Origin of the sequence: Undibacterium sp. JH2W, from assembly GCF_049340425.1 — a bacterium.
GTDB lineage: Bacteria > Pseudomonadota > Gammaproteobacteria > Burkholderiales > Burkholderiaceae_D > Undibacterium.
Genome location: NZ_JBMPOT010000014.1, coordinates 57,672 through 113,944 on the forward strand (window position 1 = coordinate 57,672; position 56,273 = coordinate 113,944).

Annotated in this window: 56 protein-coding genes (2 of these 56 cut by a window edge); 37 read left to right on the forward strand and 19 right to left on the reverse strand. The window is 51.7% G+C overall.

The window, feature by feature from the left end:
- Positions 1–225, forward strand: partial view of a hydroxymethylglutaryl-CoA lyase gene (locus tag ACO0LC_RS20865; RefSeq protein WP_423006671.1) — the 3' end only. 690 nt of this gene lie to the left of the window's left edge; 225 of the gene's 915 nt are visible here — the last part of the coding sequence; its start codon lies beyond the left edge, outside the window; the stop codon is at positions 223–225.
- Positions 226–382: 157 nt separating this feature from the next.
- Positions 383–892 (forward strand): DUF1269 domain-containing protein, encoded by a 510-nt coding sequence (locus ACO0LC_RS20870; protein WP_423006673.1) that lies wholly within the window; start codon positions 383–385, stop codon positions 890–892.
- 36 nt (positions 893–928) lie between these two features.
- Here the strand turns inward: ACO0LC_RS20870 and ACO0LC_RS20875 are convergent, their stop codons facing one another.
- The 6 genes from ACO0LC_RS20875 to gstA form a co-directional block, all read right to left on the reverse strand.
- A complete protein-coding gene (locus ACO0LC_RS20875; RefSeq protein WP_423006675.1) occupies positions 929–1,219 on the reverse strand; it encodes a DUF427 domain-containing protein in 291 nt (96 codons plus the stop codon).
- An 8-nt stretch (positions 1,220–1,227) separates the two neighbouring features.
- On the reverse strand, positions 1,228–2,472 hold the full coding sequence (gene egtB / locus ACO0LC_RS20880; protein WP_423006677.1) for an ergothioneine biosynthesis protein EgtB: 1,245 nt from the start codon (positions 2,470–2,472) through the stop codon (positions 1,228–1,230).
- Entirely contained in the window at positions 2,456–3,433 is a 978-nt protein-coding gene (gene egtD, locus ACO0LC_RS20885) for an L-histidine N(alpha)-methyltransferase (protein ID WP_423006679.1), read from the reverse strand. Before egtD ends, egtB begins: the two co-directional genes overlap by 17 nt.
- A gap of 622 nt (positions 3,434–4,055) precedes the next feature.
- Complete coding sequence (locus ACO0LC_RS20890; protein ID WP_423006681.1) at positions 4,056–4,253, reverse strand: hypothetical protein; 198 nt, start codon at positions 4,251–4,253, stop codon at positions 4,056–4,058.
- A gap of 28 nt (positions 4,254–4,281) precedes the next feature.
- Positions 4,282–4,659, reverse strand: coding sequence for a nuclear transport factor 2 family protein (locus tag ACO0LC_RS20895; RefSeq protein WP_423006683.1), 378 nt, complete (start codon positions 4,657–4,659; stop codon positions 4,282–4,284).
- Positions 4,660–4,745: 86 nt separating this feature from the next.
- Entirely contained in the window at positions 4,746–5,351 is a 606-nt protein-coding gene (gene gstA, locus ACO0LC_RS20900; protein WP_423006685.1) for a glutathione transferase GstA, read from the reverse strand.
- Between the two features lie 120 nt (positions 5,352–5,471).
- Between gstA and ACO0LC_RS20905 the strand changes: the two genes are divergently transcribed.
- Entirely contained in the window at positions 5,472–6,386 is a 915-nt protein-coding gene (locus tag ACO0LC_RS20905; RefSeq protein WP_423006687.1) for a LysR family transcriptional regulator, read from the forward strand.
- Here ACO0LC_RS20905 and ACO0LC_RS20910 read toward each other — a convergent pair.
- Positions 6,349–7,137 (reverse strand): alpha/beta fold hydrolase, encoded by a 789-nt coding sequence (locus ACO0LC_RS20910; protein WP_423006689.1) that lies wholly within the window; start codon positions 7,135–7,137, stop codon positions 6,349–6,351. The genes ACO0LC_RS20905 and ACO0LC_RS20910 overlap by 38 nt on opposite strands.
- Positions 7,134–8,144, reverse strand: coding sequence for a M14 family zinc carboxypeptidase (locus ACO0LC_RS20915; RefSeq protein WP_423006691.1), 1,011 nt, complete (start codon positions 8,142–8,144; stop codon positions 7,134–7,136). The genes ACO0LC_RS20910 and ACO0LC_RS20915 overlap by 4 nt, the downstream gene beginning before the upstream one ends.
- A gap of 206 nt (positions 8,145–8,350) precedes the next feature.
- Here ACO0LC_RS20915 and ACO0LC_RS20920 point away from each other — a divergent pair, with 206 nt between their 5' ends.
- From ACO0LC_RS20920 to ACO0LC_RS20945, 6 genes are all read left to right on the forward strand, one after another.
- Positions 8,351–9,526: an aminotransferase class V-fold PLP-dependent enzyme gene (locus ACO0LC_RS20920; RefSeq protein WP_423006693.1), complete on the forward strand. Its 1,176-nt coding sequence runs from the start codon at positions 8,351–8,353 to the stop codon at positions 9,524–9,526.
- Positions 9,527–9,594: 68 nt separating this feature from the next.
- The gene (locus ACO0LC_RS20925; RefSeq protein ID WP_423006695.1) at positions 9,595–10,152 is read left to right on the forward strand and encodes a helix-turn-helix domain-containing protein; all 558 of its coding nucleotides are present in this window, start codon (positions 9,595–9,597) and stop codon (positions 10,150–10,152) included.
- 35 nt (positions 10,153–10,187) lie between these two features.
- Complete coding sequence (locus tag ACO0LC_RS20930) at positions 10,188–10,715, forward strand: GNAT family N-acetyltransferase (protein ID WP_423006697.1); 528 nt, start codon at positions 10,188–10,190, stop codon at positions 10,713–10,715.
- A 15-nt stretch (positions 10,716–10,730) separates the two neighbouring features.
- Entirely contained in the window at positions 10,731–11,477 is a 747-nt protein-coding gene (locus ACO0LC_RS20935; protein ID WP_423006699.1) for a metallophosphoesterase family protein, read from the forward strand.
- 9 nt (positions 11,478–11,486) lie between these two features.
- Entirely contained in the window at positions 11,487–12,035 is a 549-nt protein-coding gene (locus tag ACO0LC_RS20940) for a cysteine hydrolase family protein (protein ID WP_423006701.1), read from the forward strand.
- Between the two features lie 140 nt (positions 12,036–12,175).
- Positions 12,176–12,967, forward strand: a complete 792-nt coding sequence (locus tag ACO0LC_RS20945) for a TIGR00266 family protein (protein ID WP_423006703.1) — start codon at positions 12,176–12,178, stop codon at positions 12,965–12,967.
- A 197-nt stretch (positions 12,968–13,164) separates the two neighbouring features.
- Here ACO0LC_RS20945 and ACO0LC_RS20950 read toward each other — a convergent pair whose 3' ends face one another.
- Together ACO0LC_RS20950 and gshA are read right to left on the reverse strand one after the other, a co-directional pair.
- Positions 13,165–16,146, reverse strand: a complete 2,982-nt coding sequence (locus ACO0LC_RS20950) for a tetratricopeptide repeat protein (protein ID WP_423006705.1) — start codon at positions 16,144–16,146, stop codon at positions 13,165–13,167.
- A 264-nt stretch (positions 16,147–16,410) separates the two neighbouring features.
- Complete coding sequence (gene gshA / locus ACO0LC_RS20955; RefSeq protein ID WP_423006707.1) at positions 16,411–18,039, reverse strand: glutamate--cysteine ligase; 1,629 nt, start codon at positions 18,037–18,039, stop codon at positions 16,411–16,413.
- A gap of 264 nt (positions 18,040–18,303) precedes the next feature.
- On the opposite strand from gshA, the gene ACO0LC_RS20960 reads away from it, so the two are divergent.
- Together ACO0LC_RS20960 and ACO0LC_RS20965 are read left to right on the forward strand one after the other, a co-directional pair.
- Positions 18,304–20,433 (forward strand): S9 family peptidase, encoded by a 2,130-nt coding sequence (locus ACO0LC_RS20960; protein ID WP_423006709.1) that lies wholly within the window; start codon positions 18,304–18,306, stop codon positions 20,431–20,433.
- Between the two features lie 76 nt (positions 20,434–20,509).
- Positions 20,510–20,902, forward strand: coding sequence for a VOC family protein (locus ACO0LC_RS20965; protein WP_423006711.1), 393 nt, complete (start codon positions 20,510–20,512; stop codon positions 20,900–20,902).
- Between the two features lie 255 nt (positions 20,903–21,157).
- Here the strand turns inward: ACO0LC_RS20965 and ACO0LC_RS20970 are convergent, their stop codons facing one another.
- Complete coding sequence (locus ACO0LC_RS20970) at positions 21,158–21,910, reverse strand: substrate-binding periplasmic protein (protein ID WP_423006713.1); 753 nt, start codon at positions 21,908–21,910, stop codon at positions 21,158–21,160.
- Positions 21,911–22,257: 347 nt separating this feature from the next.
- Here ACO0LC_RS20970 and ACO0LC_RS20975 point away from each other — a divergent pair, with 347 nt between their 5' ends.
- From ACO0LC_RS20975 to ACO0LC_RS21005, 7 genes are all read left to right on the forward strand, one after another.
- Positions 22,258–22,770, forward strand: a complete 513-nt coding sequence (locus ACO0LC_RS20975; RefSeq protein WP_423006715.1) for a DUF1269 domain-containing protein — start codon at positions 22,258–22,260, stop codon at positions 22,768–22,770.
- A gap of 250 nt (positions 22,771–23,020) precedes the next feature.
- Positions 23,021–23,755: an ABC transporter ATP-binding protein gene (locus ACO0LC_RS20980; protein ID WP_423006717.1), complete on the forward strand. Its 735-nt coding sequence runs from the start codon at positions 23,021–23,023 to the stop codon at positions 23,753–23,755.
- Entirely contained in the window at positions 23,752–25,308 is a 1,557-nt protein-coding gene (locus ACO0LC_RS20985; RefSeq protein WP_423006719.1) for a putative ABC transporter permease subunit, read from the forward strand. The genes ACO0LC_RS20980 and ACO0LC_RS20985 overlap by 4 nt, the downstream gene beginning before the upstream one ends.
- 43 nt (positions 25,309–25,351) lie before the next feature.
- Positions 25,352–26,587, forward strand: a complete 1,236-nt coding sequence (locus ACO0LC_RS20990) for an efflux RND transporter periplasmic adaptor subunit (RefSeq protein WP_423006721.1) — start codon at positions 25,352–25,354, stop codon at positions 26,585–26,587.
- Positions 26,587–27,342: an ABC transporter ATP-binding protein gene (locus ACO0LC_RS20995; RefSeq protein ID WP_423006723.1), complete on the forward strand. Its 756-nt coding sequence runs from the start codon at positions 26,587–26,589 to the stop codon at positions 27,340–27,342. Before ACO0LC_RS20990 ends, ACO0LC_RS20995 begins: the two co-directional genes overlap by 1 nt.
- The gene (locus ACO0LC_RS21000; RefSeq protein ID WP_423006725.1) at positions 27,339–28,562 is read left to right on the forward strand and encodes an ABC transporter permease; all 1,224 of its coding nucleotides are present in this window, start codon (positions 27,339–27,341) and stop codon (positions 28,560–28,562) included. Before ACO0LC_RS20995 ends, ACO0LC_RS21000 begins: the two co-directional genes overlap by 4 nt.
- 45 nt (positions 28,563–28,607) lie before the next feature.
- On the forward strand, positions 28,608–29,003 hold the full coding sequence (locus ACO0LC_RS21005; protein WP_423006727.1) for a YccF domain-containing protein: 396 nt from the start codon (positions 28,608–28,610) through the stop codon (positions 29,001–29,003).
- Positions 29,004–29,078: 75 nt separating this feature from the next.
- On the opposite strand, the gene ACO0LC_RS21010 is transcribed toward ACO0LC_RS21005, so the two are convergent.
- Positions 29,079–29,735 (reverse strand): thiol:disulfide interchange protein DsbA/DsbL, encoded by a 657-nt coding sequence (locus tag ACO0LC_RS21010; protein WP_423006729.1) that lies wholly within the window; start codon positions 29,733–29,735, stop codon positions 29,079–29,081.
- A gap of 304 nt (positions 29,736–30,039) precedes the next feature.
- On the opposite strand from ACO0LC_RS21010, the gene ACO0LC_RS21015 reads away from it, so the two are divergent.
- From ACO0LC_RS21015 to ACO0LC_RS21040, 6 genes are all read left to right on the forward strand, one after another.
- Positions 30,040–30,543 (forward strand): hypothetical protein, encoded by a 504-nt coding sequence (locus ACO0LC_RS21015; RefSeq protein ID WP_423006731.1) that lies wholly within the window; start codon positions 30,040–30,042, stop codon positions 30,541–30,543.
- Between the two features lie 144 nt (positions 30,544–30,687).
- The gene (locus tag ACO0LC_RS21020) at positions 30,688–31,821 is read left to right on the forward strand and encodes an SMP-30/gluconolactonase/LRE family protein (RefSeq protein WP_423006733.1); all 1,134 of its coding nucleotides are present in this window, start codon (positions 30,688–30,690) and stop codon (positions 31,819–31,821) included.
- Complete coding sequence (glpD, locus tag ACO0LC_RS21025; RefSeq protein ID WP_423006735.1) at positions 31,818–33,356, forward strand: glycerol-3-phosphate dehydrogenase; 1,539 nt, start codon at positions 31,818–31,820, stop codon at positions 33,354–33,356. The genes ACO0LC_RS21020 and glpD overlap by 4 nt, the downstream gene beginning before the upstream one ends.
- A gap of 433 nt (positions 33,357–33,789) precedes the next feature.
- On the forward strand, positions 33,790–34,617 hold the full coding sequence (locus tag ACO0LC_RS21030) for a DUF1700 domain-containing protein (RefSeq protein WP_423006737.1): 828 nt from the start codon (positions 33,790–33,792) through the stop codon (positions 34,615–34,617).
- A 56-nt stretch (positions 34,618–34,673) separates the two neighbouring features.
- Positions 34,674–35,477 (forward strand): head GIN domain-containing protein, encoded by an 804-nt coding sequence (locus tag ACO0LC_RS21035; RefSeq protein ID WP_423006741.1) that lies wholly within the window; start codon positions 34,674–34,676, stop codon positions 35,475–35,477.
- 339 nt (positions 35,478–35,816) lie between these two features.
- On the forward strand, positions 35,817–36,923 hold the full coding sequence (locus ACO0LC_RS21040) for a substrate-binding domain-containing protein (RefSeq protein ID WP_423006743.1): 1,107 nt from the start codon (positions 35,817–35,819) through the stop codon (positions 36,921–36,923).
- Positions 36,924–37,103: 180 nt separating this feature from the next.
- Here the strand turns inward: ACO0LC_RS21040 and ACO0LC_RS21045 are convergent, their stop codons facing one another.
- Complete coding sequence (locus tag ACO0LC_RS21045) at positions 37,104–38,270, reverse strand: diguanylate cyclase domain-containing protein (protein ID WP_423006745.1); 1,167 nt, start codon at positions 38,268–38,270, stop codon at positions 37,104–37,106.
- 116 nt (positions 38,271–38,386) lie between these two features.
- On the opposite strand from ACO0LC_RS21045, the gene ACO0LC_RS21050 reads away from it, so the two are divergent.
- Both ACO0LC_RS21050 and ACO0LC_RS21055 read left to right on the forward strand, forming a co-directional pair.
- Positions 38,387–39,661: a TIGR03862 family flavoprotein gene (locus tag ACO0LC_RS21050; protein ID WP_423006747.1), complete on the forward strand. Its 1,275-nt coding sequence runs from the start codon at positions 38,387–38,389 to the stop codon at positions 39,659–39,661.
- Between the two features lie 254 nt (positions 39,662–39,915).
- The gene (locus tag ACO0LC_RS21055) at positions 39,916–40,851 is read left to right on the forward strand and encodes a 2-hydroxyacid dehydrogenase (RefSeq protein WP_423006749.1); all 936 of its coding nucleotides are present in this window, start codon (positions 39,916–39,918) and stop codon (positions 40,849–40,851) included.
- Here ACO0LC_RS21055 and ACO0LC_RS21060 read toward each other — a convergent pair.
- The gene (locus tag ACO0LC_RS21060) at positions 40,838–44,737 is read right to left on the reverse strand and encodes a rhodanese-like domain-containing protein (protein WP_423006751.1); all 3,900 of its coding nucleotides are present in this window, start codon (positions 44,735–44,737) and stop codon (positions 40,838–40,840) included. The genes ACO0LC_RS21055 and ACO0LC_RS21060 overlap by 14 nt on opposite strands.
- Positions 44,738–45,069: 332 nt before the next feature.
- Here ACO0LC_RS21060 and ACO0LC_RS21065 point away from each other — a divergent pair, with 332 nt between their 5' ends.
- The 7 genes from ACO0LC_RS21065 to ACO0LC_RS21095 all read left to right on the forward strand — a co-directional run bounded on the left by ACO0LC_RS21065 (position 45,070) and on the right by ACO0LC_RS21095 (position 48,503).
- On the forward strand, positions 45,070–45,396 hold the full coding sequence (locus ACO0LC_RS21065) for a hypothetical protein (RefSeq protein WP_423006753.1): 327 nt from the start codon (positions 45,070–45,072) through the stop codon (positions 45,394–45,396).
- A 121-nt stretch (positions 45,397–45,517) separates the two neighbouring features.
- A complete protein-coding gene (locus ACO0LC_RS21070) occupies positions 45,518–46,009 on the forward strand; it encodes a YbaK/EbsC family protein (protein ID WP_423006755.1) in 492 nt (163 codons plus the stop codon).
- Positions 46,006–46,221 (forward strand): DUF1289 domain-containing protein, encoded by a 216-nt coding sequence (locus ACO0LC_RS21075; RefSeq protein ID WP_423006757.1) that lies wholly within the window; start codon positions 46,006–46,008, stop codon positions 46,219–46,221. The genes ACO0LC_RS21070 and ACO0LC_RS21075 overlap by 4 nt, the downstream gene beginning before the upstream one ends.
- Before the next feature lie 29 nt (positions 46,222–46,250).
- Complete coding sequence (locus tag ACO0LC_RS21080) at positions 46,251–46,889, forward strand: 2-hydroxychromene-2-carboxylate isomerase (protein WP_423006759.1); 639 nt, start codon at positions 46,251–46,253, stop codon at positions 46,887–46,889.
- Positions 46,886–47,794 (forward strand): MBL fold metallo-hydrolase, encoded by a 909-nt coding sequence (locus ACO0LC_RS21085; RefSeq protein ID WP_423006761.1) that lies wholly within the window; start codon positions 46,886–46,888, stop codon positions 47,792–47,794. The genes ACO0LC_RS21080 and ACO0LC_RS21085 overlap by 4 nt, the downstream gene beginning before the upstream one ends.
- A gap of 12 nt (positions 47,795–47,806) precedes the next feature.
- Positions 47,807–48,340 carry a DUF3916 domain-containing protein gene (locus ACO0LC_RS21090; protein ID WP_423006763.1) on the forward strand — a complete coding sequence of 178 codons (534 nt, stop codon included), beginning with the start codon at positions 47,807–47,809 and terminating at the stop codon, positions 48,338–48,340.
- Entirely contained in the window at positions 48,327–48,503 is a 177-nt protein-coding gene (locus ACO0LC_RS21095; RefSeq protein ID WP_423006765.1) for a hypothetical protein, read from the forward strand. Before ACO0LC_RS21090 ends, ACO0LC_RS21095 begins: the two co-directional genes overlap by 14 nt.
- 112 nt (positions 48,504–48,615) lie before the next feature.
- Here the strand turns inward: ACO0LC_RS21095 and ACO0LC_RS21100 are convergent, their stop codons facing one another.
- Positions 48,616–48,921 (reverse strand): putative quinol monooxygenase, encoded by a 306-nt coding sequence (locus ACO0LC_RS21100; protein ID WP_423006767.1) that lies wholly within the window; start codon positions 48,919–48,921, stop codon positions 48,616–48,618.
- A 132-nt stretch (positions 48,922–49,053) separates the two neighbouring features.
- On the opposite strand from ACO0LC_RS21100, the gene ACO0LC_RS21105 reads away from it, so the two are divergent.
- Entirely contained in the window at positions 49,054–50,013 is a 960-nt protein-coding gene (locus tag ACO0LC_RS21105; protein ID WP_423006769.1) for a GlxA family transcriptional regulator, read from the forward strand.
- A 666-nt stretch (positions 50,014–50,679) separates the two neighbouring features.
- Here the strand turns inward: ACO0LC_RS21105 and ACO0LC_RS21110 are convergent.
- Positions 50,680–51,534, reverse strand: a complete 855-nt coding sequence (locus ACO0LC_RS21110) for an enoyl-CoA hydratase-related protein (protein ID WP_423006771.1) — start codon at positions 51,532–51,534, stop codon at positions 50,680–50,682.
- A 94-nt stretch (positions 51,535–51,628) separates the two neighbouring features.
- On the opposite strand from ACO0LC_RS21110, the gene ACO0LC_RS21115 reads away from it, so the two are divergent.
- From ACO0LC_RS21115 to ACO0LC_RS21125, 3 genes are all read left to right on the forward strand, one after another.
- On the forward strand, positions 51,629–52,627 hold the full coding sequence (locus tag ACO0LC_RS21115) for an NAD(P)H-dependent flavin oxidoreductase (protein WP_423006773.1): 999 nt from the start codon (positions 51,629–51,631) through the stop codon (positions 52,625–52,627).
- 33 nt (positions 52,628–52,660) lie between these two features.
- Complete coding sequence (locus tag ACO0LC_RS21120) at positions 52,661–52,963, forward strand: DUF1330 domain-containing protein (protein ID WP_423006775.1); 303 nt, start codon at positions 52,661–52,663, stop codon at positions 52,961–52,963.
- 122 nt (positions 52,964–53,085) lie between these two features.
- Positions 53,086–54,189 (forward strand): carbonic anhydrase, encoded by a 1,104-nt coding sequence (locus ACO0LC_RS21125; RefSeq protein WP_423006777.1) that lies wholly within the window; start codon positions 53,086–53,088, stop codon positions 54,187–54,189.
- A gap of 34 nt (positions 54,190–54,223) precedes the next feature.
- On the opposite strand, the gene ACO0LC_RS21130 is transcribed toward ACO0LC_RS21125, so the two are convergent.
- From ACO0LC_RS21130 to ACO0LC_RS21140, 3 genes are all read right to left on the reverse strand, one after another.
- A complete protein-coding gene (locus tag ACO0LC_RS21130) occupies positions 54,224–54,652 on the reverse strand; it encodes a DUF3052 family protein (RefSeq protein WP_423006779.1) in 429 nt (142 codons plus the stop codon).
- Between the two features lie 73 nt (positions 54,653–54,725).
- Complete coding sequence (locus ACO0LC_RS21135) at positions 54,726–55,184, reverse strand: cache domain-containing protein (protein WP_423006781.1); 459 nt, start codon at positions 55,182–55,184, stop codon at positions 54,726–54,728.
- A gap of 145 nt (positions 55,185–55,329) precedes the next feature.
- Positions 55,330–56,273, reverse strand: partial view of a molybdopterin cofactor-binding domain-containing protein gene (locus tag ACO0LC_RS21140; protein ID WP_423006783.1) — the final stretch only. Its footprint extends 1,303 nt past the window's final position; the window shows 944 of its 2,247 coding nt (coding positions 1,304–2,247); its start codon lies beyond the right edge, outside the window; it ends in the stop codon at positions 55,330–55,332.

Here is a 56,273-nt window from a genome sequence, read left to right on the forward strand (position 1 = left end):
ATTTTCCATTCATCCGTTGCCGGCCTCGGTGGCTGCCCGTATGCCAAAGGTGCAACTGGCAATGTATCGACGGAAGATGTGCTTTTCCTCATGCAGGGCCTGGGCATACAAACTGGTATAGACTTAAATGCTGTAGTGGATGCAGGTCAATTTATATCTGCCCATCTGGGGCGTAAGGCGGTCAGCCGTGCTGGTAATGCCTTGGCGGCCAAGCGTCTGGGCTGATTCGGTTAAAATGCGATGAGAAGTGGGGGGAAATGGGTGATAGGCTTTGACCTTTCCCCCATCTTTGCTATAACTAAGCAGGAGGCCTAGCATCCTGCTCTTGCTTTGACCCTAAGGTTTCATTGCGGCCTCCTGAAAAACTTTACAGGAGGCCATTATGCGCCGTCGTCTTTATTTCATGCTTCCCGATGTACCCGCTGCCAGGGCCATGCTTGATGAATTATTGCTGGCGCGCATAGAAGAAAAATATATCCATTTTCTGGCGAAAGACAGTTTGCCAAATGACATGCCGGAAGCCAATTTTTTCCAGAAAACTGATCTCATCCATGGCATGGAACTAGGCATGGTCGTTGGAGCTGCTACTGGTTTATTGGCGGGGAGTTTGTTATTGATTTTCCCGCCTGAGGGGCTGGAAATGCGTACCATCGCCTTGCTGGTGGCCGCATTTGGTGGTGCCGTATTTGGCTCCTGGGTATCAGGAATGGCCGCAGCGGCCATTCCCAATTCTCGCCTGAAGGCTTTTGAAAAAGAAATTGAAGATGGGCAAGTTTTGCTCATCGTTGATGTGCCGCTGAGCAAGGTAAAACAGACAGAAGAGATGATGGCCAGCAGGCATCCCGGCTTTCGTTATGGCGGGGTGGAGCCGCATATACCAGCTTTTCCTTGAGACTGGTTTTGTTGGAAACCAATCTTGCTTTGATCTTCAAGGCAAGACTTCAATTCCGCGCCAAAATGCGACAAAACCGGCGATCTGTTTTGCTGCATCCTTGGGGGAGGGATAAATCCAGGCAGCATCAGTATTGACTTCGCCATTGACGACAACATCGTAGTAACTGGCCGTGCCCTTCCATGGGCAGAGCGTGTGCTTTTCGCTTTCGCACAGGTATTCCTGATTGACCCGGTTCATGGGGAAATAAATATTCCCCTCGATGTTTTCAACTTCAGTTGCGCTAGCCTGGGCCAACAAGGCACCTTTCCAGTGGGCGGTGGGCATATATCTTCCTAATCTTCTTGCGCTAATGAACGGGCCAGACGCAGGCTAGTCAATTGCCAGCGTGCGCTTGTCGGGAAAAAATTCCGGTAAGTGTTGCGGCTATGGCCTGTCGGGGTGTAGGCAGAAGAGCCGCGCAAGACATATTGGTTGACCATGAATTTGCCATTGTACTCACCCACTGCGCCTGCCGCCGGGACAAAGCCGGGATAGGGGCTATAACTGCTACTGGTCCATTGCCAGCCATGGCCGAACAACTGGCTGAGCTGACCTTCCAGTTCATGTTGCTGTGCTGCATATTCCCATTCAGTTTCAGTGGGCAGGCGTGCCCCGGCCCAAGTCGCAAAGGCGCTGGCCTCGAAATAAGAGATATGACCAAGCGCCTGCTGTGGATTCAGCGGTAGCAAGCCATATAAGCCAAATTCTTGCCAACCTTGCTGGAAGTCATAGCGCCAGTATAGTGGATGCCTCAGGTCTTGTTGCCTGACCCAGTCCCAGCCTTCGGCCAGCCACAGTGTAGAGTTTTGGTAACCGCCATCTTCTATGAATTCCAGGTATTCGGCATTGCTGATGAGGCGGGTCGCAAGCTGGAAAGGCTCGAGGAACTGCCGGTGCCTTGGTCCTTCATTATCAAAGGCAAAGCCCTTGCCATCGTGGCCAATTTCACACAGGCAGGCATCGTAGCTTTGCCAGCCCAGGGTTTGCGAAACCGGCAGGGGTTTGCGCATCTCGTTTGCAGGATATAGCGCAGGAAATATGGGATTGCATGACAGCAAATGTTTGATATCAGTCAGCATCAATTCCTGATGTTGCTGCTCATGTTGCATGCCCAGTTCCAGCAGAGAAGCAAAGCGGGCATCACTGAGCTTGTCCTGGCAGCGCAGCATGCGTTCATCCACATTGCGCCTGTAAGCCAGCACGGTGTCCAGCGATGGCCGCGTCAGCAAGCCGCGTTGCGGGCGCGGGTGTTTGTCACCGACGCCGTTGTAATAGGAGTTGAAGAGTACCCTGAAGTCAGTATGAAAAGCCAGGAAGTCGGTTTCAAACTGCTCAAGGATGAAGGTCTCGAAAAACCAGGTCGTATGTGCCAGATGCCATTTGATGGGGCTGGCATCTGGCATGGACTGGGCCATGCAATCTTCGGCAGACAAGGCGGAGGCAATAGCAACTGAGCGTAGCCGGATTTCTTGCCAGCGCTCAACTATGCCTGCTTCTTGCATGGTTTGCTTCGGCAGGGAGTTAAGCAGCTTTGGCATGGATAACGGCGAACCATTCATTTTTGTCCGTCCAGTGACAGCTATGGGAAAAACCAGCATCGGCTAGCAAGGCATTAAAGCCCTGTATGCTGTATTTATAGCTGTTTTCTGTGTGTATGTGTTCACCCTTGATAAAATTTCTTTGCCCGCCTGGCCAGCTGACCTGGATATTTTCCCTGGCGCGCAAATGCATTTCTATGCGGGATTTTTCGGTATTGAAAAAAGCTTCATGCTGCCATTGACGTACATCAAAATCAGTATGCAGCAAATGATTGATGTGGCGTAACAGATTCAGATTAAACGCTGCAGTGACACCCAGACTATCGGCATAGGCCGCATCCAGCAAGGACTTGTCCTTGATTAAATCCACACCTATCAATATGCCTGCATCGCTGTCACAAGCAGCGCGTAGATGGCACAAGAATGCCAGTGCTTCTTCCGGTTCAAAATTGCCTATTGATGAACCCGGATAAAAGAACAAGCGTTTGTCGCGCCTGACTTCCGCTGGCAGTTTCCAGTCCTGTGCCAGATCCAGCCCCAATGCTGTCATCTCTATATGCGGAAAACGTTGCTGTAAGCGACGTACTGCATCCTGCAAATGACTGACAGAAATATCAATCGGCACATACTGGTCTGGATGCAATACCGGGAACAGCCGCGCTGCCTTGGCGCAATTGCCGGCACCCAGGTCGATCAGGCTGCCACCTACGCCGATGACACGTGCCATGTCGCCCATGTGCTGGGTGAAAATTTCTGCTTCTGTGCGGGTGGGATAATATTCCGGCAGTACGCAAATGGCTTCAAACAAAACCGAGCCTACGGCATCATAAAAATACTTGGGTGAGGTGTGAGCGGCGTCGGCGAGTAAGCCATTTTCCAGCTCGCGGATGATGTGGGGTGCGGTGGTGCGCGCATTGGCGACGCTGTTGGCCGTGTTAGCCAGGCTATTGGATTCGGGCATGGTTTTGGGGCTAAGAAATTCAATCGGCAGGCCAGCATTGTTCTGGTCTGTGCTTGATACTCAATACGGCCTTGCTTTCAGCCCGCCTTTATGCGGAGCTTGTCTATGGGTCTGCTTGTTGACTCTGGTGTGGCATAGTGTACAACTTATTATCTGAAAAATCTTGGAGTGGGCTTTTCTTGGGTGGTTTTCCTACAAATGGCGATAATCTCGATAACGTGATTTCTTTGAGCTGTTGACATTAGTCCACCGATTCGACGTTTCAGCCAAACTCTGCAAGAAGCTAATCGAGTTGTGAGTCTTTGATTACCGAAACCCTGATTAACGTCATTCCACCGGGCTGGCGCTCCAGCATGGGGTTAGCTGGAATCCAGCGGCGTTCGTCGCATACTGTTGCAGCGTCTAATGTTTGATTCGTATTGCGCAAGTCTTTGATTTTCAAATGCATGTACACGTCATTTAAGATTGCAGGCCGGTGGTAGACCGGCGGCTACATACCTTGACACGCCGTTCGCCAAAAAGGTATGCCAAAAAGGCGACCCCGGCGTAGCCGCCCCTGCGGGGTTCCCATTTGTGCAGTACAAAAAATGGGAAGGCCCGAAACTCGCCTGCGGCCTTGCCCTTAGGAGCATGCGCCTGCCGTTACGCAGGCGCGCAGCAGTGCTGCACGAAACCCCTGCTGCACCTCAAACAGCGGTCCTTCTAAATCTATTTTCTGTACAGCACAAACGGCGTCTACACATGGGAACTGCAAAAAATCAAAAACAACGTCAAAACCAGCCCCAAATTCAAAAGCAACGTCAATGCGACCTGGTTTCATATTGCCCTAAAACGGCTCACTTTCTCTTTCAAGCATCCATCAACTCAAAATGAAACACCTTACTCACAATCTGCCACCTGCCATCCAGTTTCACCAGCGTTAAAAAATCAGTAAAAAACTTATTGGCAATTGCGCATTCGACGCGAGCGAAGGCGGTGACGGGGCCTGCCATTTCCAGGGAGACGATGCGGTCGCGGCGTTTTTCATTTTTGCTGGCGGGGGAGGGGCGTTTGTCGACGACGGGGAAGTATTGCTGCATGTCCAGGTGCAGTAGCTGACCTTCGGTGGCGCAGTAGTAATGGGCTTCCGGGTGGAATACCTTGGACAGTATGCTGGTGTCACTATGGTGTATGCCATCGAAATACTGATTCAGCATGGCGATGATGTCGGGGTAAGCGGTGTCCATTTTTGCCTTTCTAAATGTGAATACGGTAGCGTCATCAATGAGCTACCGTATTGTCTGCCGTTTTACGATTTCTTGCCGGGCAGGGGTCAGGCAGGCAGTCCTTCTGCTTTCAGTGCAGCTTGTACATGCGGCCTGGTCTTGACGCGGGCGAGGAAGTTTTGCAGGTGGGCAAAATCGCTGATATCCAGATTCACATATTTGCTCCAGCCACTGACGGTGAACAGATAGGCGTCGGCGACTGTGAAAGTATCGCCAGTCAGATAGGTTTGACCTTCCAGGCGACTGTTAATCCAGGCAAATTTCTTGCGCAACAAACCTGCGATCAGGGTCTTGCCTTCGGCATTCATGGCGGGGTCAAACAGTGGAGCGAAGGATTTGTGCAATTCTGAGGTGATGTAGTTTTGCCATTCAAGTACGCGATAGCGTGCCATGCCGGATGCTGGCAACAGCTCCCGGTTTTCTGCACGTTCAGCGATGTACTGGGCAATGATGGAGCCTTCGGTCAATATCTGGCCGTCATCCATTTCCATGGTTGGCACCTGGCCCTTGGGATTGATGCTAAAAAAATCCAGTCCATCCACGGTTTTGTGGGTGGAGGTATCGACTTTTTTCAGCGTGAAAGCCAGTCCCGCCTCACGCAGGATGATATGGGGGGACAAGGAGCAGGCACCTGGGGAGAAATAGAGTTTCATGTTTTTTCCATAAATTTGACTAATTGCTCTGTCAGGATGGCAGGGCATGACGGCATACTATGCCAAACTAAATAGTTGATAAACTAGGCGAAAGTTACTTTATAAATTACATGGTGTAATGTGAATCGACAATTTGCGGATGTATTACTGGGCAGCATAGAATTGTTTTGCATGGCAGCTGAGCTGGAAAGTTTCAAGGATGCGGCCAATGCAGCAGGGCTGACGCCAGCAGCCGTCAGTCGCTCCATCGCCCGGCTGGAAGAGCGCATAGGCGTGCGCCTGTTTGTCCGCACCACACGGCAATTGCGCCTGACGGAGGCCGGGCGTGCCTATTTTGTACAATGCCGCCAGGCGCTAAATCAGTTGGTAGATGCCGAGCGTGAAGTATCTGGCCAGCAAATGCAACCGGCAGGTCTGGTGCGCATCAGCATGCCTACGCCTTATGGGCATTACCGGGTGCTGCCCTTGCTGGCAAAATTTCGCCAGATGTACCCACTGGTTAAGCTGGATTTACAGCTCAGTAACCGCAATGTTGATCTGACTGCCGATGGTTTTGACCTGGTCATACGCGGCCGTAACCCGCCAGACTCAGGCATGATCGCGCGCCGTCTTGAAGATACAGCGATCGTGGTCTGCGCCTCTCCAGAATACTTGCAGCGCTTTGGTGTGCCAACCAGGCTGGAAGACCTGGACAGGCATGAATGTCTGCAATTTGTCTTGCCCAGTGCAGGGCAAAATATCGTCTGGATATTCAGGCGTGATGGTGAGGATATAGACTGGCCCACCAGCGGTGGTCTCACCTGTTCAGAAGATTTGCTGGGCATCATCACCCTGGCAAGACATGGCGCAGGTTTGCTGCAATCTTCACGTTTCATGGTGGAAGAGGACTTACGGACAGGGCGCATGGTAGAGGTGCTGCAGGAATTCAAAGGGCGCACCCGGCCATTTTCATTACTCTACCCGCGTGACCGTCACCTGCCTTTGCGCGTCAGGGTATTTATTGATTTTCTGATTGCAGAACTGGCGCAACATTAGTATTCACCTGCCAGTTCAATACATGCTCTATCACCCAGTCCGCATCATCCAGCGGCAAATCATGACCTGCAGTGGGATGCAAATACAGGGGGCACGCCCATAAATCTGCCAGCTTGCGTGAGCAAGCTGCATTGACCAGTCTGTCATGTTTACCCGCCAGCAAGAGTAGTGGGACTTTGCCCGAATACGGTGGCGCACGAAAACGCATGGCGGCCAGCAACTGGCGCAGGATATTGCCGGTGCTGATAGGGCTATCCTGCGCATACGCTGCCCAGCGTGCGACGATTTCTCTGGCCTGCACCGTCGTGTTCAAATTGCTGGTGATACGCAGTATCAATTGTTCGCGCTGCATACTCGAACCGAATAACATGGTGGTAATCAGGGCAGGATAATTTACTGGTTTCAGTCTATGAAAAAAAGGATTATGCGGCGCGACGCTGGTATTGATCAGCACCATGCGCTGCATATCATCCGGGTATTGATCGGCCCAGGCCAGTGCCACCATCGCCCCTAGCGAAACTGCCAGTACATGCACAGGTTCTGCTACACCCAGGACCTGTAATTGACCGTGGCAATGATCTGCCATCGCTGCTACTGTGGTCAGGCTATGCCCGGCATGCAATTGTCCATTGCCGGGAAAGTCCAGGCACAACACGCGTTCAGCCCCCACCGCTTGCTGGAAGCGCGCAGGAAAATCTCCCCAGTGCCGGCTTTCGCGCATCAGGCCGCGCAATAGCACCCAAGTCGTCATGGTCTATACCAGCGTGCCACGGCACGCTCTTGCAGACGCAAACGGGTAGGGCCCTGGGCCAGCCATTGTGCATGGCCGCAGGTAGCACGCATCAGAAAATCCAGCCAGGAATTATGCCTGCGCAAGACGCGATGCAGGCGGTGTTCTGCCACCGGGTTGAACATGCCATGCCGTGAGAATAACTGGCGCGGGTTTTTCTTGACCCATAACCATGAACCCATTTCCAGCGTCAGTGGTAAAAAGGTCCTGCTGCTGTCCTGTTGAGCTTGCAAATACAGATAATCCCAGACATCGCCATGGGTACGGTATTGCAGGCTCTGGGGTTCAAACAGGTAGGAATGATTGGGGTGGGTTTGCTGGAACAATTCTTCCAGCGCCAGTATGTCAGCCAGATGATCTATGGGGTGCACACTATGTGCATGAGGGAACCAGACGCGGTCACGCAAGCCAAAGCCGGAATGACAATCTATCGCCATGCTGAATGGGCGCGCTAATAACTCTTGTTGCACGGTACTGCATAGTGCCAGATTTTCTGCTTCCATCTCCGCCCCGGCAGCACCTCGATACCAGGGCAGGCGCGGACTATAGCGATGACCACCGAGCAGAAAAGGGACTTTGTCGTCCGCATCTACAGGCGCATTGCGCATCAGGTCAACACCATTCGGGTTGCAACGCGTCGCCTGCCACATGCCGCCAGGATTAACCAATGGCATAAATACCAGACGCACATCCTGCAACATATGTTGCAGGCTCTTGTCCCAGGACAGCCGTGTCAGCAGGCCACGCAGGAAAGTCAGCAAGACTTGCGTACCTATACGCTCCAGCCCGTGTATGCCGCCAAAAAAACCAATGGCAGGCAGGCTGGTATCAGAATTGCCCAGCGCCAGTTTATATACCGGGAATTGCCTGTGCCTGACCTCGACCTCGCACAAGACCTCAACCTCCAGCTGTCCGCGGCCAAGGGCGATAATGCGTTCCAGTTCATTCAGTTCAGGCAGAGCAGACATGGCGCATGCGTAAAAGTTAACCATGCCATGCTAGAGGAGCTATACGCAGAATGCAAGAAACACGCAGCTTGGACATCAAACTCGGCAATTATGACCAACACATTACAGGATTTGAGCATATGGAGGAACTTTTCATGCGCACTGGCCTCTGCATATAGAATGTTGCGGAAGATTTACACAAATCAAAAAAATTGAAGGAGTTGCTTTTGTCGAGTCAATTAAAAAGTATCGCTGCAGATGATGAGGCCTACTGGTCAGGCATCCGTGAACTGTACACAGTCTCACCCGATTTCATCAACCTGGAAAATGGCTATTTCGGTGTGCAGGCACAGCCTGTGTTTGAGGCTTTCCAGCGTTATCAAGCCCAGGTGAATGCCGAGACTTCGTATTTCCTGCGGGTGCGTTATGCGCCTCTGTTTGTGCAAGTCATGCAGGAGCTCAAGGATTTTTGTGGGGTGGATGAGGGTGAGCTGGTGCTGACCCGCAATCTGATCGAGGGCATGAATATTTTATTGCAGGGTTATCCCTTGCAGGCTGGTGATGAAGTCATCCTTGCTACCCATGATTACGATCTTGTCATCGATACTCTGCTCATGCTGGAACAGCGCAAGCAGATACAACTGCGGCATTTGCAATTGCCGTTTGACCCTGTCAGCGATGAAGACATAGTGGCGCAGTATGAACAGGCGATTACGCCGAGGACCAAACTGATACTGGTCACGCATATCGTGCACAGGACAGGGCAGATCATGCCCGTCGCCAAAATCACTGCCATGGCCAAACGTCACGGTGTTGATGTCATGGTTGATGCTGCGCATTCCTTTGCTCATCTGGACTACCGCATGACTGAGCTGGGGGCAGATTTTGTGGCGGTGAATTTGCATAAATGGCTGGGGGTGCCGCTGGGTGTGGGCATGCTGTATATACGCAAGAACCGGGTGGCTGAGATTGCGCCACTGTTTGGCAATGTCAAGTTTGCTGACAATGAGATTTTCAAATTCACCCAAGTGGGGACGGTACCGCCCGCGAATGTCCTGACGGTGCTGGATGCACTGCGATTTCACGAGTCCATAGGTTCTGCCAACAAGGAAGCGCGCCTGCGTTATCTGACGCAATACTGGCTCAATCAGGTGCGTGGCTTGCCCGATGTACGTATATTTACTCCAACTGACCCGCAGCGTTCCTGCGCGATTGCCGGTTTTGGTATCGCTGGCAATTCTGGTCATGCCATCGTTGATTACCTCATGCGTGAACATAAGATATTCACCGTCACGCGCGATCTGGATGGTCATGACATAGTCAGGGTGACACCACATCTGTACACCAGCCTGGGGGATCTCGACAAACTGGTAGCTTCTATCAGGCAATTGACGCAAGCTTGATGGACACGTTTAGGGAGTAGAAATAATTTCCAGTTTGCAGGATTTATTTATCCTATATAATGGAAATTATGGATATCAATACGATTATTGCCCACAGGGTGCGCGAGTTGCGCGATCAACAAAAGCTGTCGCTCGATGCGCTGGCCAAGCGTAGCGGCGTCAGTCGCTCGAATATCTCACTCATAGAGCGCGGCGAGAGCAGCCCGACTGCAGCGGCACTCGACAAGCTGGCCGTGGGACTGGGGGTGACGCTGGCTTCGCTGTTTGAGGACAGCAGTCCTGCTGCCGTGGTATCACCCGTATTGCGCAAGGCTGAGCAAATATGCTGGACTGATCCTGCTTCTGGCTATATGCGCCGTAATCTCTCCCCTGGTTTGCCGTCTCCTATCCAACTGGTGGAAGTTGAATTTCCGGTGGGGCAGACCGTGCGTTATGACGGCTTTCATCAGAATATCGATATACAGCAACAGGTCTGGATACTGGCGGGCCAGATGCGCCTCACTGTGGGTGAAGAGACTTGGGATTTGCAGACTGGTGACTGTCTTTCCATGGCGCTGGATAAACCGATTACTTTCCATAATCCTGGAAAGGTCGCGGCACGCTATCTGGTGGCGCTTTGCAAGTAACGCCCTCTTTCAGTTTTCCATTCACGGAGTCAATCATGTCCGAACAAGTTCATATTCAGATTCTCGACGCCGCAGCAGCGCAGGCCAGTGTAGAAGCTTTGGCAGAAGTGCTGACAGACTGCGTTGCTGGTGGCGCATCCGTCAGCTTCATGTGGCCTTTGCCGCATGAACGAGCGGTGCAATTCTGGCAGGGAGTAGCTGATGGCGTGGCGCGCAAGGAGCGCATCTTGCTGGTCGCCAGGGATGACAACGGAGAAATCCTGGGCACGGTACAATTGATCACTACCATGCCTGATAACCAGCCGCACCGGGCCGATGTGGCCAAGATGCTGGTGCACAGGAAAGGGCGTCGTCGTGGCATTGCACAAGCCTTGATGGCCTCGGTTGAAAAAGTCGCCAAAGACTATGGCAAGACTGTGCTGGTGCTCGACACCGTCACTGGTGGCGATGCTGAACGCCTGTATGAGCGAGCCGGTTGGCAGCAAGTCGGGGTGGTTCCTAATTATGCTTTAATGCCTGATGGTGAATTTTGTGGAACGACGTTCTTCCATAAACAAATCTAAGCGAGTATGTTCTCTATGCCTATTATGCGCATTGCAGTGATTTCAGATATACACGGCAATCTGCCCGCACTGGTCGCAGTGGCCGCTGATCTGCGTCTGCGTGGAGTGGATCAGGTAGTCAACCTGGGCGACAGCCTGTCTGGCCCTTTGTTGCCCAAAGAGACGGCAGATTTTTTGATGGCGCAAGCGGGCTGGATACATCTGGCGGGTAATCATGAACGGCAGATACTGGAGTTGAATGAACGCTCAGGTTCTGGCGATGTGTATGCATATCAGCAAATCACGGAAGAACACAAAAACTGGATAGCGCGTTTACAGCCAGTGCTGCGTTTGAATGAAGAAATCTTGTTGTGTCACGGTACGCCAGAAAGTGACACAACTACTTTGTTGCAAGTGGCAGACAGGAATGCTACTGCGCAGGAAGTGCAAGAGAGACTGGGGCTGCAAACTGCTGCCGTTATCGCTTGCGGCCATAGTCATGTGGCCCGCAGCGTGCGTACAGCAGAAGGACAACTTATCGTCAATCCCGGCAGTGTCGGCCACCCGGCCTATGAAGATAATTATCCCTACCCGCACAAGATAGAATCCGGTTCACCCGATGCGCGTTATGCCATCATTGAAAAGATGCAGCATGGCTGGACTGCCAGCCTCATCAATGTCCCTTATGCCTGGCAGAAAATGGCAGAACTGGCGGCTGTACGCGGACGTGAAGACTGGGTCACTGCTTTGCAAAGCGGTTACATGAATCAAATAAGAAATTAAAAAAGGCCTATGAAAAAACAAGATACTGCTCTTATCATCATTGACATGCAGCGTGGCATGGCTGATCCCAAAGCAGGGCGCAGGAATAACCCGGCAGCAGAAGAACATATACGGCAGTTACTCCTTGCATGGCGCCTGGCTGGCAGGCCGATTGCACATGTCCGGCATATGTCGCGTTCACCCACCTCAGTATTTTGGCCAGGTCAGCCAGGCAATGAGTTTCAGGAAAACTTGCTGCCACTCGCCAGTGAGCATGTGGTCGAAAAAAATGTGACTGATGCCTTCGTCCATACAGGACTGGAGCGCTGGCTGCATGTGCGTGGCATCAAAGATTTGGTGATCGCTGGTGTCAGTACCAATATGTCGGTCGAGGCGACAGCCCGCAGTGCCGGTAATCTGGGCTTTGCCACCACAATAGTGGCCGATGCCTGCTTCAGTTTTGACAGACTGGATTTGCATGGCAAGCCACAGACGGCAGAAGAAGTGCACATCAATGCACTCAGCAATCTGCAGGGTGAGTATGCCACGATTGTCAATACTGCTGAGCTGCTGGATTAAACAAGTCCGTCAATTTGCAGCGGTAATTTGTCTTAAATATTACCGCTGCCACCATCTACCCTAAAGCCAAAAAATTTCATAGAATGCCCAGCATTGCCGCATGGGTTTGCGGATCAATCTTACTGTTTGGGAAAATCAACATGGCGATGGATGTCATAGATTACGAAATTTTTGGCGATGATATGCAATTCGTCGAAGTCGAACTCGACCCCGGTGAGGCTGCCATAGGCGAGGCCGGTGCCATGTTTTACATGGAAGATGATATAGAGATGGAAACCATCTTTGGTGACGGTTCGGCTGCCCAGACTGGCATTTTTGGTAAATTGCTGGGGGCAGGCAAGCGCCTGGTGACTGGTGAATCCCTGTTCACCACGGTCTTCATGAATGCTGGCGTGGGCAAGAAGAAGGTCGCCTTTGGTGCTGCCTATCCTGGCAAAATTATCCCCATGCATTTGAACCAGTTGGGTGGTACCTTGTTGTGCCAGAAAGATGCTTTCCTCTGCGCGGCCAAGGGAGTGTCTCTGGGTATTGCCTTTCAAAAACGCCTGGGCGCAGGTTTCTTTGGCGGCGAAGGTTTTATCCTGCAAAAACTCGAAGGTGATGGTCTGGCCTTTGTGCATGCTGGTGGTGCCATTATAGAAAAGACTTTACAACCTGGCCAGACCCTGCGTGTCGACAGTGGCTGCGTCGTGGCTTTCACCCAGGAAGTGGATTTCGATATCAAGTTCGTCGGCGGTGTAAAAACTGCCCTGTTCGGTGGCGAAGGCATATTCTTCGCGCACTTGCGCGGCCCTGGCAAGGTCTGGTTGCAATCCCTGCCTTTGGCGCGTTTGGCTAACCGTATTGTTGGCGCATCGAAAGTTGGTGGCAGCAAAGGTGGTGAGCAAGGCTCAGTACTTGGTGGGCTGGGTAATTTGTTCGAAGACGAATAAGCAAGAAATTTCCTGAGACCAGGGCCACGCATGCAAAGCATGCGTGGCCCTGGTGCTTTTTAGTACTTCTAAGCTGTCAGAATTTAGGCTGACAGCACTTAAGCTGACGGTACTTAAGCTGGATTACCTGCCCTTTTTCGTCTCTGCAAAGATCTGGAAAAATGTCTGCCTGACTACCAATTTCTGCAATAGTCTATCTACGATTTATGTGTAAATGCTGACCACATCCCCGTCAGGGCATCTTGCATATTGCGGCTAAATCGTGGCGCGTCAAATAAAGGGCTTGCCAGCACCTGATCGCGCAAATTTTTACGCAGTGTTGCCAACTTATCGAGGTCGCTTGCATGGGCAATGGCAAGGGTCACAAATTCACTTCTGTCTTTGGCTATCCAGTCATTCAGGCCTGCATAACTGAGCAAACTTGCCCCCTGCCTTGATGCCATGGTGGTACCTGTCAAAGTCAGTGTAGGTATGCCCATCCACAAAGCTTCGCAAGTAGTGGTACCGCCTTCATAGGGAAAGGTATCAAGTATCATATCCACTTGCTTGTGGGCTGCAAGATAGGCTTCGCGTGAGCTTGGACGATGCAATTCCACACGCTCAGGAGCTATGCCAAATTGACGCAGGCGCTCTAGTATGAGTAAGCGGGCTTCAGCACTTTCCAGTTGCCTGGACTGTAGCCGTAAGCGTGCTTCCGGCAGATTTTGCATTACTTCAGCCCACAATGCGAGAGTAAAGTCATTCAATTTGCCTGTGCTCTGGAAGCAAGCGAAAGTAATATAAGTATTGCGTAATGCAGGTAAAGGATTGGCTGCTACTTCCAGCCCGGCTTGCATGGCTGGTGGCGTGAAACACAAACGTGTTTCGGGTAAATACCAAATTTTCTCAGAAAAATATTCCTCGTGCTGTTCCGGGACAGAGATGTGATCTGCTAATACGTAATCCATGCCAGGCACGCCGGTTGTACCAAAATAACCAAGCCAGCTACATTGTACAGGCGCAGGTTTCCAGGCAAATAGCGGAAGGCGATTGTCAGCAGTTTGTCCGGCCAGGTCTATCAGTATATCAATGCCTTGCTCATGTATCATTTCCGCCGCGGCTGAGTCACTCATGTTCTCAATGGAATGCCAGGAGCTGAAGTATTGCCTCAGGCGTGAATTGACGCTGTCGTTGCGGTTCTTATTGGAAAATGCAACAAATTCCATTTGCTTGAAATCAAAATGCTTCAGCACATTTTCCAGGAAATGCCCGACCGGGTGATCACCCAGATCGGCAGAGACCATGCCAACCCGTAGCTTCTGGCCAGGTTGAGGGGAAATTTTCCAAGTAGTATACGGAGTGATACGCTTAGCAAGTTTGTGATGATAGTCCAGAACGTCAGCACGGTATTCTGTCGGAGAATTGCAATCTCCAAAGCAGAGTTGAAGCAACAAATTACAGTGTGCCTCCAGATAATCGGGGTCTCTTGCAATCGCAGTACGATAACTGGTCAATGCCTCTTTATGTCGACCGGTATCGCACAAGATGTTTCCCAGGTTTGTATAGGCATCCCCAAAGCCATCAGGTTTGCCCTCCAGTGCCGATCTCAAGCTGGCTTCCGCCTTGGAGAATTCTCTTTGCTTTACATAAATTTTTGCAAGGTTATTGTGTGTAAGCGCAGACTTGGGATCTATTTTCAGGGCCTTGCAGTAACAGGTTTCTGCTTCGCTCCATTGACTTAATCTATTGTAAGTACTGCCCAGGTTATTCCATGAATTTTGCATTGCGGGATTAAGTTCCAGGGCTTGCTTAAAGTGATCAATCGCCTCGGCATATCTATTTTGCAGATAAAAAACCATTCCCAAATTATCATGAGCCACCGCTTCATCCGGTTGCTCCTTGATACAGCGTCGCAAGCTGGTTTCAGCCTCCTGGTAGCGACCCTGATTCATGAATAGTACACCCATGTAGCCATGTGCCATTGCATGCCCTGGCATCAACTCCACAGTTTTCCGAAATTCTGTTTCTGCCTTGGCCAACTCGCCTTGCTCGTCATATAGTAAGCCCAGCTCAAAATGAGCACTGGCAAATTTGTCGTCCAATTCAAGCGCTTGCAAAAGCAAATTCCTGGCTTCGTCAGCGCGGTTCAGTCGTATCAGTATTTTTGCCAGTGCAGGATAGGTATCAACAGAACCAGGTTTGTTATCGATAGCCTTCTGATAGCTGATGGCGGCATCTGACAATTGATTATTATGCAATTGTATCATCCCAAGATTGCAGTAAGCCTCAGCAAAATCAGGGCGAAGTTGTATGGCAAGCTTGAAACATATTTCTGCATCGGCAAGTTTGTTTTGCTCTTTCAGCGCGACCCCCAGATTATTTTGCGCGTATGCATCGTCAGGCTTGTCCAGGCACATTTTCTGGTAAATGGATTCGGCTTCAGAATATTGCTGTCTGGAAAATAGGATAGACAATAAAGCATTTCTTGCCTGATCGAGTTGTGGTGCAATCGCTACTATTTCTCTATAGCTTTGTGCTGCTTCATCAAGCCGATTTTGTTGTTGCAACAAATTAGCCAGAGCCCAGCGTGCTTGAATAAATTGTGGATCACTTTCTATGGCTTGACGAAGTGCGGTTTCAGCTTCACCCATTGCTCCCTGCGCTCCCAGCAGGCTGGCCAGTTGAAAATAGGCTTGACTGAATTTAGGTTTGAGAATCAAAGCCTGGCGGCAACAGGCGATGGCCTCTTGTGTTCTGGCTTGCGATGTGAGTGTGACACTCAAATTGTAGTGTGCCAATGCTTCGTCCGGTTTGATAACAATAATTTGACGATAACAAGATTCAGCTTCAGGCAATTGACCAGACTCATCCAGTGTCAGGCCCAGGTTTAAAAGGGCGTTAACAAAGCCTGGCTGAAGGGTGACTGCCTGGCGATAATATGTTTCCGCTACTTTCAATTCGCGACGTTCATAGTACAGGTCGCCGAGTTGATTATAGGTAGTTGCATCGTTGGGATCGACGCTTATCGCCTGTTCGTAGCAGTGCTGCGCTTCCCCCGGTTTGCCTTGTTTTAATAAGGCATCTCCCTGTGCCTTAAGATTTGCAGCCAGTTGTCCTGACTCTGCCGTCTTGATTTCTACCGCTTGTACAGTTTTTTCTTGTGGCGCGGAAGATAATTGTTTTTTAAGCCAATTCAACATGAGCAGGGTCCAAAATTTGAGAAAATGCCGGTAGGTAGATCGCAATTCAATAAAATGACATGCGTACAGAGGATGGTATTTTACATCTTGCCTATCAAACTACTTTACCGGGAAGTTTTATAAGTAGGAGGCTGGCAGCAAATGCCGGTTTGCTGATATGGATAATTGTAGTGAGACTTGTCGAGGCGCTGCCGATTGCGACAGGAGGACAACAGGGGCATTAACATGCCTCTGTTGTCTATGAGTAACTTCGTTAGCCTACACTTATACAGCGACAGTTTGCTTTAGCATATTGCTGGCAAAAGTGTCGCAACAGATTTCGCTGGATGTGCGTGAGCCATAATGTGCAATGAATTCATCAAAGCTGCCACTTTGTGCGCTTTCCATCTCTGCCTGTTCTGCCAGCGACTTTTCCGCCATTTTGGTATACAAAGTCAATTGTTCGGGCGCAGGAGGACGGGCGCGGAATTCCTGGGCCAGCAAATGGCTTTGTTGTAGTGCAAACTGAGGGAAAGAATTGTTCGCAGCACGTATGGCATCGAGCACCTTGGCTGATGGAGTCAACTCAGGATGCAAGAGTTTTTCGGTTTGTACTTGCATGGTTTGCGCATGGCTGCTGTCGCTGCGCTGGGCATCCAGCAGGGCTGCTACTGGAGTAATTCTTTCCAATAATTCTTTGCCCCAGTCTTGCAGGGAAATGGCCTGTCCCTGGCGCGACAACATCAGGCCGGGGCGACGGCCTTGTTTGACGGTAAGAGCAAAATTTTCTACATTTTCTTCACCTTCGGCCTGGTTGGTTTGTGCACTGTCTTCCAGCGCGCAAAACAGCAGGAAGGCATCGAGGAAACGTGAAGTTTCCAGGCTGATGCCTAGCGGGTCAAAGGGATTCACATCCATGCATCGTACTTCTATGTATTGCACACCACGTGCACACAGGGCTTCTACCGGGCGCTCGCCAGTCTTGATGACGCGCTTGGGCCGTATCGTGGCATAAAACTCGTTTTCAATTTGCAGCACATTGGTATTGATCTGTACCCATTCACCGTTTTGTTGCGTACCTATTTTTTCATAGGCCGGGTAGGGCTGGCGTACTGCCAGTGACAGGCTGCGCATGTATTCCAGCAAGGTGTTATACGGTGGCACCAGGCCAGACTGGGCATTGTTCTGGTAACCCAGGTCGCTCATGCGCAAGCTGGTGGCATAGGGCAGATACAGGGTATCCTCAGACAGGGTTTCCAGCTGATGCGGGCGGCCACGCAGGAAAGGTGTGGACAAGGCAGGCGAGGCACCGAACAAGTACATCAGCAACCAGCTATAACGATGGAAATTGCGTATCAGCGCGATATAACTCTCGGACTGCACATGCATGGCGCTGCCACGAGTATGCTCTGCCTGTTGCAAAACCTTCCATACATTTTCGGAAAGTGAATAATTGTAATGGATGCCAGCGATGCATTGCATGCTCTTGCCATAACGCAGAGCCAGGCCGCGGCGGTAGACATGCTTGATCATGCCTATATGTGAATTGCCATACCAGGCGATAGGGATATCTTTTTCTTCCGGCAGCTTGCAGGGCATGGATTGATGCCACAGCATTTCATTGCCCATGACGGTGTAGGCAAATCTGTGGATATTGTCCAGCTCTTCCAGGGCGGTGGCGATGTCTGGCTCCGCTGGTGTGATGAATTCCAGCAGGGATTCTGAATAATCAGTCGTGATTTGCGGATTGGTCAGCGCTGAGCCCAGGGCTGGCGGGTGTGGCGTCAAAGCCAGTTCACCATCGGCCAGTACCCGCAGGGTTTCACGCTCTATGCCACGCAAGCCCTGACCCAGCAGAGGGCGATTTGCATCACTGTCGAATAGCGCCAGGCGTCGGTTTAGCAGAGTGCTCACGGTGTCTTCCTTCAGATTCAGTTGTCTTTGCAATCAGATTTGCAAAAAATATCGAGCAAGCATAGCCGAAAAATGAAAATAGCATACGAGCTTGCTCAAATTTCAAATATGAAAACTTTTTTAGTTTATAACAGTCTCATGACCAGCCTGTTTCAAGGTCCATGAAGTCCAATCAATCCCGCATTGCAGCAATGCGAGAAAAGATTCCTTGTTTTGTTGGCATCGCATTTAGAATGATTAACCTATCTTTCCAGAGGAATTGAAGTGTCCATAAAAAAAATGTCTGTACTGATGTCAGCCAGCGTACTTGGCCTGGCAACTTCCGGCCTGGTATTGGCCGCTGACCCGGTTCCGCCAGTGGCTGCCAAGCTTAAATGGCAAGAGGCCCGCCATGGCGAAGTTGTCACTGACGATTATCGCTGGTTACAGAAAAAAGAAAATCCTGAGGTGTTAGCTTACCTGAATGCTGAGAATGCCTATACCGAAGCCCTGACGGCAGACATCAAACCCCTGGCGGACAAGCTGTATGCGGAAATCAAGGGCAGGATGAAAGAGGTAGATCTGTCCGTACCTGTGCGTCGTGGCAATTACTATTATTATTCGCGCACCGAGGCTGGCAAGCAATATCAGTTGTATTGCCGCCGCCGTGCTGGCGCGGATATGGCTTATGATGAAAAGGCTACTGAAGAAATCCTGCTTGACCAGAACGAAATGGCCAAAGGACAAAAGTTCTTTGCCGTTGGTGGCAGTTCCATCAGCCCGGATGAACAATTGCTGGCCTATACCACCGACACCGTCGGTTATCGTCAGTATCAATTGCATATCAAGAATTTGCGTACTGGCGAATTGCTCAGTGACAGCCAGCCGCGTGTGACTTCCATGGCCTGGGCGGCAGATAACAAGACCCTGTTCTTTGTGCAGGAAGATGCCACCACCAAACGCTCTGACCGCCTGTTCCGGCTGGAGACAGGCAAACCGCCGGTTGAAATCATGCATGAGGCAGTTGAACAGTTTGGTCTGCAAGTCAGTACTACCCGCGACCGTCAATTTATCGTGGTCAATAGCGAGGCGACGGATACCAGTGAAGTCCAGCTGCTCGCCGCGGATAAGCCACAAGGGCAATTCCTCAGTGTACTGGGACGTGAAAAAGGCCATCGCTATCATTTGGAACACCGCAACGGTGACTTATATATACTCACCAACAAGGATGCCAAAAATTTCCGCGTCGTGCGTGCGCCGCTGGCAACGCCTGATAGCAAACATTGGCAGGAAGTAGTCAAACATGATCCTGAGGTACTGGTCTTTGGTGCTGACCTGTTCAAGGACTACATGGTTGTCACGGAAAAGACCCAGGCCCTGAACCGCGTCCGTATCTATGACTTCAACAGCAAGCAATGGAAGACGGTGAAGTTTGATGACCCAGTTTATTTGGCCACCGGCGCTGGCACGCCAGAATTTTCTGCTACCCGCTTCCGCATGTCTTACCAGTCACCAGTGACGCCAGTGACCACCCTGGATGTGGATATGGCGACTGGTCAGCGCTACGTGCTCAAACAGCAGGAAGTAGTGGGCGGTTATGACGCCAGCAAATATGAAAGTCGTCGTCTGTGGATGACAGCAAGAGATGGTGTCAAAGTACCGCTGTGGGTAGTGTATAAAAAAGGTGTGAAACTGGATGGTTCAGCGCCTTTACTGTTGTACTCGTATGGCAGCTATGGTTACTCAACCGAAGCGACCTTTACTTCCGCTCGCCTGAGCCTGCTGGACCGTGGTGTCATTTATGTACAGGCGCATATACGCGGCGGTCGCGATATGGGTGAGCATTGGCATGAGGATGGCATGCTGATGAAAAAGAAAAATACTTTTTATGATTTCATCGATAGTGCCGACTACCTCATCAAACAAAAATGGACCAGTCCTGACAAACTGATTATCCAGGGCGCCAGTGCGGGTGGCTTGCTGATGGGAGCGGTCGTGAACATGCGTCCGGATTTATTCCATGCGGTACATGCCGGGGTTCCTTTTGTCGATGTCATGAATACCATGATGGATGCCAGCCTGCCTTTGACGACGGGTGAATATCTGGAGTGGGGCAATCCCAATGAAAAGTCAGCCTATGATTATATGCGCAGCTATTCACCGTATGACAATATCGCCCGCAAGGCTTATCCAGCCATGTTGGTGACCACAGGTTTGAATGACAGCCAGGTCATGTATTGGGAGCCGGCCAAGTATGTGGCCAAGTTGCGCGACTACAAAACCGATAAAAATACTTTGCTGTTGAAAATCAATATGGCAGCCGGACATGGCGGCGCTTCTGGCCGCTATGACGCCTTGCGTGAAAGTGCATTCAATATGGCCTGGATGTTCTCGCAATGGGGCATCAAGGAATAATTGCCTGGGTAGCTGCCTTCATCGTGAAATCTCGATGAGGGCAGGTTCAGATTACTACATCATGAAGGAAACCAACATGAACTTTGCCTACACCATTATCTATGTCCCCGATGTCGCTGCGTCGCTGGCTTTTTTTGAAAAAGCTTTTGGTTTCACCACGCGTTTTTTGCATGAGTCCGGCATGTATGGTGAACTTGATACTGGTGCGACGACACTGGCGTTTGCTGCCCATGCTATGGGCGACATGAATTATTCTAGCGGCCATGTGGCGGCGCATAGTTCAGAAAAACCGCTGGGCATGGAAGTCGCATTTACCACGGCAGACGTGGCCGCCGAACACGCTCAGGCAATTGCCGCTGGTGCGCAAGAACTGGCTGCGCCAACAGAGAAACCCTGGGGCCAGGTGGTATCGTATCTGCGCTGTCCTGATGGCAGCCTGGTGGAGTTATGTACCCCTATGGGCAGCTGATATTTTTCTTTTCATTAGGACTTACGCAAAACCGCCACAGCTGCGTTGCAGCGCCCGTACTTTGCAAGATTCGGTACTAAAGTACTGTCTTCGTCACTACGGTGTTTTGGGGTTTCAGACAACATGTTGTCTGCTAACGAAACAAACATCCCCCGCAAGGGATGTTTCCCACTGCGATAGCCTTGCTGGGACAATTTTGCGTAAGTCCTATTAATGAATATGGAAGCCCGCGCGTCATATAGATAAAGCGCGGGTCTATTCCAGGGAAAAATATTTCTTGCGCAGCTTTTGTACCGTGCCATCTTTTTGGACTATCTCATATGCCTTGCGCCAGGCCCGTTCTTCATCTTCATTCAAGCCCAGGGAAGTTGCCATATAAAGTTCTGCACTACCCATGCTGAGTCCGGTAGTGAAATCTTCCAGGCGAAAACCGTATTCCTCGATTGCCGATGTCATGATAGAGTAGCCGGAATAAATCGCATCCAGGCCGCCCAGCTGTAATAGCTTGAGCAGACTTTGGTAATCTTTTTCATACTGGATATTACGAAAGTTTTGCGCGTGTAATTCTTTTTCCAGCGAAGAGCCACGCACTATACCCACGCGCAAACCGCGCAGATGTTCCAGTGTCGCCGTTTCTATATTGACGCTGCCAGTTATGTTCGATCGCTTGCCAAAAAAACGGTTGGGAGCACTGCCCAGATGGATCAGCCATTTAAAGCTGGCTTCACGGTCCATGGTTCTATCGAGAGGGAAGACACCATAATTCTGGCCATCCTTGGTCATCTTGACAGCTCTGGCCCAGGGGTAAATAGTCATGTCCGGTTTGCGTCCCAGTTGCGCGGACATCGCCGTAATCAATTCATAGGCATAGCCTTGCGGAATATTATGCTGCAGCCACATGAAGGGCGGCAATTCTGCCGTGACCCATTTGACTTGCCCCTCAGTAGCGAGCTGGGCCTGGCTGGGCAGGCTGAATAGCAGAGCAAGCAGGCAAATGAGTTTTTTCATTTCAGTCCCATACTGCAAAGGTAGGTATTTCTTGGCCGTGTTGCCAAGCCTGCAAGGCTGAGCCCGTGTTTCCAGAGAAATTCTAGTATTCAGGCTATGCTTAAACTGGTCAAGTGAATTTTTATCAATTTTCGTGATTTCTACTTCTGAATGAACATTAAAAACCAAGAGTAATTTGTCATTTGAATTTTGTCCGGGATTGTCTATAAAGAGAGGTAAGGCAGTTGCGCATCCTGTCGGTTAACTCTTTGAGTTGCTGATGCTTGCTGTCTTGTCCCCTGACCATGGTGGTCACCGCGATATCTTCGCAACTGCCTCAGTGCTTTCTTACCTCTATGGAGATAGTCATGAGACGCAGACTGTATTTCATGTTGCCTGACCTGGGTAGTGCCAGGGCTATGCTGGATGAACTTTTACTTGCACGTATTGATGAGCGACATATGCATTTTTGTGCGAAGGAAGGCATGCTGCCCTCTGACATGCCGGAAGCTAATTCTTTTCAAAAAACCGATCTGATACATGGTGCTGAAGTGGGCATGCTGATCGGTGGTATCGCGGGTTTGCTGGCAGGCGGTTTGTGGCTGATTTTCCCGCCTGAAGGTATGGAGATGCGCATACTGGCGGTGCTGGTGTCTGCCATAGGCGGTTCCCTGTTTGGCTCCTGGGCATCAGCCAAGGCGGCCAAGGCCATACCCAGTTCCAGCCTCCAGCCCTTCATGGACGATATAGAAAACGGCAAAGTCTTGTTGATGGTGGATGTGCCCTTCAAGCGGATTACAGAAATCCAGCAACTGGTCAGCAATCGCCATCCTGAAATCCGCTTTGGTGGTGTTGATCCGCATGTGCCGGTGTTTAGTTAGTGCTCCATTTATGAGTCCATGCAAGTATGTCCTCGCTGAGGGCATGCTTGCCTTTTGAATTAATTAGGACTTACGCAAAACCGCCCCAGCTGCGTTGCAGCGCCTAGCCGTACTAAAGTACTGTCTTCGTCGCTACGCCTTGCTGGGACAATTTTGCGTAAGTCCTATTAATATTCTCCTTTAAAACGACCTGATTGCATCAGCGCCAATTCGGCATACAATGACTGGTTTTTAAACAACATTGTCGAAAATGATAGCTACTGCTCTGGAGTTGCATGCGCTTTGCAAGAATTTTGGTCGTCCCGCCGTTGAAAACCTGAATCTCACTGTACGTCGTGGTGAGTTATATGCCTTGCTCGGACCGAATGGTGCAGGCAAGACCACCACTTTGCGCATGGTGGCAGGCCTGATTTCGCCAGACAGTGGCAGTATCCGCATACTGGGGCAAGAACTGGTGGCCGACCCTGCCCTGGCCAAGAGCAAGCTGGCCTATCTGCCTGACGATCCCATGTTGTACAACAAGCTCAAGCCTTTTGAGTATCTGGAATTTGTCGCCGGCCTGTGGGGTATAGCTGCTGAAGTTGCCGAACCCAAGGCCCGTGAATTGCTCGAATGGCTGGATTTGCTCAAGCATGCAGATGAGCTGACCGAAGGTTTTTCCCGTGGCATGAAGCAAAAGCTGGCACTGGCAGGTGCCCTGATCCATCAGCCTGAGCTGATTATCCTCGACGAACCCCTGACTGGTCTGGATGCGGCGGCAGCACGGCAAGTCAAGGATGTCTTGCTCAACCATGTCAAACAAGGTGGTACTGTCATCCTGACTACCCATATACTCGATGTGGCCGAACGCCTGGCCGAACGCATAGGCATCATACAAAACGGCAAGCTCATCGCCGAAGGCACGCTGGAAGAATTGCGTAGCCAGACCAGCCAGACTGCGGGGACACTGGAAGAAGTTTTCCTGCAATTGACGGAACCTGCATGATGGCACTCTGGCAGAAATTGAAACCAGGTAGTGCGGCCTGGTTACTGGCGCACGAATGTCGCCTGGCCTATTACGATATGGGTGAAAACAAAGCCAGTCATGCTGCAGCGCGTGGCATGTCGCTGTTTGGCAGATGGCTCATCAGCCTGATGTATATTTTTGCCCATTTCAGTGTCTGGCTGTTCATGCACAAGATGCCGCCCTTGCAAGATGATTTGCCTGCCCCCATGCTGATGGCGGCGGGTATCGTCATGCTGGTGATCTTCAGCTTCATGCTGTCACTGGGTTTGACACGCAGTGTCCGGGCCTTGTTTGAACGTGGTGATCTGGACTTGTTGCTATCTTCGCCACTCTCATCTAAAACCATCTTTGTAGTCAGACTGTCCGGTATTATTTTTTCTGTCGGCATCTGGTTCTTTGCCTTGCTGACGCCGCTTGCCAATATTGGTTTGCTATTGGGCCAATGGCGCTGGCTGGGGATTTATCCTGCCTTGCTTGCCATGACAGTACTGGCGGCAGCCTTGTCCATGTTACTGACGCTGGCCCTGGTTAAAAGTCTGGGAGTGCGCAAAACCAAGACTGTGGCACAAATCCTGGGGGCATTGACAGGTGCTGTCATGTTCATCATCACTCAGCTATTTGGCAACCTGGGCAAAGAAATGCGCGAAGCTGTGCTGCAGCATATGATACCCTGGTTCCAGGCAGGTGGCATGCTGGATGCTGATAGCCTGGTCTGGATGCCAGCCAGAGCCCTGTTCGGTTCACCAAGCGCCATCGTGGGTTTCCTGCTCTTCAGCGCCCTGACTTATTGGTTGACAGTACGATACACCCATAAGTTTTTTATCTCAGGCGTGCAACAGTCCGTCGGACAAGTTCGCAAAGCTGTGCCGCAAGGGCAGAGCAATACCCAGCATGCCGCCCGCTTTGGCCGCAGCCTGCGCAGCACCATCATACTCAAGGAGTGGCGTCTGATTGCACGTGACCCTAATCTGATTTCCCAGGTCTTATTGCAATTATTGTATATCGCCCCCTTGTTCTTTTTGATTTTCAAGTCCAGGGCGCTCTTGCCTGGTGTGGCATCCGGGCTGGTCTTCATGGCAGCCTCACTGGCCGGTTCGCTGATCTGGATCATCATCGCTGCTGAAGATGCACCTGACTTACTGCGGGCAGCACCAGTGAAAGGCAATGTCATCCTGGTCAGCAAACTACTGGCCGCAGTCTTGCCGATATTGATACTGACAGCACCGGCATTGTTATGGTTGCTGATGCAACAATTTTTACTGGGGCTGGCTGTGATCGCCTGTACCCTGGCGGCTATGCTGAGTTCGGCGCTGATCCATTTATGGCAATCCAAACCAGCCAGCCGTACCCTGTTCAATAAGCGTGGGCAGACGCAAATGATGGCAAATCTGCTCGAGGCGGCCACCAGTTTTTCCTGGGCTGCCTGTATAGTTGTTGGCATGTTATATGGCACCTGGGTCCTGGTGCCTGTGTTGACAGCCACGCTGGCTTTGGCAATCGCCTGGTTTTCCCGTATTGAACGAAATCTTTAATCATTGGTCTATTGCTTACCTGATAAGCTGGGATACTCTTACCATGCCTGTGTTCACCAAGAAACGCGTTTTTGTCGCCATTGCTCTTGTACTCGCAAGCGGTGCTGCTGCCATGTACTATCAAAAAGAAAATGCCAAGGCCAAGGAAGAAGAACCCAGATACAAAACTGCGGTGGTAGACAAGGGCAATATCACCCAGACCGTCACAGCCAGTGGTACGCTCAATCCTGTGGCATTGATCAATGTCGGCTCCCAGGTATCCGGCACCGTGGTGGAGTTGAAGGCAGACTTCAATGACCGGGTCAAACAAGGCCAGGTCTTGCTCAAACTCGACCCCACCATCTTTAATGCCCAGATCAAGCAGAGTGACGCCAGCCTGGCATCTGCCGAAGCATCAAAGCGACTGGCCCAGGCCACGCTGGAACGTAACCAGAAACTGGTTTCGCAAAACTATATCTCTGGCACAGCCATGGACCAGGCCAAACGCGAAGTGGAAGTGGCTGACGCGAATATCAAACTGGCCAGGGCGCAGCTGGACCGCGTCAGGGCTGACTTGAATAACAGTGTCATTCGTTCACCCATAGACGGTGTCATCATCAAGCGCACTATCGACATGGGACAGACCGTGGCTGCTTCTTTCCAGACACCTAACCTGTTCCAGATCGCCCGTGACCTGACCAAGATGCAGATTGATACCAGCGTCTCGGAAGCTGATGTCGGTTCCCTCAAAGATGGCTTGCCTGCGCGTTTCGTCGTTGATGCCTATCCTGACCGTGAGTTTGAAGCGAAGCTGCGCCAGTTCCGTCTGGCGGCCAATGTGCAACAGAATGTGGTGACCTATAACGTCGTGCTGGATGTCGATAACAAGGATGAATTGCTGAAGCCCGGCATGACAGCACAAGTACGTCTGGTGGTTGGCAGCCGTGAAAACGTCGTGCGCATACCTACCGCAGCGCTGCGTTACAAGCCCAGCGAAGAAGAGCAGGCCAAAGAAGCCAAGGCACTCAAGGACAAGAATGCCGGCGGATCAGCCGCAGCCTCGACTTCTGCCAGTGCCAATCTGCCAGCGCCGGATGTCGATGATGACGTGGCTTTCCGTACCAAAAAAGACCTGACCCGCACCTTCAAACTCTACAAACTCGATGACAAAAACCAGGCAAAAACTGTGGATGTCAAAATTGGTTTGTCCAATTTCAAATATACCGAAGTCATTTCCGGTGATTTGAAACCCGGTGACAAAGTCATCACCCGCGCACTGGATAAAACCGGAGCACGCTGATGAGCGATACCCTGATAGCGATACGTCAGGTCAGCAAGAGCTATTTCTCTGGCGGCGTAGAGACCAAGGTCTTGCATGGCATCGATGTGCAGGTGCCGCGTGGCGACTTTTTAGCCGTGATGGGCCAGTCCGGCTCCGGCAAATCGACGCTGATGAATATACTCGGTTGCCTGGACCAGGCCAGTAGCGGATCATATTTGCTCAATGGTGTCGATACCTTGAGTCTGTCACGTGCTGAACTGGCGACCATACGCAACCGCACTATAGGTTTTGTATTCCAGAGTTTTAACCTCATCAAGCGCATGAGCGTGGCAGAAAATGTCGCCTTGCCCTTGATCTATGCCGGCGTAGGGCGCGACAAGGCGCACAAGAAGGCGCTGGTGGAGCTTGAGAGAGTGGGGCTCAAGGAGTATGCCAAACGTCTGCCTAATCAACTGTCTGGCGGCCAGCAGCAGCGTGTGGCGATTGCCCGCGCTTTGGTGGCTGATCCTCCATTGATACTGGCAGATGAACCTACCGGTAACCTCGATACCCAGACCAGTGAAGACATCATGCGCTCGCTACAGCAATTGAATGCCGACCGTGGCATTACGATTTTGCTGGTCACGCATGAGCCGGATATTGCTGCCTACAGCAAACGCCTGGTGCGGCTCAAGGATGGCCATGTTTTATACGATGGTCCGGCAGCAGAAGGCTTGCGCCAGCTGGCCGCCTCGCATGCCGAATACTCAGAAGCGCAGGAGGGCAGCAAATGAATTTCCTCCAGGTTTTTATAGAGGCATTCCGCTCCATGAATGCCAACAGGCTGCGCACGGCCTTGACCATGCTGGGTATTATCATAGGCATTACCTCGGTCGTCATGATGTTGGCCGTCGGTGAAAGCGCCAAGAAATTCATCGCCAAGGAGCTGGAGGTTCTGGGCAGTAATCTGATGATTATCTCGCCAGGTGCCAACCGTACCCAGGGCGTTCGCGCGCGTACCGGCACAGCGCCTTCTTTGTCGGTAGAAGATGCGATGGCACTCAATGACTTGAGCAGCCTGAATGGCGCTGCACCTGCCTTGCAGGGTTTTTTCCAGCTAACGGTGGGGAATGATAATTCCAATAATGCTGTGCTCGGTGTGACACCAGAAATGTTCAAGGTGCGTAACTGGAAAGTCGATCAGGGCAATGAATTCAGCGATTCCGACATCCGCGGTGCGGCACGCATGGTTATCATAGGCAAGAAACTGGCTGACCAGTTTTTCTACAAGGACAACCCCATAGGCCAGTTCGTGCGCATCGACAATGTGCCTTTCCAGGTGGTCGGCGTCTTGCAGGGTGAAGGCCGCATGTTTGATGGTGGTGACCTGGGTGAAATGGTGCTGATCCCGATTACCGCTGCCCGCGCGACCCTGATGCGCAGCCCTTTTCCGCGCAATGTGCATTATGTCGTGGTGCAGGGCAAGAGCGACAAGCAGTTGAAGGATGCAGAGGAAGATATCAAGGACATGTTGCGTGATCGCCACCATATCAAGGCCGGGCAGGAAGATGATTTCCGTATCGATAACCTGGCCTCGATTGCCGAAACCGGCGCCAAGATCAGTGCCGGCCTGGCCGCCATGCTGGGGGCGATTGGTGCCATCTCATTGATAGTGGGTGGCATAGGCATCATGAATATCATGCTTGTATCAGTCACAGAACGTACCCGCGAAATAGGTATACGCATGGCGATCGGTGCCAAGCCACGCGATGTGCTGTTGCAGTTCCTGACCGAGGCAGTAGTCATCTGCCTGGTGGGCGGTATCCTGGGCATCTTGCTGGCCATGGCGGGGGCGGCGGCGATTACCTCCACCGGCAAACTGGAAGTGATCGTCGGCTTGCAAGCCATGGTGGTAGCCTGCGGTTTCGCCAGCTTTGTCGGTATTTTCTTTGGTTTTTATCCGGCGCGCCGTGCCTCGCGTCTCTTGCCTGTAGATTGCCTGCGCTATGAGTAAAGCGGTAATGAATTTAACGTACCGGTCTGATTGCGAAAGTAAAAGATGAGTTTATTAGGCAATATACTGTGGCTGATCTGTGGTGGTTTCCTGACTGGCCTGGCCTGGTGGCTGGCGGGTTTGATCGCTTTTCTCAGTATCATAGGCATACCCTGGGGACGTGCCTGCTTTGTCATAGGGCAGTTGAGCTTCATGCCGTTTGGCAAGGAAGTCGTCGATCGGGCGGATATCAGTGGACAAGAAGACCTGGGTACCGGTGCACTCGGTATGATAGGTAATATCATCTGGTTTATCTTTGCTGGTCTCTGGCTGGCCATCGCCCATTTGCTATCCGCGCTGTTTTGCTTTGTCACCATCATAGGCATACCGTTTGGTATTCAGCATCTGAAGCTGGCAGCGATAGCCGCGGCACCCATAGGCAAGGCCGTGATTGATAAATAGGAACTGGTGAGTAGCAATAATAAAAAAGCTCAGGTGTTGAAAATCTGAGCTTTTTTGTATGAGGGCGAAATAAACTTATTTCTTGCTCTTCGCCATCAAGCCTTCCAGTACTTGCGTAGTCGCCTGGAATAACTGCTCGCGCGACATATTTGGATGGGCTGCTCCCACCATGGTTGGGTTGGTCAGGAAACGGCCATCCACGACAAAGGTCGGTGTACTGTCAACCTGATAAGTGGACACCAGCTTGGACAGGTTTTTCAGCTTGCTGACGACGGTGAAGGAATTATAGAAACTCAGGAACTTGGCCTTGTCCAGGCCATTTTTGACTGCCCATGCAGTATTGTCATCATCGCTGGTCAGGCGGGCTCTTTCTACATGCCAGGTCGCCAGTACTTTGGCATGCAGGCTGGTTTCCAGATTCATGGCTTCCAAAGTCAGGAATAAATGTGCCTCAGGATCTTTTTCGCCCGTCAAAGGCAGATGGATACGACGAAAGACGATATTGTCGCCCTGCTTTTTTACCCAGTCATTGATGGTGGCTTCCAGCGCATAGCAGGCTGGGCAGTGGTACATGAAAAACTCTATGATTTCTATTTTTTTTCCTGTGGCCTGCGTGGCTTGCGGTGTTTTCAGGCTGATAAAGTCAGTGCCTTCTTTTGGTGCGGCAGGGGCGGCAAAAGCGGTAGCAGAGATCAGGCTCAGGGTGACTAGTAGTGAGCGTAAGAGGCGCATGGGTTCCTTTAACATGAAGCAAAACAAGTTGCCGAGCTTACCAGTATTTTCTCAATCTGGCAGGGCTAGTATCGGCAAGACGGGCTGTTGGACCAGGTACAGGCCAGATTGTTCATAGACTCGCACTATAAATCGCCACATATTCATGAAATATCTTTAAATGCAGATGCAAATAGCGAGAATTTTCCGCAAAAACTTGCAAGCCTCTGATATTCGTAGAAAAATGAAGCAGGACCCACTGTCATCGGGACAGTTTCCGCAGCAGCAATCACCCTCAGCTAGCCCAGCCATTGGAGCCTATGCAATGATGACCGTGCCCATCGTGATTGATTTCGAAGCCTCGGGCTTTGGCAAAGGTAGCTACCCTATCGAGGTAGGCTTTTCGCGGCGTCATGGCGAAGGCTGGTGCACGCTGATACGGCCCGAGGCTGACTGGCAGCACTGGGACATCCATGCTGCCCGCATCCATCGCATACCCCGGGAGATCCTGGTGGAAAGAGGCAAGTCCGCCAGCCTGGTGACTGAGCAGTTGAATATCTTGCTGGCGGGGCTGACTGTATATACAGATGGCTGGACCCAGGATTATGTCTGGATGGCGCGCCTGTTTGACGCCGCTGACAGGGTACCCAATTTTCGCCTGGCAGATTTGCGCGAAATCATCACGCCACAGCAAGAGGGTTTATGGCATGCCACCAAGCACCAGGTACAGGAAGACTTGAATATTTCCCGCCATCGCGCCAGCAATGATGCACGGATTTTGCAAATGACCTGGTTGCGCACCTATGATGCAGTGCGTTGCCATGGCTGAATGCCGGGCCCGGCTTTTTTTCTGCTTCATTGCAACATCTCGTAAAATAAATATCAAATTATCATTCGGACAGTGCAAAATACAGAATTGCCTGGGATGCACGAGCTGTGTCCGTTGCTATGGTCTTGAAATGCGAGGAGATGAGTGTTGAAGAAATGGATCTTACGCCTGCTATTACTGGTACTGGCCTCGCTGGCGATCCTGGCTGCCTATCTCTTGCTGGCACCTGTACCCATCAATCCTGTAGCCTGGCAGGCAACCCCCTTTGCCGGTTATTCACCACCGCATGCACGCAATGAAAAACTGGCGGCCCTGAAAACCATAGATATAGGCGAAGAAACCGGCCCCGAACATATTGCCATAGGCCCGGACGGAAAACTGTATGCCGCCGTAACATCCGGGGCCATTTTACGCATGCAGCCAGATGGCAGCCAGCGCGAGGTCTGGGTGAATACCGGCGGGCGGGTACTGGGCTTCATGTTTGATGCAGCGGGCAATATGATAGCCGCCGATGCTTATCGCGGCATACTCTCGATTTCCCCCGACAAGCAAATCACTGTCCTGACCGACAAAATAGGCGATAGCCCGATTTTATACGCTGATGCCGTGGTAGTTGCACGGAACGGCAAGATTTACTTCACCGATGCCTCGCAACGTTTTGGTGCCAGGGAGTCGGGTGGCACCTTCCATGCCAGCGTACTCGATATCCTGGAACATTCGTCCACTGGGCGGGTGCTGGAATATGACCCGACCAGCAAGCAGACGCGTGTGATTGCTGATGGCATGTGCTTTGCCAATGGCCTGGCACTCAGTGCCGATGAGCAAAGCCTCATCGTGGCTGAGACTGGTGAATACCGTATCTGGAAAATCGCCATCGGTGCCCAGGACCTGCATTTGAAGAACAAGCCAGATAAAAAGCTGGCCAGTATTCTCTTGCGTGATTTGCCCGGTTACCCAGACAATCTCATGCGTGGCCGTGATGGTCGTATCTGGCTGGGCCTGGCCAAGCCGCGTGGTGCTGCCATCGACAATATGGCAGAAAAACCCTGGTTGCGCAGCCTTACCCTGCGCTTGCCGCGTGTCCTGTGGCCAGTGCCGCCTGCCTATGGCCATGTGCTGGCTTTCAATGAAGCCGGCAAGATACTGGCTGACTTGCAGGATCCTACCGGCCTGTATCCAGAAACCACAGGCGTCACCGAGACCGAAGACCGCTTGTATATACAGAGTCTGCATGCGCATGGCATAGGCTGGTTACCAAATCATCTGGTTAAAAAATGACGAGCAAGCCAGCCATGCAGGAAGTCGACGTACTTGTCATCGGCGGGGGTATCAATGGTGCTGGCATTGCCCGCGATGCGGCCGGGCGTGGCCTGAGCGTACTCTTGTGTGAAAAAGATGACCTGGCCTCACATACTTCATCGGCCTCAACCAAACTTATCCACGGCGGTTTGCGTTATCTTGAATATTATGAATTCGGCCTGGTGCGCAAAGCCTTGCAGGAACGCGAAGTACTCATGCGGTCTGCCCCGCATATCATCAGCCCCCTGCGCTTTGTCATGCCGCACGACCAAGGCCAGCGCCCGGCCTGGATGATACGGGCAGGCTTGTTCCTGTACGATCATCTGGCCAAGCGTGAATTGCTGCCAGGTGCTGAATCACTTAATTTGCAAAAACATATTACCGGCCAACCCCTGCAGGCAGATTTCAAGCGTGGTTTTGCCTATTCCGATGGCTGGGTCAATGATGCCCGGCTGGTTGTGCTAAATGCCATGCAGGCGGCAGAAAAAGGTGCCACCATCATGACGCGCACCCGTTGTGTCTCTGCCAGAAGGCAGGATGAGCACTGGCTGGTGCAATTGCAAAAGCCTGATGGCAGCATGCTGATGGTACAAAGCCGCAGCCTGGTGAATGCCAGTGGCCCCTGGGCTATCACTACCCTGCAACAAGTCTTGCACCAGGGCGCAGCACAGCACTTGCGGTTGATCAAGGGTAGCCATATTGTCGTGCAGCGTTTATTCCATCATCCCTATGCCTATATTTTCCAGCATCCCGATGGCCGCATTGTCTTTGCCATCCCCTATGAGCAAAACTTTACCCTGATAGGGACGACCGATCTGGATTATCAGGGTTCGCTGGATGAGGTCGCCATCAGCGAAGATGAAGTGGCCTATCTGTGTGGACTGGCAAGCCACTATTTCACCCAGGCCATTAGTCCTGCCGATGTCTTGTGGTCTTACTCCGGTGTGCGCCCCCTGGTGGAAGAAACGGTGGAGGCGGGCAAGGAAAAGGCCGCCGCCCTGACCCGTGATTACCGCCTGGAGCTCGATACAGCCGGTGCGCCGGTATTGCATGTCTTTGGTGGCAAGATCACTACTTACCGAAAACTGGCGGAAGAAGCCCTGTCCATGCTGGCACCCTTGCTCAACAATGCCAATTCTGCCTGGACTGAACACGCGTGCCTGCCCGGTGGTGATATTTTTAGTGAGTCGCCAGAAAACCGTGCTGTCACGCGATTTCCCTTATTCATACAGCAGTGCCAGCAACAATATGCCTGGCTGTCACCGCATCTGGTGGAGCGCTATGCTCATGCCTATGGTAGCCGCATCCATGTTTTTCTGAAGGACAGGCATTCGCTGGCGGACATGGGTGAGATGCTGTTGCCTGGGCTGTATGAGACCGAAGTCGCCTACCTGGTCAAACAGGAATGGGCCTGCAGCGTTGAAGACATACTCTGGCGCCGTAGCCGTCTCGGCTTGCATTTACAAGGTGAAAATACCAGCAAGCTGCAAGCCTGGCTGGAGAAAAACTGCTAGTTTCTTGCCTAGGCGTGCTGCACGGCCTTATTCTACTTGCCTGAATAAATCCAGCACCTGTAACAAATTGCGCGTTGCGCCATCGATAGCGGGCAACGGCCGGTGGGCTATCCCTATGTGACGCATCAGTGCCGGCTTCAAGGGCAAGATCTGGGTGTAGGACGCAGTGAGATACCGCTTTGTCCAACCATGAAGCATCGCCTCGCGCTGATGATGCCCGCTGGGGCAATCGCCTCTGAAGCAGCATGGCTTTATGAACAGTTAAGATAATAAATTAATATCGAAGCTCGTTGCTGGCATCACGACAGTGGTGCTGCCTGTCCGCAGCTTTTGCAGTTTATCCCCAGAAATTTGCGCACTGTCGCAAGTCTGTAGCCTCCTCCTTGGGCTTTGCTTATTCTGAGCATACCAAATCAAAAAACGGGAGATGGCTATGAACAAGACTGCATATATGAACGCGCTGCGCCTGGCACTGGAGGGCTTGCCTGCTGCAGTGATAGAAGAAACCATGTGGGCTTATGAAGCCAAATTTGTTGATGCCATGGTGGCAGGCAAATCTGAAGAAGACATTGCTGCCAGTTTACCGAAACCTGAATTGGTGGCTGCACAGAAAAAAACCAGTACACGTTATCAGGCATTAAAGAGCAATTTCAGCCTGGGGAATATCGCTGGCCTGCTGGTCGCCCTGATAGGCTTGATGATCTTCAACTTGTTCATGCTGATACCTGCCATAGTTTATTTCAGTCTCTTGTGCTCTGCCTATATATTCGCTCTGGGTATGTATGTCGCTGGCATAGGTATCACGGCAGCCAGTTTATCTGGCGTTGAGCAATTCAGTTTCGATGTGCCTGCCGGTAAGCATCATATGCATAGCCATCGTGAAGGCAAGTTCATGAAAAATCATAATGTACGCGTTGATGTCTCAGAAACCGGCATCCTGATAGATGGTGAAAAACCCAAGGATGCTGAAAAATCTGCCTCCAGCGTGACAGCACCGGCTGCACCAGCCGCAGCAAGTGCAGTAACGCCTGCTACGCCAGTGACACCGGCAAGCATGCAAGCTGAACATCATTCAGAGAGTTTGCATATAGAGGTTGGTAATCAATTTTCCGGCACCAAATTACTGTCAGGCCTGGGTTTGCTGCTAGGGTCGATAGCCTTGATGATGTTGAGTATGTTCCTGACCAAATACACCTTCATAGGCTTCAGACATTATTTACGTTGGAACTTGTCACAATTGCAGCTGGGTTATGCAGTTTGACAATCAGGAAGTTGCAGCAAACCTCTTTAGTTTTTGTTTAGTACCAGGAGAAAAAAATGAAAAATATCATACGCACAGGCATAGGCATGCTGGGTCTGGCTGTCGTGCTGACGGCATCCAGCGTGGTCTTTATCCGGGCTCACGCCAGTACTGTAGTCAGTGCCGGTTCAGCGGCCAGTGAAGTTCGTCCCGTGAATGCATCCATCGTCAATATAGTACTGAGCGGGCCTATAGATTTGACGTTGAAACAAGCAGTGACACCAGAATTGCTGGTCAAGGGCGACCCTAAACTGGTTGCCAAAATCACTACCAGGCTGGAAGGCAATACCCTGTATATAGGCACGCGTGGGATCTATATCTCGGTAGGCAAGACCGAGCAAAGCAAGATAGAACTGAGTTTGCCGAATCTGGAAAAACTGCAGTCTTCAGGGAGTGGCGACGCCAGCATTAAAGGTTTCCGCGGCAATAAACTGGAATTGCTGGTGCAAGGCTCAGGCAATGTCAGCCTGGATGGCGAGTATCAACAAGTATTTGCCAATGTGCATGGCAGTGGTGACCTGGCTCTGGGCCTGGCGAATAGCGATGTGCTTGAACTCAACGTCCACGGTTCTGGAGACAGCATCATCAAAGGACAGGCTAAAACCTTTAATGCCAAATTGACAGGCTCTGGTGATTTGAATGCCTCTTCCTTGAAAAGTGCGCAAGTCAATTTGAATTCCACAGGCTCTGCCAACTCCAGGGTGTTTGCCAGCCAGGAGATTAAATTGAAACTGATGGGTAGCGGGGATGTGCATGTCAGCGGCAATCCGGCAAAACGCAATGTAGAACGCATGGGATCCGGCGACATCCGCTGGGAATAGAGAAATAAGCCAACATTCACTGTATTTACCCCTAAACATGGGCAAATTGGTGCAAATTAAACTGTTGTTAATTGGTTCGTTATAGTAAGTGTTGCTTGAAGGAATGAAATTTTCCATAAGAAAATCTTTTTTATGGAGAATTTTATTCCTTTTTTTATTGTTTTTTTAGTGTAATGTTTTGCGCTTGCCTCTTGGTGCTGAAACTCTATTTATTTGACAGTTTTTTCTGCAATAATCATTGCGCAGTTGTAAGTATTTGTTTCAATCACGAATAAAAGTTTGTGCGAATTAAAGTTTGTGTCAATACAGATTTTCTACCAACCTGACCAGCCAAGAATCATGACTGCTACTAAAAGTAAGTGCCTGACCGTATTGTTTGTTGTGTTCAGTTTTATCAGTGCTGCCGCTGCGCAAGAAAACCCCATGCAGTTTCTCAGTCGCGCCAACGCCAAAGTGGCCAGGGCAGCGTCTTTGAAGAACCGTTGGGAAGGTCCGGCGGATGGACCGCAACTGCAAAAGAAAAAGAAAATTATCTTTATTGCAGCTGATTTGGGTGATGCGGGCGTTAACAGCATATTTAATAGCGTGCGCGAAGCCAGTACCAGTGCAGGTTGGGAAGTTTTACCCATCAATTGCCGTGGTCGCTGTAATCAGGGGGCGTCCATTATCAGCCAGGCCCTGGATATGAAGGCCGATGGTATTGTCCTCGCTGGCGTCGATGTAGGTAGCCAAAGCAAGGGCATGGCAGCAGCAGCCAAGGCCAAAATCCCTGTGGTGGGCTGGCATGCCTCGGTAAAAAATGGCCCTACTGACGGCTTGTTTACCAATATCACGACCAATCCCAAAGAGGTCGCGCAAGTCGCAGCCTTGTATACTGTGGTCGAATCGAATAACAAGGCTGGCATCGTGGTGTTCACCGATTCCACCAATCCTTATCTGCTGGCGAAATCCAGCGCCATCGTGGAAACCATACGTCAGTGCGAGGGTTGCAAATTGCTGAGCCTGGAAGATGTACCCCTGGCCGATGCCAATGTCAAAATGAAGGGCGTTGTAGAAAACCTGGTCAAGCGCTTCGGTAACAAGTGGACCCATGCGATCGGTGTCAATGACTTTTATTTTGATTTGCTGGAAGTGCCCGCCACTGCCGCACTGATCGCCAATAACAAACTGGTCGGCGTTTCTGCTGGTGATGGTTCACCTACTGCATACAAGCGCATACGTGCCAATAGCCTGCAATCCGGGTCTGTACCTGAGCCCCTGTCCATGCAAGCCTGGCAAATCGTCGATGAATTGAATCGCGCATTTTCAGGCGCAGAACATAGTGGCTTTGTGGGGGCGGCACATCTGGTGACGGCACAGAATATTGCTTATGATGGTGGGCAAAAGAATATGTTTGAGCCTACCAACGACTTTCGTATGCACTATCAAAAATTCTGGACAAAATAGAGAAATACTGATTAAGCTACTGCGCGACGCGATTTTGGGCCTGCGATGCTCGTCGTACTAAAGTACGACTGTGCTTCTTAACCCAAACTAGCGCCGCTCGCTACGCTTACTCAGCATTTCTCGAGCATTAGTTTTTGAAGATGAAAAAGCCGGTTTGTGACCGGCTTTTGTTTTTTTGGTTTATACCCTTTGGGTTACTGCGGTCAGGATGTTGTCTGGGACGGATTTGTCTATGTACATGCGTTGGTCGGCGACTTGCATGAGTTTGTCGGCGCTGCGGCCGTCGGTGGGGAAGAGGGCGCTGCCCAGTGCGGCCTGGATGTTGATGCTATGGCCTTGTATGGTGCAGGTGCCTTCGAGTATTTTTTTCAGGCGTAGCAGGGTGCTGTCGAGCTGGGCTTCCTGGTTGACGCCAAAGGTCAGGGCGACAAATTCATCGCCGCCTATGCGGCCTACAAAGTCGGCGTGGCGGCAAAAGCTTTTTAAGCGCCGGGCAACTTCCTTGAGCAATAAGTCACCTGTCTGATGGCCAAACCTGTCATTGACGGACTTGAAATGATTTAAATCGATGAGGATGAAACCAAAGCCCTGCTGGTTGCGGCTGCTCTGGGCGATGGCCTTATCCAGCATTTCATCGACATGGCGGCGGTTGGGCAAGCCTGTAAGCACATCTTCACGGGCCATTTCCAGTATGCTTTTTTGTGCTCTCAGATTGCAGCAGACGCTGACGCCATAAGTCCAGCCCAGCAGGCATAGCACGACGATCAGGTAAATGAAATTGAGCATGGGGTGCCTGGCCAGCTCCGCATTGTTGTTTGAAATGAAAGCCAGATGCCAGCGCATGAGAAATCCTATTGCCATGATGATGAGGGATATCGCCCCTATGCCCGCGGCCAGCAAGTCAAGATCGCGGGTTTTCCAGATCAACACCAGAGCGGTGACCATCATCAGCGTGGCGGCAATGACATCATGGAATAAATAACGGCGTATCATGTCGTCCCGGTTGAGGAAGGCCAGCAGAATAAATGCAGGGACAAGTACCAGGCCCCAGCGCCAGCGCAGTTGTGAGGCGTAGCCGCGAAAACGCAGGGTACCTTCCAGCATCAGCAGGGTCGTGGTCAGGGTCAGCGAATTATTGAAGGCGACTATCAGGGACATGGGAATATCAATGACAGGGATAAGACGTATCAGCAGAAATGCTGGTGCGACCAGGGACGCGGCCGCAGCCCACACGCCTGTGCCGGGTATGTCACGGTTGATATGCCAGACCGCCAGCATGACCAGCATGGAAATCACGCTGATACAAGCGACGACCAAATCTAGCGTAGCACGATCCAGATTGACCATAGGAATACCTGGTTGTAACTTCTGGTGAATACAGACAGATACAATGGAGCTTAGTGCCTATGCCACATGCAGGCACAATATACACGACATGCAAAATCATATTATGACGCAAACTTATGCAAACAAAAGCGAGTAATTCTCATCATTCCCCGGCTGATAGTGTGGCCATCATCGGTGGCGGCCCGGCAGGTTTGATGGTGGCCGAAACCCTGGCCCTGAGAGGGATAGATGTCGATTTATACGATGCCATGCCCTCGGTTGGACGCAAGTTTTTAATGGCTGGCAAGGGAGGGATGAATCTCACACATTCTGAAAATTCTGTCTCTTTCATGACACGTTATGCCGAACGCGAAGCGCAACTGGCACCCATGATAGAAGAGTTTGATGCCGCTGCCTTGCGCGACTGGGCCAGCAATCTGGGTATAGCCACCTATGTAGGCAGTTCCGGCCGGGTCTTCCCGGTAGACATGAAGGCTGCCCCCTTGCTACGAGCCTGGCTGCATCGCTTGCGCCAGCAAGGTGTGCGCTTTCATATGCGGCATCGCTGGCTGGGCTGGGATGAGGCTGGGCAATTGCGCTTCGCTACTCCCGAGGGTGAAATCAGCCAGCCCGCGCTGGCCCAGGTATTTGCCCTGGGTGGCGCTAGCTGGGCCAGACTGGGTTCGGACGGCGCCTGGGTACAGCTATTACGACAACACGGCCTGGATGTGGCTGACTTGCAGCCTGCCAATTGCGGCTTTTATACATCCTGGACAGCTTTTTTCAAAGACAAGTTTGCTGGGCAGCCCTTGTTGACAGTCGCAGCCAGGGTGCACGGCAGCGGGCAAGCCATGCGCAAGGGCCAGTTTGTGATTACTGAAAGTGGGGTGGAAGGCAGCCTGATTTATGCGCTATCCGCCAGTTTGCGCCAGCAATTGCAGAGCCAGGGCAAGGCTGTGCTGGAACTGGATTTGTTGCCTGATACCCCATTTGAGAAAGTGCAGGCAGAGCTGGAACACCCGCGAGGCGCGCGTTCTTTATCCAGCCATTTGAAGAGCCGCCTGGGCCTGGATGCCCTGAAAACCAGCTTGCTGCATGAATGCCTGAGCAAAACCGATTTTGCACACAGCAGCATATTGGCAGTGGCGATCAAGGCCTTGCCCGTCGTGCTGACAGCCACCCGCCCCATAGATGAAGCCATCAGCAGTGCCGGTGGCCTGCGTTTTGAAGCATTGGATGGCAATTTGATGGCGGTGCATCACCCCGGCCTGTTTTTTGCTGGCGAAATGCTGGACTGGGAAGCGCCTACGGGCGGTTACTTGCTGACAGCTTGTTTTGCCACTGCCAGAACCGCAGCGCGTGGGGTTGTGCAATGGCTGGAGGGCAGTGCTCGCCCTGGCAATGCATCTTAGTAGAGAAATTATTTTGCCATAGCAATCACACAGACAGGAAAACACTATTTTATTTCCCGTTTGAAGGAATCTGGGAGGGATAGTTTTTTCTGCAGGCGCAAGCAAGGTTTGTTCTTTTGCCATAGTTAAGTTGATAGAATGCGGCACCATTCAATGCAGGCAGGCGACTGCGTGCGAGTGGAAAGAGGCTGGAATTTTTTCAACCCCAATATAAATACACTAGCCCAGGCCCCGATAAGCCCGTCCCTTCATGTATGGATAAACCAAATGTCACCCTCTTTGCCGCCAAGGGCAGGGATAGTCTGAGCCAGGCTCATTGCGCAGCCCTGGAAGCAGTGGCGCAAGTCAATTATCAGTCCGTCTTGCACACCTTGCCAGAAGCAGAACTCATCGCGCATTGCAATTCTGCACACTATATTGCCCTGACCCGCAGGGTAAGCAAAAACTTTGACAGTCGTATGATCGAACAACTGCCACAGTTGCGCGGCTTGTCCATTTATGCCACCGGTAGTGAATGGATAGATGTCGAGGCTTTGCAGGAACGCGCTATCCGCTTCACTTATCTTCCTGATTACTGCCTTACTGCAGTGGCGGAGCATACCCTCGCCATGCTACTGACGTTTTCACGCCGGCTACACTTGAGTGACAGGATTGCCAGAGATGAACTTCCCAAAACAGTCTCCATACGTGGCTGGGAATTGGCGGGTAAAAAACTGGGCATCATAGGCATGGGTCGCATAGGCCAGCGGGTTGCTAGCCTGGCGTCAGCATTTGGTATGTCGGTCAGCTATACTGATCCTCAAGTTCCGGTTGTACCCGGCTTCCAGGTCATGGCATGGGAGGACCTGCTGGCGCAGTCAGATGTTTTGGTCTTGACAGCCAGCATGGACAGGAAAAATCCCATCGTCCTGAATACTGAGGCCATCGCCAGGATGAAAAACGGAGTCTATGTCATCAACACCGCAAGGGCAGATATGGTGGACAAGCATGCCATGCTGCGTGCCTTATTGAGCAAGCAAGTGCATGGCTATGGCGTCGATGACTATGTCTTTTCGGATCAGGAAATGGCGCAACTGGAACATGGGCGTGTGCTGCAAAGCGGACACAGCGCCTGGTATTCCAATGAAGCCATGCAAAGAGGCACAGATATGTGGGTAGACAATCTGCTCAAGATGATCAGGGAGCAGTAACACTGGTGTTGACACTGACACGTCCATCTTCATGCAAGACCAGCTCATCGCCCGTTTTGATGACGGACAAGGCGCCGCTGACAGAGAAGATCGCAGGCAAGTCAAATTCCCTGGCCATGATGGCCGAGTGAGACAAGCGGCCACCAGTTTCGCAGACCACACCCGCCGCCCTGGAAAACCAGGATACCCAGGCCGGGCTGGCGGTGGCAATCACCATGATTTGTCCTGGTAAAAGTTGTGCCACGTCGGCAGGACTGTGCAGGATGACAGCCTTGCCACGGAGCTGGCCGTTACCAGCGACACGTATGCCTGACAAATGCCCAGCATGGTTATGCGCATTGCTAGTCGATGGTTTTGCATTGCTGGAAAAATCCATTTCCTCCAGCGCCAGGAGGGTGATGGCTGGTTCCAGTCTGATCTCCTGAAAGGCCAGCTTCTTCAATCTTTGGCGGCGCATATAATCTTCTTGTTCTGCAGACAAAGGCAGGGTGAGTTTGGCAAGGTCAGCAAAGCTGAAATCAAAAATCGCCCCCTGCAATTGCCAGCGCTGATCCAGTTCCAGCATGAGGCGGCGTATTTGTGCCAGGGCACGTATGCTTTCGTGTTTGGCTTGTTCTTTCAAACTCAGATAGCGGCGTGCACGCTTAACGGCAGTTGCGAGCATGCCAGCAGGAAGCGCAGGCGCAGTTGCAATGACAGGCAGTGACTCTGGCAGTCGGGCGAATTGCTGTAACAGATCATCCGCAAGTTCATATTCCCTGGGTTCAGATAATTCAAAATCATGGACTGCGCGGTGTCCAAATTCCTGCAAATAATCAGTCAGACTGCTCACACCATTGCGTACCGCGACACGCATTTGCAGCGCCCGCATATCTGGTAATACCTGCTCAGAGCGTAGATAGCTGGCTGGTGTCAGACCTCGTTTCTGCAAAGTTTTTCTGGCAGACTGATCGTATAAGCTGGCGACTGTCGTCATCACTTCTGCTTCTACATAAATTTCCTTGACGAATTCTTGCTGCCAGCTCGCCAGTAATTGTTGTAATTCAGCAGTTTGCAAACGGCTGAAATCCAGTGCTGCGCGCAAGCGCATTTTTTGCTGGAATGCAGGCAGGAATTCCTGTGTAAAATCCTCGGCCAGCAAGTCTGCTTTGCGTGCCAGGCCCAACTGGCTGAGCAGGCCTGGAGTCGACGGATTTGATTTTGCATCCTGCAAGCGACGCGTTTGTCCAAATGCAGTCAACCATATTGGCATGCTGGTTTCATCATATGCCAAACCCAGCCTGCGCCAGGCCAGTTCCACCGAGCCACCTGAATGATGTACCGCCTGCAACAGGCTCAGACTGGCGGCGCTGGCCTGGGGTAATTCTGCAGTCACATCGTCCTGCACCAGGCTGGCAGTGGCTGGAATTTGATTGAGCAAGCGAGCCCTTTCCATCTCCAGCAAGGCTCGCTGGCTGTCGCCATCAACAATGCGGCGGGTAATCGTGCGTGCCTGCAAGATATGGAATTGCCCGTTAATATATGCCCACTCTATATCTTGTGCCTTACCTGCCAACTGCTCTATCTTTCTTGCCATCTGCCACAGCGCATGCAGCGGCAGGATGGTCGTGGTCTCATCCCATAATTCGCCGCTGGCGCGACTGATGCGCAAGCTTATCGGTCTATCTTCGCCAGCAACAACGGCGGCTTTGCCCTTGGCCATTTCTAGCAGCATGCAAGCACTATGCTGGGGGTGCTCAGTAAATAGCACTCCTGCATACTCTGGCTCCAGCATCGCTTGCACGATCACCGCACCAACGATTGAAGGGGATGGCGAACCCGCCTCAGCATACGAGTGGCAAACCTCATCTATGGCGGCAGGCAGTTCGCTTTTGCTGACATCCAGGTGTGTGAGATAGCGCCCCGCCTGACTTTGCCTGTCTCCATCCTCGCCTGCGGCGCTGCTGCGGACGGCAAATTTTTCTATTTTGTCCATGCGCATCTTGCTTAAGGCCGTCCACAATTCCTCCCATACTTGCGCTTTGATGTCGGGATCGTCTGACTGCCAGGCAGTGGCATCGATCACCAAGCCAGTAGGGACTGGCAAGCCAGCATCGAGCATGCGGCTGAGTGCATATGCTTTTTGACCATGTTTGCCTGAATGATCTGCGTCTGCTAATGACAGGACGAATTGCTGCTTCAAAACTGCTGGCCGCTTCTTTCGAAGATAAGACCAGCCATGTTGCCAGCTTTGCTGTATCACGACCAACAACAGTGACACCAGGAGATACAAGTTGACTGCGGCTGACAGCATCAGCAATTGCCAGACCAGCAGTGCACCTGAGACTAAGATCACAGGCCAGCGCCACCAGGATTTTCGACGCAAGAATCCGGCAAGATAGCATCCCATTGCCAGCCCTGAAAGCAGGGGCAAGAGATGATAGGGCGTGGTATTTGACCACGATGCATAAGGATGTTCTGTGCCTGCATATTGTTGTGTCACATCGTGAACAGCGATCAGGCAGGCAGCGGTGATAAAGAGCGGGAACAAGCTCAGGAAAAAATCCAGCCAGGGACGCACGCCCGCACGCTTCAGTGTGCGACGCCAGGCTTGTTGCAAGCCTGCAGTATCCGTGCCATAACATGTTTGCAGGCGCAGATGCTCGCCCTGTAATTGCTGCATGCGCTGTCGCGATTTTTTCTGCCAGATGGAAAAAGGCAGGGTCAGCAGGCGTGATACCAGGGCGAGCAATACTATCGCCAAGGCTATACTGATGCTCATTCCTGCATGTAGTAACGAGCGTGGTGCGACACCCAGGTAATGCCATAGTTTGTCCGCCCCATTTTGCCAGTTGCGCTGCCATGCTGAAGTTTGCAGGCGCTTGGGAATGGGATACTCTTGCGGCAAAGTATAGCGACCACGAAAATCTGCACCTTGATTGATCAAGCGCAAACCGACTACTTTACTGTAGAAACAACTGCGGTTTTCATAGCAAGCGGCAATGATAGGCACCTGCGGCAGCGCTTTCAGCGCCAGGCTCAACGATGCCGATGGGGCTTCTCGTACAGGAATATTAATCGCCCCCGGCAAGTGGCCAAGTGCAAATTCTTCTGCTGGACGCACATCAATAAACTGGGCACCCTGTACTTTGATGAGCCGGTCTACTTCTTCGGTTTCCAGCAGCACCTGATCATTCTTGTAGTGTGGCAGTAGTTGCAAACCCGACTCAGACTTGCTCTGCATGCCTTCCATGGGGCGGTTCTCGGCTACCCATTTGTTGTATCCACCCTCCAGGAAACGACAGGGCAAGCCTGCGGCTGTCAGTTTGGAGCAAATTTCGCCGCTACGAAAACCAGAGTCACAAACCAGTACATTGCTCACATCACTGCGCAACAAATTTTTATTGCTGCTCAAGAGATCGGCATAGCGACTGTGCAAGGCTCCGGGTAAATGACCAGAGGCAAACTCTTCAGGTTCACGCACATCGATCAACTGGTATTTTTCTCCATGTTCCAGCCATGCCTGGAATTCAGGGCGGCCAATTTCCAGTTGTTTTTGTATAGGGTGGGTAGGGGGAGAAGGACGCAGGATATTGGTTTGCAAACGGCGCGCCTTTTGGCTGGCCTGAATAAAATATTGTCCGACATTCAGACCCAGCGATGTCAACAGCAAGACAGCCAGGATAATATTGAACAGGCTAGGGGTCTTTGCTGGTGGATGCTGCAATTGCCTGTTTATCCCCAACCAGCCCAAGCCAGCGCTGGCACTCAAGATGCCCAGCAATTGTGCGCTACTGCCAAACAGGCCCACGACCAGGTCTGGAGTGGGAAACGCAAAAACACTGCCAGGCAGGAGTAGGAAGGCGGCAAGCAGCCAAAGTTTCTTGCTGAAAGTAGAGCGGGACATGGATGTGTTGAGTATCGATATTAAGGGCTGGTTTTATCCTGGTGATAAACCAGCAGAAACCGTAGACCGCAAATATTGGCAAAGAGCGCTTGCCATGCAGCTTAGCCATCAAGTGCCACATGCTGCAGCACTAACAATGGCGGGCAAAGTAAAATCATGGACAGGTTCAAGCCAGGCTGGCAGGCATTATTGCATACGGTGGCAATCAAAAAAACGGCTAACTCAGCCGTGCTGAAATAGTTTCTCCCAGAAAACGCGGAAGTCGGTACAATAATAATTTCCGTGCTGCATCATTCCCTTCCTATGAATTTGCTTTTCATGTATTTGTCTGTATGAATGATACCCGAACCTCTGCGCGCTCCAATGTGACCTGGCGCGGCGCTATTCAAGTTATTCCTGGTAAGATAGTGCCAGCCAAGATCATCAGTTTTACTTCTGCCAGTATACAAATGCAATGTAGTACCGTACTGAAAGAAAAGCAGACTTACCAAATGATGATGGAAGTCCCCAGGCCTGGCGATGCGTCGCAACGCACGCAAGTGGTGTGCAAGGCGACTTGCATTTACTCCATACTCAGCGGCAATGAGTACCGGGCTGCCATGAAATATTTTGAAGTGCCAGCGCAGCATGTGGCTTTGCTGGCAGAATGGCATGGCTGATGTGTTAAGCAGGAAATTGGTACTTGCCACTTCTTGCAACGCGTAGCAAGTCGTAGCAAGTCACTGAGCAGGCAAACTTTGCCTGTGATATAAACAGCATTTGCCTTATTTTTAGCGCGCCATGCCTACAGATTCCGTTTTACCCGAAACCGCCCAGCGCGTTGCACAATTGCTGCAAAACCTGGGCCATGACCAGAGCGTGGTCATGTTACCTGAAACTGGCAAGACTTCTGCCGAAGCCGCTGCCGGTCTGGGCTGTGAAGTTGCAGAAATTGCCAAATCCATCGTGTTCCGTCGCCTGGCTGATGATGCTGCCGTCATGGTTGTTGCCAGTGGCATCAATCGTGTCGATGAAAAAAAAGTGGCGGCCATAGTCGGGCCTTTGGGTAAGGCAGATGCCCGTTTCGTCAAAGAAAAAATCGGCTATGCCATAGGCGGAGTCTGCCCTATTGGCCATCTGCAAAAAACCGTCATGCTCATTGATGAAGACTTGCTGCAATACCCGCATGTCTGGGCCGCGGCTGGTCACCCCCATGCGGTATTTAAACTGACACCCGAACAATTGAAAAACATGACAGGTGCACCTGTCGCAGATGTGGCTTTGCGCGCATGAATATCCTGTATGAATTTGACCCCGCGCAGTTTGTCATGAAACCCGGCGCGACTGTGCCTTCACCCTGCATCAATATTTGCCGCATGGATGACAAGACGGGCTTGTGCACGGGCTGCTACCGCAACATCGATGAAATCATTTGCTGGAGCAAGGCAGACGATCACAAGAAGCTGGAAATCTGGGATCTGGTACAGCAAAGAATGTTGCCATGAACAAGGATGTAATCACCAAAGGATAGTGAATGAAACAATTAGATTGGTATTTCGATTTTATTTCCCCTTTTGCTTACCTGCAGAGTGAAATGCTGGAGCGCTTGCAAGGCGTACAGCAAATCAATTATCGGCCAGTCTTATTTGCCGGCTTGCTCAATCACTGGGACAACAAAGGCCCGGCAGAAATTGCACCCAAGCGCCAGTGGACTTTTGAACACTGTGCCTGGCTGGCCCATAAGCATGGCATCCCTTTGCGCATGTTGCCCGAGCATCCTTTCAACCCCCTGCCTTTATTGCGCCTGTGTCTGGCGCTGGGCAGCACTGAAGCTGTCGTGCACAGACTGTTTCGCTTTGTCTGGCGTGACGGACATATACCGGCGCAGACTGAGCACTGGCAAGCCTTGCTGGATGAATTGCAAGTGACACCTGCCATGCTTGATGATGCCGCCGTCAAGGATGCGCTAAAACGCAATGGTGAGCTGGCCATCGCCGCCCAAGTATTTGGTGTGCCGACTGCGGTAGTCGATGGCCGCTGTTTCTGGGGCCTGGATGGTACGGACATGCTGCAAGCTTATCTGCATGGCGATGCTTTTTTCACATCGGCAGAATTGACAGCCGCACAGACCATGCCTTATGGCCAGCAACGTAAAGTAGTGGGCAAGGCATGATGCAACTGCCCGCCAGCATGCAAGTCTTTGAACGGGGCTGGTTGTCGTCGAATAACATCCTGTTCATCGATGATCAGCAGACGGCCCTGGTTGATAGCGGTTATCTGAGCCATGCGCCGCAGACTATGGCTTTGATTGAGCAAGCCCTGGGTGGCCGCACACTGGATTTGCTGGTGAATACCCATCTGCATTCCGATCATTGCGGTGGCAATGCCAGCCTGCAGCGCTTGTATGGCTGTCGCACCCTGATCCCGGTGGCCGATACCGCTGCCGTTGCCGTCTGGGATGAAGAAGCCCTGACTTATACCGCCACTGGACAGCGCTGCGAGCGTTTTGGTTTTGATGGCGCGATACAGCATGGCGATGAGTTACGATTAGGTGGCATGGACTGGCAGGTATTGTCTGCACCCGGCCATGATCCGCACTCCATGATCCTGCATTGTACGCAAGAAGGTATATTGATTTCTGCCGATGCCTTGTGGGAAAACGGCTTTGGCATTATTTTTCCCGAGCTGGAAGGCGAATCCGGTTTTGCCGAACAAGCCGCCATTTTGCAAGTCATACGTGAACTTCAGCCACGCATCGTCATTCCCGGCCATGGCTCCGCGTTTAGTGATGTAGATGCCGCTTTGGCGCGTGCCGAATCCCGCCTGGCTTATCTGCAGGCAGACCCACGACGCAATGCCCGTAATGCTATCAAAGTCATGCTGGCCTTCATCTTGCTGGAATTGCGCCAACTTAACCTGGCCCAGGCTCTGGATCAGTTAGGCCAGACCCGCAGTTTTACTGCTTCGGCGCGGGTACTAGGTTTGAGTGCCGCTGTCCTGATACCGCAAATCGCTGCAGAACTGGTTACTGCCGGTGCCGCCACGCTGGAAGCAGATGTGCTGACCAGTACTCGTTAAGCGCGAGCAGCCATGCCTGTACATGCAGCAGAAAAAAAACTCAGGGGTATACCCCGGCGCTTGCGTGCCTTGCATCAATGGTCTGACTCTTTCAAGAATAATTTTCCTGCAGCGGTAGAACTGGCAGAAAATTCACGCTACTGGAATTGGAAAATTCCTGCTGACTGGGCCATGCTGGAAGGCAGGCAAAGCACACTGGCAATGAAGCGCGAGATCGCCTGCCTGTTGCTGCAAGCCTGCGAACACTTGATCAAGGCCAAGCCCGCCTGGGCCAGGTCTTATCGCGTGACTTGCCTGATCTGCCTGCCACAAATGTTTGCCAGTGAAATTTGTATCTATCTGGATGAAGCTTACTTCCAGAGCAAAATTTCAGTGCCTGCAGCAGATGCAAATGTCAGTGCAAAGCGCATCCACGATACTAGCCTCAGCCAGACATGGCAATTGCCACTTTCAGAAAAAATGAAGGAAATCGGCATCCAGTTTTACCATACTGAAGATGACTTTGTTGATGTCAGCCAATATTGGATGTTTGGTGAACTGGGTTGACGACGGCAGTTTGCTGATGCATTTTTTTAATTACACCTTTGCCGAAATGACACGTGCAGCAGTAGGGCAGTTTCATGCGGCAGCTTTGGCAGTAGCTGGAAAAGACAATGGCAAGCCGGGTTTGCGTCCTGACTATGGTCCCCACTATTACGCAGTGTTCTGATTGATCCAGATGGCCATCACATGGAAGCGGTGAGCAAGGCTGCAGAATAAACATGAGGATAGTGATGCAGATCTGGCTCGCCACGCCAGATCAACTTTGCAGCAACTCCTGATTATCTTGCCAGATTTTTCAGGCCCAAAACTTCTATCTTTTCTATACTTGGTGGAACAGTAAACAATTCTTCAGCCTTCGCCATCAGGGCTTGTGCAATGGGCCCCTGTAAATGGGCCTGACGGCCTGCTTCAGTCTCAAACGCATCGAAGACACCGAAGACGCTTTCAGATAATTGCAGGGCAAACCAGATGGGTGTTGTGCTTTCCTGGTTGGCCAGGGTCAGGCCCATTTCCAGAAATGTGGCAACATCGGCGGCTTTGCCGGGCTTGGCTTCAAAACGGGCGAACAGGGCATGCTTGATCATGATTTATCTCCATGTGCTTGAGTCTTTGTTTGCATCGCAGGATTGCGATGAAGAGAGACTTTACAGATCAACAGGCTTGCCTGATACTGGCGCGATTGACATCTTTGGTATAAATATTGCCATGATCCTGCCATGAACATCAACATCCTCGCCCTTGATGGCGTTTTCGATACCGGCCTGTCCATCGTCCTTGATGCACTGACGACGGCCAATGAATTGTCGTCTTTGCAGGCCAACCCGGCACCATCCTTTAAAGTGTCGTTGGTGGGTACGCGGCGGCGTGTGCAAACTGCACAAGGCATGAGTGTGACCGTAGCGCGGGCGGATGAAGTACCTGTGCCTGATCTGGTCATCGTCCCGGCTCTGGGCTACAAAATGCCGGATACCCTGATGCAGGCGCTGGCTCGCCCTGACGTCAAAGACGCGAGTGTAGCTCTACGCAACTGGGCAGATGATGGTGTGCGTATCGCCGCGGCCTGCATAGGGACTTTTGTGCTGGCAGAAAGTGGTGTGCTTGACGAGCGGGACGCGACGACCACCTGGTGGCTCAATCCCCTGTTCCGCCAGCGTTATCCAACTGTACGTTTAAACACCAGCCACATGATAGTCCAGTCCGGCCAGTTCCTGACTGCCGGTGCAGCCTTCAGCCATATGGACATGATGCTGTGGCTGATACGTCAGAGTAACCCTGAACTGGCAAATCTGGTCGCCAGTTATCTGGTCGTTGATAGCCGTCCTTCACAAACGGCCTACATCATTTCTCACCATCTGGCGCATGCTGATCCCATGGTGGAAGGCTTTGACCGCTGGGCGCGCAGCCATCTTGAGCAGGGCTTTAATCTGGATGATGCAGCCGATGCACTGGCGACCAGCAAGCGCACGCTGGCGCGGCGTATTCATGAGGTATTGGGCAAGACGCCAGTGTCGTATGTGCAGGATTTGCGCATAGAAAAAGCGGTGCATTTGTTGAAGACTTCCAATCAAAGTGTGGAGCAGATTGCCGGCTTGGTGGGGTATGCGGATGGGGTGACTTTGCGGACTTTGTTGAGGCGGAGGTTGGGGAAGGGGATACGGGAGATTAGGGTAGGGTAAGGAGTTTGCTGCTCGTATCGACGATATGTAACGAGCTAACAAATTTTTGAATTACTGGCAATCTCAATTACGTCATTCCTGCGTGCTTTTGGCAGGAATCTAGCGGCGTTCGTAGCATGCCATATCGTCTGTTTAATGTCGTACTTTGATCAAAAAAATTGCCCTTCGTGGACACAAGCCGGGTTTCGGCCCGGCAGCCGAAATTCTTTCTTTGCGTCGCCAAAGAAAGAATTCAAAGAAAGGCGACCCAGGCGTAGCCGCCCCTAAAGGGGTTCCCGTTTGTGCAGCACAAAAAATGGGAAATGCCCGAAACTCGCTTCCCTTGCAGGGCGCACAATCGCTTGCAAGCGATTGCCGTTACGCAGGCGAAGTGCATGCACTTCGAAACCCCTGCTACACCTCAGACAACGGTCATTTCTTAATCCATTTTCTGTACAGCACAAACGGCGGCTACACATGGGAACTGCAAAAGTCAACGGCAACCCCAAACGTCAAAAACAACCCCGCGCGATCTTTACTCGTAGGTTGGGCCGGGCCTCGCTAGGCTACGATTCATCAGCCCAACACTGTGCCTAAAAATAACGTAAATATTCAGAAAAATTTATATCATCACTTGGGGATATCTTTGCTTCGTGATTGCGAGTCAATTCTGATGAAACTACACACCTACTTCAAACGATATTCCGCCTCAGAAAACGAACTCACTGGCGCCAGATCCGCATACTCCGTAGGCCTGCCCTGTTGCTTCGCCATGAAAGCCTCCATGAGGTTACTGCTTTGCCAGATACCTGATTGCAGCCAGCCCATTTGTTGCAGGGCATCGTGGGTGCTGTGGTCGCGGGCGTAGTGGATGGCTTGTTTGCTGCCCCAGATGGCGACTGGGGGTTTTTCGGCGATTTCTGTAGCCATTTGCAGGGCGGCTGCCAGCATGTTTTCCTGGGTGTCGAATACCTCATTGAGCAAGCCAACTGCCAGGGCGCGTTGGGCGGGCAGGCGGCGGCCGGTGTAGGCCATTTCGTGAACTATGCCTTCAGGGATGAGTTTGGGCAGGCGCTGCAGGGTGCCGAGGTCGGCGGTCATGCCTATGTTGATTTCCTGTATGCAGAAAAAAGCATCGCTGCTGGCCAGGCGTATGTCGCTGGCGCAGATCATGTCGACACCGCCACCTATGCAACCGCCATGGATGGCGCTAATGACTGGCATGCGCAGGGATTCGATAAGATTGAAAGCGTGATGCATGTCTTTCAGTGCCAGGGCGATATTGGCGCGACCAACGCCGCTGGCATCGTCCAGCGTGATGCCACCACCGGCAAAGACATCCAGCGCCATGCCAGCGGTGAAATGCTTGCCGGTAGAAGAGATGATGAGCACGCGGGCATTCGCCTGGTTTTGCAGATTCTGCAAAATCTCTGACAGTTCACGAAAAAATACTGGCTGCATGGTGTTCAGCGTGGCTGGACGATTCAGGCGCAGGTGGGCGATTTTATTGCTGATACTGAAGTCAAAGCATTGATAAGTCATGGTGTCTCCACAGGAATTTTATTAGCACGGTAAAATCATACTGGATATGCACGTCAACCAAGCATTCTATGTTCACCGTTAGAGGATATTGACTATGGTTCATGATTCACCCGTATCAAGTTCAGCTTCACGCCTGCCAGCGGCTTTGCAACACCTTAGCCTGCCCGTCATTGGCTCTCCCCTGTTCATTGCCAGCGGCCCCAAACTGGTGGCAGCGCAATGCAAGGCCGGTATAGTCGGCTCTTTCCCTGCCTTGAATGCCAGACCGGCAGAGTTGCTGGATGTCTGGCTGACAGAATTGCAGGCTGAGTTAGCAGCACACCAGGAAGCCCATCCCGATGCACTGATAGGCCCGATCGCGGTGAACCAGATCGTCCACCAATCGAATGACAGGCTGGCGCATGATGTCGAGGTTTGCGTCAAGCATCAGATACCCATCATCATTTCTTCCCTGCGCGCACCGCCGCCAGAAATGCTGGATGCCATCCATAGCTATGGCGGCATCGTCATGCATGATGTGATTTCCATACGCCATGCACAAAAAGCGCTGGAAGCCGGGGTCGATGGTCTGATCCTGGTGGCTGCCGGTGCTGGCGGCCATGCCGGTGGCTTGTCACCGTTTGCCCTGGTGGGTGAGGTACGTCGCTTTTTTGATGGCCCGATTGCCTTGTCAGGCTCTATCGCAACCGGCGATGCAGTGCTGGCTGCACAAGCCATGGGAGCTGACTTCGCCTATATAGGCTCGCGCTGGCTGGCGACTGTTGAGTCGAATGTGGATGAGGCCTATCGCCAGGCTATCCTCGATTCAGCGGCAGCAGATATCGTCTACACCAATCTGTTCACCGGTGTGCACGGGAATTACCTCAAGAAATCCATTATTGCGGCTGGCCTGGACCCGGATAATTTGCCGGTGGCTGACAAGAGCCATATGAATTTCGGTTCTGGCAGCGGCAGCAAGGCCAAGGCCTGGCGCGATATCTGGGGTGCAGGCCAGGGCGTGGGCTTGATGAATGACGTATTGACTGTGGCGGAAGTCGTGGCACGTTTGAAATCGGAATATGCGGCTGCCAAAGCGCGCGTATTGTCTTTGTAAGCAAAAAAATAATAGAAATAAATAAGGAATATCATGAGTAAAGCTTATGTCGTTGCAGAAATCCAGGTTACCAATGCCGATGCTTATGCCGATTACCGGCCACTGGCTACTGCCAGCGTTGCCCAGTATGGCGGGCAATTCCTGGTGCGTGGTGGTACGCGGGTGCAAAAAGAGGGCAGGGATGATGCACACAATGAAGGCTGGCGTTCGGTGCTGGTTGAGTTTCCCAGCCTGCAACAGGCGCAACTCTGGTATGACTCGGTCGAATATGCCAAAGCCATGGAAATCCGTCATGCCAATTCCATAGGCCGTTTGTTCATTGTTGAAGGCGTGTAAGCTCAGATAGTCGTGATCTGAGGGCGAAAAAACCACAAATTGCCTTCAGGATTCAAGTTTGCAAAGAGACTTGCCGTAACTAAGGTATCTCTCTGCAAACTGTATCCTAAATTCACTCCACTATGCGCCGCTCTCTCGCCTTGCTGCTACCTATGCTGTTGGCTCTGTCCGCTCAGGCGAACGATCCACCGCCATCCAAACCTATTAAACCGGCATCAGCCAAAGAAGAAGCTTCTAGTTCAGCTTCAGCTTCGGCCAAGGAAGAACGCAAGCCCTCTGCCAAGGAGGGTAAGGAAAGCAAGGAATCCGCCAAAGAGGCGGCTGTTCGCGCCAAAGAAGCGCTGGCCGCCGATGAGCTGGCGGCGCGCATAGCCGAGCGCCTCAGCGTGATCCGCAAGGACAAGGATGACGCTGCGGCTCGCAGTGCACCCAAGCCTGTCATGCGGCCATCTTATGCACCGCCAATACGCAGGCCAGAAGTAGCCAAAGCGAAGAGTGAGCATGGCATGAATAGTGGGGCGGCAGCGGGTGGGCTGGCGGCCAGTCATGCCGATATACACTGGAGTTACCAGGGAGAGGGTGGCCCTTTGAACTGGGGTAAGCTCAATACCGCCAATGCCAAATGTGATAGCGGTGACCGGCAATCCCCTATTGATATCCGCGATGGCATTAAGGTAGACCTGGACCCGATTGCCTTTGATTACAAACCCAGCCGTTTCACTGTCGTCGACAATGGCCACACCATACAAGTCAATATCGGTGCCGGTAACTATATCAATGTGTTGGGCCATAACTATGAACTGGTGCAATTCCATTTCCATAAACCGTCAGAAGAACGCGTGAATGGTAAAAGCTTTGAAATGGTCGCCCATCTGGTGCACAAGGATGCTGATGGCAAACTGGCCGTGGTAGCCGTGTTGCTGGAACGTGGCAAATCACATAGCCTGGTACAGCATGTATGGAATAATTTGCCACTGGAAAAAAATGAACCGGTACAGGCTTTGACCACCATGGACATGAATGACATCCTGCCCGTCAAGCGTGATTACTATACCTATATGGGTTCGCTGACGACCCCACCTTGCAGTGAAGGTGTGTTGTGGCTGGTCATGAAAGAACCGGTAGAAATTTCACCAGATCAGTTGACAATATTCAGTCGCCTGTATCCCATGAATGCGCGACCCATACAAAAGAACTCTGGTCGTTTGATTAAGGAATCTAATTAAGTTGTAATAGTAGGGCTTACGAAAAATTGTCCTATCATGAGGCCGGCCAGTCCGGCCTCAATTCCTTGCGCACCACCAATTTTAAACCTGACCATATCTCGCTGACGGCGCAAACCTTGATATCGACATAACCCATGGGCAGGGCAACTTCTCTTATCGTGTCTTCAGTAATATCGGTAGGCACTTTCGAGGCTTTCTTGGGCCAGGAGACCCAGATTGTGGCGTCACTTCTTAAACTGTTTTTGTATGCCAGTAACTCTTTGACGAGCACAGCTTTCTTGCCGGTGAACAGATGGACGATGTCTGTCGCAACTGTAGTCTTCTTGTCAAATACCACGCCGTCTGGCAAGTCTGCCAGCAGAGCAGGATAATTATCCGGTGCATGCTTGGCGCAGACATGGCTGCCAGACTGCATACCCAGTTTCTTTGCCAGTGGTGTGCCAGAATAGCCAGTAGAGTTCATCGCAGGAAAAAATTAATAAGCAGCACTCGTAGGAGAACTGCTTTCACCGCGATCAGATGAGCATAAACAGTATTTACTTATAAATGCCACAGCCAACCACGATATCGCCTGATTTTTCAAAGTAGGTGGATTTTAATTCTATTGTCTTGGTGGTCGGATTGGGCCATTTGTAGTCTATCCAGCCTTTTCCCTTGCTCTTTGCGGTTGCCAGCAGTTCTTCGATAAAGGCTTTGTTATCAATATCCCTGAGCGTGCTGATATTTTTGCCTATCAGTTTGGCATTCGCGCCATGTGCCAGTGTCTTGCCGCTCAAGTCCAGCACAAAGATATACATGTCACGGTCTATGAAGCTGCCAGTGACGCTATTGAATTCAGTATAAGCAGCTTCACTGCCCTTGGTCTTGATAAAGCTCATTGCTTTTTTCACCATGGCTTCAGCCTCTTGTGCCGTACCATGGTCTGCTGCCATGACGCTTTGGCTGACAAAAATGCTGAATAAAGTCAGTGTCAGGAATTTAATGATGCTACGCATGATAAGTCTCCTTTATTGTGGTGTATCAATTCCCGGTATTTCAATAAAGAAACTACGGAAATCGATACCTTTCAACATACAGCTATCTGCGTCTCATTACCAGTTTTTGCCGACTCTCACCAGCATTCTCACAACAAGTCAGCAATTAAGCTTGCTTGTAGGGCAGCTCACGCCAGCGCTTGCCACTGACCCTGGCAATGGCATTGGCAAAAGCTGGTGCCAGTGCTGGCAAGCCAGGTTCCCCCATGCCAGTAGGCGCATCGGCACTGGGGACGATATGTACGGCAATCTGTGGCATATCGGTAATACGTGGCACCACAAAATCACCGAAATTGCTTTGCTCGACCACCCCATCCTTGAGCGTGATAGCAGCACCTGGCAGGCACATGGAGAGGCCCATCAGCGCAGCTCCCTGCACCTGTGCTTCTACACTCTTAGGGTTGACGGCCAGGTTGCAATGTACACCGGCAGTGACCTTGTGCAGCTTGGGCTGGCCGTTTTTCATGGAGGCTTCAACCACATAAGCGACGACGGAAGAAAATGATTCATGCACAGCCACACCATAGGCGCGGCCAGCTGGCAGTTTTTTCTTGCCATAGCCGGATTTTTCCACTGCCAGTTGCAAGGCTGCCTTTTGCCGTGGATGTTTGTCACCCATGAGTTTCAGGCGGTAAGCCACCGGATCTTGTTTGGTGGTCTGGGCAATTTCATCGAGCAGGGTTTCCATGACAAAGGCAGTATGGGTAGAACCCACGCTGCGCCACCACAAGACCGGCACATTGATCTTGGGATGATGGACAGACAGGCGCATAGGCATTTCATAAGGTTCTTTCATGCCTTCGACTGCTGTGATATCGACGCCATCCTTGACCATCATGGATTCAAACGGTGTGCCGCCGACGATGGACTGGCCAACGATGACATGGTCCCAGCCCAGGATATTGCCCTGCGCATCAAAACCTATCTCTGCCTTGTGCACATGCATGGGGCGATAATAGCCACCCTTGACATCGTCTTCACGGCTCCACAGCGTGCGTATCGGCGCATCCAAACCAGCTGTCTGCGCTGCCTTGGCAACATTGCAGGCTT

What these genes read in the sequence shown, in the direction of transcription:
- ACO0LC_RS20870 (WP_423006673.1), top strand. Translation starts at nt 383, where the DNA reads ATGCGCCGTCGTCTTTATTTCATGCTTCCCGATGTACCCGCTGCCAGG.
- ACO0LC_RS20875 (WP_423006675.1), bottom strand. Translation starts at nt 1,219, where the DNA reads ATGCCCACCGCCCACTGGAAAGGTGCCTTGTTGGCCCAGGCTAGCGCA.
- egtB (WP_423006677.1), bottom strand. Translation starts at nt 2,472, where the DNA reads ATGCCAAAGCTGCTTAACTCCCTGCCGAAGCAAACCATGCAAGAAGCA.
- egtD (WP_423006679.1), bottom strand. Translation starts at nt 3,433, where the DNA reads ATGCCCGAATCCAATAGCCTGGCTAACACGGCCAACAGCGTCGCCAAT.
- ACO0LC_RS20890 (WP_423006681.1), bottom strand. Translation starts at nt 4,253, where the DNA reads ATGAAACCAGGTCGCATTGACGTTGCTTTTGAATTTGGGGCTGGTTTT.
- ACO0LC_RS20895 (WP_423006683.1), bottom strand. Translation starts at nt 4,659, where the DNA reads ATGGACACCGCTTACCCCGACATCATCGCCATGCTGAATCAGTATTTC.
- gstA (WP_423006685.1), bottom strand. Translation starts at nt 5,351, where the DNA reads ATGAAACTCTATTTCTCCCCAGGTGCCTGCTCCTTGTCCCCCCATATC.
- ACO0LC_RS20910 (WP_423006689.1), bottom strand. Translation starts at nt 7,137, where the DNA reads ATGACGACTTGGGTGCTATTGCGCGGCCTGATGCGCGAAAGCCGGCAC.
- ACO0LC_RS20915 (WP_423006691.1), bottom strand. Translation starts at nt 8,144, where the DNA reads ATGTCTGCTCTGCCTGAACTGAATGAACTGGAACGCATTATCGCCCTT.
- ACO0LC_RS20925 (WP_423006695.1), top strand. Translation starts at nt 9,595, where the DNA reads ATGGATATCAATACGATTATTGCCCACAGGGTGCGCGAGTTGCGCGAT.
- ACO0LC_RS20930 (WP_423006697.1), top strand. Translation starts at nt 10,188, where the DNA reads ATGTCCGAACAAGTTCATATTCAGATTCTCGACGCCGCAGCAGCGCAG.
- ACO0LC_RS20935 (WP_423006699.1), top strand. Translation starts at nt 10,731, where the DNA reads ATGCCTATTATGCGCATTGCAGTGATTTCAGATATACACGGCAATCTG.
- ACO0LC_RS20940 (WP_423006701.1), top strand. Translation starts at nt 11,487, where the DNA reads ATGAAAAAACAAGATACTGCTCTTATCATCATTGACATGCAGCGTGGC.
- ACO0LC_RS20945 (WP_423006703.1), top strand. Translation starts at nt 12,176, where the DNA reads ATGGCGATGGATGTCATAGATTACGAAATTTTTGGCGATGATATGCAA.
- ACO0LC_RS20950 (WP_423006705.1), bottom strand. Translation starts at nt 16,146, where the DNA reads ATGTTGAATTGGCTTAAAAAACAATTATCTTCCGCGCCACAAGAAAAA.
- ACO0LC_RS20965 (WP_423006711.1), top strand. Translation starts at nt 20,510, where the DNA reads ATGAACTTTGCCTACACCATTATCTATGTCCCCGATGTCGCTGCGTCG.
- ACO0LC_RS20970 (WP_423006713.1), bottom strand. Translation starts at nt 21,910, where the DNA reads ATGAAAAAACTCATTTGCCTGCTTGCTCTGCTATTCAGCCTGCCCAGC.
- ACO0LC_RS20975 (WP_423006715.1), top strand. Translation starts at nt 22,258, where the DNA reads ATGAGACGCAGACTGTATTTCATGTTGCCTGACCTGGGTAGTGCCAGG.
- ACO0LC_RS20980 (WP_423006717.1), top strand. Translation starts at nt 23,021, where the DNA reads ATGATAGCTACTGCTCTGGAGTTGCATGCGCTTTGCAAGAATTTTGGT.
- ACO0LC_RS20985 (WP_423006719.1), top strand. Translation starts at nt 23,752, where the DNA reads ATGATGGCACTCTGGCAGAAATTGAAACCAGGTAGTGCGGCCTGGTTA.
- ACO0LC_RS20990 (WP_423006721.1), top strand. Translation starts at nt 25,352, where the DNA reads ATGCCTGTGTTCACCAAGAAACGCGTTTTTGTCGCCATTGCTCTTGTA.
- ACO0LC_RS20995 (WP_423006723.1), top strand. Translation starts at nt 26,587, where the DNA reads ATGAGCGATACCCTGATAGCGATACGTCAGGTCAGCAAGAGCTATTTC.
- ACO0LC_RS21000 (WP_423006725.1), top strand. Translation starts at nt 27,339, where the DNA reads ATGAATTTCCTCCAGGTTTTTATAGAGGCATTCCGCTCCATGAATGCC.
- ACO0LC_RS21005 (WP_423006727.1), top strand. Translation starts at nt 28,608, where the DNA reads ATGAGTTTATTAGGCAATATACTGTGGCTGATCTGTGGTGGTTTCCTG.
- ACO0LC_RS21010 (WP_423006729.1), bottom strand. Translation starts at nt 29,735, where the DNA reads ATGCGCCTCTTACGCTCACTACTAGTCACCCTGAGCCTGATCTCTGCT.
- ACO0LC_RS21015 (WP_423006731.1), top strand. Translation starts at nt 30,040, where the DNA reads ATGATGACCGTGCCCATCGTGATTGATTTCGAAGCCTCGGGCTTTGGC.
- glpD (WP_423006735.1), top strand. Translation starts at nt 31,818, where the DNA reads ATGACGAGCAAGCCAGCCATGCAGGAAGTCGACGTACTTGTCATCGGC.
- ACO0LC_RS21030 (WP_423006737.1), top strand. Translation starts at nt 33,790, where the DNA reads ATGAACAAGACTGCATATATGAACGCGCTGCGCCTGGCACTGGAGGGC.
- ACO0LC_RS21035 (WP_423006741.1), top strand. Translation starts at nt 34,674, where the DNA reads ATGAAAAATATCATACGCACAGGCATAGGCATGCTGGGTCTGGCTGTC.
- ACO0LC_RS21040 (WP_423006743.1), top strand. Translation starts at nt 35,817, where the DNA reads ATGACTGCTACTAAAAGTAAGTGCCTGACCGTATTGTTTGTTGTGTTC.
- ACO0LC_RS21045 (WP_423006745.1), bottom strand. Translation starts at nt 38,270, where the DNA reads ATGGTCAATCTGGATCGTGCTACGCTAGATTTGGTCGTCGCTTGTATC.
- ACO0LC_RS21050 (WP_423006747.1), top strand. Translation starts at nt 38,387, where the DNA reads ATGCAAACAAAAGCGAGTAATTCTCATCATTCCCCGGCTGATAGTGTG.
- ACO0LC_RS21055 (WP_423006749.1), top strand. Translation starts at nt 39,916, where the DNA reads ATGGATAAACCAAATGTCACCCTCTTTGCCGCCAAGGGCAGGGATAGT.
- ACO0LC_RS21060 (WP_423006751.1), bottom strand. Translation starts at nt 44,737, where the DNA reads ATGTCCCGCTCTACTTTCAGCAAGAAACTTTGGCTGCTTGCCGCCTTC.
- ACO0LC_RS21065 (WP_423006753.1), top strand. Translation starts at nt 45,070, where the DNA reads ATGAATGATACCCGAACCTCTGCGCGCTCCAATGTGACCTGGCGCGGC.
- ACO0LC_RS21070 (WP_423006755.1), top strand. Translation starts at nt 45,518, where the DNA reads ATGCCTACAGATTCCGTTTTACCCGAAACCGCCCAGCGCGTTGCACAA.
- ACO0LC_RS21075 (WP_423006757.1), top strand. Translation starts at nt 46,006, where the DNA reads ATGAATATCCTGTATGAATTTGACCCCGCGCAGTTTGTCATGAAACCC.
- ACO0LC_RS21080 (WP_423006759.1), top strand. Translation starts at nt 46,251, where the DNA reads ATGAAACAATTAGATTGGTATTTCGATTTTATTTCCCCTTTTGCTTAC.
- ACO0LC_RS21085 (WP_423006761.1), top strand. Translation starts at nt 46,886, where the DNA reads ATGATGCAACTGCCCGCCAGCATGCAAGTCTTTGAACGGGGCTGGTTG.
- ACO0LC_RS21090 (WP_423006763.1), top strand. Translation starts at nt 47,807, where the DNA reads ATGCCTGTACATGCAGCAGAAAAAAAACTCAGGGGTATACCCCGGCGC.
- ACO0LC_RS21100 (WP_423006767.1), bottom strand. Translation starts at nt 48,921, where the DNA reads ATGATCAAGCATGCCCTGTTCGCCCGTTTTGAAGCCAAGCCCGGCAAA.
- ACO0LC_RS21105 (WP_423006769.1), top strand. Translation starts at nt 49,054, where the DNA reads ATGAACATCAACATCCTCGCCCTTGATGGCGTTTTCGATACCGGCCTG.
- ACO0LC_RS21110 (WP_423006771.1), bottom strand. Translation starts at nt 51,534, where the DNA reads ATGACTTATCAATGCTTTGACTTCAGTATCAGCAATAAAATCGCCCAC.
- ACO0LC_RS21115 (WP_423006773.1), top strand. Translation starts at nt 51,629, where the DNA reads ATGGTTCATGATTCACCCGTATCAAGTTCAGCTTCACGCCTGCCAGCG.
- ACO0LC_RS21120 (WP_423006775.1), top strand. Translation starts at nt 52,661, where the DNA reads ATGAGTAAAGCTTATGTCGTTGCAGAAATCCAGGTTACCAATGCCGAT.
- ACO0LC_RS21125 (WP_423006777.1), top strand. Translation starts at nt 53,086, where the DNA reads ATGCGCCGCTCTCTCGCCTTGCTGCTACCTATGCTGTTGGCTCTGTCC.
- ACO0LC_RS21130 (WP_423006779.1), bottom strand. Translation starts at nt 54,652, where the DNA reads ATGAACTCTACTGGCTATTCTGGCACACCACTGGCAAAGAAACTGGGT.
- ACO0LC_RS21135 (WP_423006781.1), bottom strand. Translation starts at nt 55,184, where the DNA reads ATGCGTAGCATCATTAAATTCCTGACACTGACTTTATTCAGCATTTTT.